Source organism: Acinetobacter sp. LipI_19 (assembly GCF_058242925.1).
On sequence record NZ_JBZAYK010000001.1, the window covers coordinates 3,624,771 to 3,682,441 of the forward strand.

The following is a 57,671-nucleotide window of genomic DNA, read 5'->3' on the forward strand; positions in this document are numbered from 1 at the left end:
TGCCAGCTGGCTGAATACCAAGAAAAGCATAAAAAAGAGTTCAGCAAAGACAACACCAAGTTGATAGTGATACAAGGATTGGAATAAATAACCATTTCGACCTAAACCTATGGTCATATCTTGTTTCGCGAAATGCCATTGCATCATCGAAAAACTAAACCAGATAAATCCAATAACACATACAACCATAATTACCCCATCCAACAACTTAAATTGCACTGTCTGAGTGGTTGTTTGAGGTGCAGTTTCATGCTCTTCTTGCCAAATCATGCAAAATAAAAAAACGGCCCAGATGCTGCTCAATAGCGAAAAATATGCAGTAATCGATACTGTATAAAAACCCAAGGGGCCAAACATTCCCGTTTGAACCTTTAATTTTTCTGTGATGAATTGAAATACATTATGCTGCCAATTCATTTCTGGCTGAGCTGGTAAAAACATCAACAAACAGGCGGGAACCAACATGACTGCCAGTAAAACCATCAATGTATGTCTAATTTTTATTGCCATTTTAAATGCTTATGACTTGAGTCTACTCAGTATATAAAAAAAGACGCCCTAAGGCGTCTTCTTCATTTCAAAAGCTGTTTAACTTAGAAAGTATCTTCATTTAAAGCTTGAGAGAATGCTTGATCAACTTCAGAGAAGTCATTTACAAGCTCATGCTCTGCAGCTTCTGCTTCTTGACGACGACGTTCTAAATGGTATGCAAGACCAGTACCAGCTGGAATCAAGCGACCTACAACAACGTTTTCTTTCAAACCACGTAACTCATCTTCTTTCCCTGTTACAGCAGCTTCAGTTAACACACGTGTTGTTTCCTGGAACGATGCAGCAGAGATGAACGAATCAGTAGAAAGCGATGCTTTCGTAATACCCATCAATTGACGTTCATACTTCGCAGGGAACTTGTTCTGAGCCAATACTGCTTGGTTTTCGCCCACAACGCGGATGTAATCCACTTGTTCACCTTTGATAAAGCTTGTATCACCACCGTCGGTAATGTCTACTTTACGCAACATTTGACGAACGATTACTTCGATATGCTTATCGTTGATTTTTACACCTTGTAAGCGGTAAACGTCTTGAACTTCGTTCACGATGTAGTTGGTTAATGCAACTTCACCTTTCAAACGTAAGATGTCATGTGGATTTTGTGGACCATCAGAAATGGTTTCACCACGGTTAACATGCTCACCTTCAAACACGTTAATGGTACGCCATTTTGGAATCAACTCTTCATAAATTTCAGAGCCATCATCTGGTGTAATCACTAAACGGTTCTTACCTTTGGTTTCTTTACCAAAGCTTACAACACCTGAAATTTCAGCAAGAATTGCATGTTCTTTCGGCTTACGTGCTTCGAACAAATCAGCTACACGTGGTAGACCACCGGTAATATCACGAGTACGTGAAGTTTCTTGTGGTACACGACCAATAACGTCACCAACACCAATCGTTTCACCATCACGAACAGTAACGATCGTGTTCTGTGGCAAGAAGTAGAACTGTTCGCCGCCATCTGTTGTATCCAACACGATTGCAGGACGCAAATCTTTACCAGAAGCAGGACGTGCTGTTACAGGTAAGATTTCAACAGTCGTCATACCCGTTGCATCATCAGTTTTAGATGTTGCAGTTACGCCATCCGAAATTTGGCTGAAGCGTGCTTTACCAGCAACTTCTGTCACCAATGGATGTGTATGCGGATCCCAAGTCGCAACAATACCGCCGCCTTCTACAGGTTGACCATCTTTAATCAAGATAGACGCACCGTATGGAAGTTTATAACGTTCACGTTCGCGACCTAAGTCATCTGCAATACCGATCTCACCTGAACGTGAAACAGATACCAAATGGCCTTTAGCATGTTGAACAGTTTTAACGTTATGAAAACGAACCGTACCTTTATTACGTACTTGTACGCTATTTGCAGCAGATGTTCGGCTTGCAGCACCACCCACGTGGAATGTACGCATGGTTAACTGTGTACCAGGTTCACCAATTGATTGTGCAGCCATAACACCAACAGATTCACCTGGATTTACCAAGTGACCGCGAGCCAAGTCACGACCATAACATTTCGCACATACACCGAAAGTGGAAGCACAGTTTACAACTGAACGTACTTTAACTTCATCAACACCAGCATCTTCAATATATGCAGCGATTTTTTCATCAATCAATGTGTTACGTGGAAGAACAACTTCATCTGAACCCGCTTTTTTCACGTCTTCAGCAGTTACACGTCCTAATACACGTACACTTAATGGCTCAATAACGTCGCCACCTTGAATGAACGGAGTCATTACAAGACCTTCAAGCGTACCGCAATCTGGCTCTGTAATAACCAAGTCTTGTGCTACGTCTACAAGACGACGAGTCAAGTAACCAGAGTTCGCAGTTTTAAGTGCTGTATCGGCCAAACCTTTACGTGCACCATGTGTTGAAATGAAGTATTGAAGTACTGTCAAGCCTTCACGGAAGTTCGCTTTAATCGGCGTTTCAATAATCGAACCATCTGGTTTCGCCATCAAACCACGCATACCCGCAAGCTGACGAATCTGAGCTGCCGAACCACGGGCACCTGAGTCAGACATCATGTAGATACTGTTGAATGATTTTTGCTTCTCGTCTTCGCCCTGTTTATTTTTAACAGTTGTGAAGGACAAGTTATCCATCATCGCTTTCGCAACTTGGTCGTTGGTACGCGCCCAAATATCGACAACTTTGTTGTAACGCTCACCTGCCGTTACGAAACCTTGCTCAAATTGTTGTTCAATTTCACGAACTTCAACTTCTGCTTTTTCGATAATTGCTTGTTTTTGTGGTGGAATCAACATGTCTTCCATACCCACAGAAACACCTGAACGTGTTGCTTGACGGAAGCCCAAGTACATCAATTGGTCAGCAAAGATAACAGTATCTTTCAAACCTAATTTACGGTAGCAAGAGTTAATCAATTTAGAGATGTTCTTTTTCGTCATCTCAACGTTGATTTGTTGGAAATCCATACCTTCAGGCACAACTTCCCAAAGTAAGCAACGACCAGGCGTCGTATCTACAACAATTGTTTGATGCTCACGGTTACCGTTTTCATCAATCACTGTTTGGTGTACACGTGCTTTTACACGCGCATGTAAGTCAACTTGACCAGTTGCAAGTGCACGGTTTACTTCATGAGTATCCGCAAACACCATGCCTTCACCTTTGGCATTGATTGCATCACGTGTGATGTAATACAAGCCCAAGACAACGTCCTGAGAAGGTACAATGATCGGCTCACCATTTGCAGGTGACAAGATATTGTTAGTCGACATCATTAACGCACGAGCTTCTAATTGAGCTTCAAGTGTTAATGGAACGTGAACCGCCATTTGGTCACCATCGAAGTCGGCGTTAAACGCAGCACAAACGAGTGGATGTAAACGGATCGCTTTACCTTCAATTAAGATAGGTTCAAATGCTTGAAGACCTAAACGGTGAAGTGTTGGCGCACGGTTCAACATGACTGGATGTTGACGAATTACAGATGCAAGAACGTCCCAAACTTCAGGGGTTTCACGCTCAACCATTTTCTTCGCAGCTTTAATGGTTGTTGCTTGGCCAGAAGCTTGTAGCTTAGCAAAGATAAAAGGCTTGAATAATTCAAGAGCCATTTTCTTTGGAAGACCACATTGGTGTAAACGTAAAGTTGGACCTACAGTAATTACCGAACGACCAGAATAATCGACACGCTTACCAAGTAAGTTTTGACGGAAACGACCTTGCTTACCTTTGATCATATCTGCCAAAGATTTAAGCGGACGTTTGTTCGAACCAGTAATTGCACGACCACGACGACCATTGTCCAATAACGCATCCACAGACTCTTGTAACATACGTTTTTCGTTACGTACGATAATGTCTGGTGCAGCAAGGTCAAGAAGACGTTTTAAACGGTTGTTACGGTTGATCACACGACGATAAAGATCGTTCAAGTCAGAAGTCGCAAAACGACCACCTTCAAGCGGTACCAACGGACGAAGATCAGGTGGAAGTACAGGAAGTACATTCATCACCATCCATTCAGGCTTGTTGTTCGACTCTTTGAACGCTTCCATCAACTTCAAACGTTTAGAGGCTTTTTTAAGCTTCGTTTCTGAAGTCGTGTTCGGAATTTCTTCACGTAAACGAGAAATTTCAGCTTCAAGATCGATGTCTTTCAACAAATCTTGAACTGCTTCTGCACCCATTTTCGCGCTGAATTCATCACCATGTTCTTCTAACGCTGTGAAGTATTCTTCATCGTTAAGAAGTTGGTACTTTTCCATTGGCGTCATGCCAGGATCAGTGACCACATAAGATTCGAAGTACAATACACGTTCGATATCACGTAAAGTCATATCAAGTAATAAACCGATACGGCTTGGTAATGATTTCAAGAACCAAATATGCGCAACTGGAGAAGCAAGCTCGATGTGACCCATACGCTCACGACGAACTTTTGCAGTTGTTACTTCAACGCCACATTTTTCACAAATGACGCCTTTATATTTCATACGCTTGTATTTACCACACAAGCATTCGTAATCTTTTACTGGACCAAAGATTTTGGCACAGAATAAACCATCACGTTCTGGTTTAAACGTACGATAGTTAATGGTTTCTGGCTTTTTAACTTCACCGTGAGACCATGACTTAATCATTTCTGGTGACGCAAGACCAATACGGATACGGTCAAACTCTACTGGAGCGTGACCATCTGAATCCGTCTTTTTGCGCATGATATCGAGCAAGTCTTTCAATTTTTTTCTCCGTGTGTCGAAGCGCTTTTCAGGCTACGACTGGGTCACAAATATTGTTTTTTCACTGAGATTTGGCATCTCCCCTACCCCCTCTTTCTTAAAGAAGGGACATTCCCCCCTTTAACAAAGGGGGAATGGGGGGGATTTAGTCACCATTTTTCAGTTCAATGTTGATACCTAAAGAACGGATCTCTTTGGTCAATACGTTAAACGATTCAGGCATACCCGGATCCATATAATGGTTACCATCTACAATATTCTTATAGATGCGAGTACGACCTTCAACGTCATCCGACTTCACAGTAAGCATTTCTTGAAGTGTATAAGCAGCACCATAAGCTTCTAGTGCCCAGACTTCCATCTCACCGAAACGCTGACCACCGAATTGTGCTTTACCACCAAGCGGTTGTTGAGTTACAAGTGAATAAGAACCAGTAGAACGCGCATGCATCTTGTCATCAACCAAATGGTTCAACTTGAGCATATACATATAACCAACAGTTACTGGGCGGTCAAAACGCTCACCTGTACGTCCGTCATACAATACTGTTTGACCTGTACGTGAGATACCACCAAGCTCAAGCAACTCTTTGATCTGACTCTCTTCTGCACCATCAAATACTGGCGTAGCTAAAGGAACACCTTTACGCAAGTTACCTGATAACACCAAGATTTCTTCATCGGTCAAGCTATCAAGATCTTCTTGCTCGCCACCAACTTTGTTATAAATCTTGTCTAAGAAATCACGAAGCTCAAGAACAGTACGTTGCTCTTTCATCATCTTGTCGATCTTATCGCCAAGACCTTTTGCAGCCATACCTAAGTGAGTTTCAAGAATCTGCCCCACGTTCATACGTGATGGTACACCCAATGGGTTAAGTACGACATCAACTGGAACACCATGGATGTCATGCGGCATGTCTTCAACAGGCAAGATGTTTGATACAACACCTTTGTTACCGTGACGACCCGCCATCTTATCACCAGGCTGGATACGACGTTTTACAGCTAAGTAAACTTTAACAACTTTCAAGACACCTGTTGTAAGCTCATCACCTGTAGAAAGTTTGCGTTTTTTCTCAGCAAATTTCTCATCGATCTCGTAGCTCTTCTCTTTCAAGAACACTTGAATTTGAGTTAAGCGTTCAGCAATACCTTCATCTGTTGGTTGAACTTCTAAAAGATCAACAAGCTCTAAACCAGACAATACATCTTCAGATAGCTTATCACCACGCTTCGTAGTACCGCCGCCATTCGACTCTTGGCCTTTTAACAAACGGATAATACGTTCACGAGCAGCTTCTTCGAAAATTTTGAATTCTTCTTTCAAGTCTTTACGGTAAGCATCAAGTTGCGCTTTCTCAATCGCTTGAGCACGTTCATCTTTCTCGATACCGTCACGTGTAAACACTTGAACGTCGATGACTGTACCTTTAACGCTTGAAGAAACACGTAAAGATGAATCTTTAACGTCTGCCGCTTTCTCACCAAAGATTGCACGAAGTAATTTTTCTTCAGGAGTTAATTGTGTTTCACCTTTAGGTGTCACTTTACCAACAAGAATATCACCCGCTGCAACTTCAGCACCGATATAAACAATACCTGATTCATCAAGTTTAGATAACGCTGCTTCACCTACGTTAGGAATATCGGCAGTGATTTCTTCCGCACCTAACTTCGTATCACGTGCAACACATGATAATTCTTGAATATGAATTGAAGTTAAACGATCTTCTTGAAGAACACGTTCAGATAATAAAATCGAGTCTTCGTAGTTATAACCATTCCAAGTCATGAACGCGACACGCATGTTCTGACCTAGTGCTAATTCACCACCATCAGTTGATGGACCATCAGCAAGAACGTCACCACGACCGACTTTATCGCCCATGCTCACAAGCACTTTTTGGTTAATACATGTGTTTTGGTTTGAACGCGTGTATTTGATCAAGTTGTAGATATCTACACCTGCTTCACCCGCGATCATTTCATCTTCATTGACACGAATAACCACACGTGATGCATCTACAAACTCAATGCGTCCACCACGTTTCGCAATCACACATACACCAGAGTCGTGCGCTACGTTTGCTTCCATGCCGGTACCCACAAGTGGTTTATCAGCAAGCAATGTAGGAACAGCCTGACGTTGCATGTTTGAACCCATCAAGGCACGGTTAGCATCATCGTGTTCAAGGAATGGAATAAGAGATGCAGCGACAGAGACAACCTGTTGAGCCGATACATCCATATGCGTCACTTTTTCAGGCGGCATACGAACGAAGTCACCTTGGTGACGTACTGAAACGAAGTCTTCAGTTAAATGTCCATCTTTATCCAATGCAGAATCGGCCTGTGCAATCACAGTACCAACTTCTTCAATTGCAGATAAATATTCAACATCATCTGTTACACGACCATCAACAACGCGACGGTATGGTGTTTCCAAGAAACCGAAGTTGTTCGCTTTTGCATAAACAGAAAGCGAGTTGATCAAACCAATGTTTGGTCCTTCAGGCGTTTCAATTGGACATACACGACCATAGTGAGTTTGATGTACGTCACGTACCTCAAAGCCCGCACGTTCACGTGTCAAACCACCAGGCCCAAGCGCAGATACACGACGTTTGTGTGTAATTTCTGACAATGGGTTGTTTTGATCCATAAACTGTGACAATTGGCTTGAACCAAAGAATTCTTTGATTGCAGCAGCAACTGGTTTCGCATTGATCAAATCTTGTGGAGACAAGTTATCTGTTTCAGCTTGGTTTAAACGCTCTTTAACAGCACGCTCAACACGAACCAAACCAACACGGAATTGGTTTTCTGTCATTTCACCAACAGAACGTACGCGACGGTTACCCAAGTGATCGATATCGTCGACTTCACCTTTACCGTTACGAATTTCTACCAATGTTTTCAGTACATCGATGATGTCATCGTTAGAAAGAATACCTTCTACTTCACGAGACTTCTGATCTGTACCCACTTCGTAAGGACGACCCAAACGACGGTTAAACTTCATACGACCCACAGGCGATAAATCATAACGCTCTGTAGAGAAGAATAAGTTATTGAATAAGTTTTCAGCCGCTTCTTTCGTTGGTGGCTCACCTGGACGCATCACTTTGTAGATTTCTACAAGTGCTTCTTCACGGCCAGATGTTGTATCTGCACGTAAGGTGTCAGCAACAAAAGAACCGCGATCGATGTCATTGGTGAACAGGATATTAAATTGTTTAATACCACCTTCAGCAATTCTGACCAAAATCTCATGACTTAATACAGTGTTAGCAGTAATCACTTCACCATCTTTAAGCACGATATCTTCAGCAGTAATACGCTCATACAAATATTCATCTGGAACTGGAAGTTTAGTTAAACCAGCAGCTTCCATTTGACGTACATGGCGAGCATTAATACGTTTACCTTGTTCAACAATGGCTTTACCATCATTGTCCACGATATCAAATTGAGCCATTTCACCACGAAGACGTTCAGGCACAAGGTCAATCTGATAGCTACCCATATCAAGATATACAGGTACTTTTTCGTAGAACATATTCAGAATTTGTTCATTGCTATAGCTCAATGCACGTAACACAACAGTCGCAAGCAATTTGCGACGACGGTCAATACGTACAAAGACTAAATCTTTAGCATCAAACTCAAAATCTAACCATGAACCACGATAAGGAATAATACGTGCTGAATAAAGCACTTTACCGCTTGAATGCGTTTTACCTTTATCATGGTCAAAGAATACGCCTGGTGAACGGTGTAATTGAGATACGATTACACGCTCAGTACCATTGATGACAAAGGTACCATTCTCAGTCATGAGTGGCATTTCACCCATGTACACTTCTTGTTCACGTACGTCTTTAATAGATTTCGTTTCACGATCTTTGATGATCAAACGAATTTTAACGCGCATTGGTGCCGCAAAGGTTGAGCCACGAAGAATACATTCGCGAACATCAAACTCTGGTTTACCAAGACTATACTCAACGAATTCTAAAGCAGCATTGCCCGAATAACTTTCAATAGGAAAAACTGAACGAAATGCAGCTTGGAGACCGATATCTTCGCGATTTTTTGGAGTTTTGCCATCTTGCAAGAATGTTCTGTACGAGTCGACTTGAATCGAGAGCAGGTACGGAGCATGCATGACTTGGGGCAATTTACCAAAATTCTTACGGATCCGTTTCTTTTCGGTATATGAGTATGCCATCTGGAGTCCTCGGAAAGTAAACTAAGTCCGCCTGCAGAACGAACTTAGAAGGAATTACGCAGGTCGATATGACCACCACTTTTATACAAATGCTGCAAATTTCAGTGGTACAAAACGCTTAACAATATTTTTAAAGTGGAAAAATATTGGTAAGCGTTTGATTATGTTTATTTATTTTAAAAATTGATGGTTTTTCTACCAATCAATCTAAAATCGAGCCGGTTATTGTAACGCAAAAAGGCTGATGACCCAAGAGCCATCAGCCAATTTTTGGGGTCAAATTAAAATTCGACCCCTAGCGAAATTACTTAACAGTAACTGTAGCACCAGTTTCTTCAAGTTTTTTCTTAAGTTCTTCAGCTTCTTCTTTAGAAACGCCTTCTTTAAGATTTGAAGGAGCGCCTTCAACTAAGTCTTTAGCTTCTTTCAAGCCAAGACCAGTAACTTCACGTACTGCTTTAATTACAGCAACTTTGTTAGCACCGAAAGAAGTCAATTCAACATTGAATTCTGATTGCTCTTCAGCAGCAGCAACAGCAGGACCTGCAGCTACAGCTACAGCAGCAGCTGATACATTGAATTTCTCTTCGAAAGCAGAGATAAGTTCAACAAGTTCAAGAACAGTTTTTTCAGCAACTGCGTTTAAGATTTCTTCGTTAGTTAAAGCCATGAGAATAACTCCAAATGGATATTGAATGGTGTGTGAAATTTATTAAGCTTATGCAGCTTCTGACTCGTTTTTCTCTTTGAGCGCTGTAATAAGGCGACCCAATTTCGAAATAGGAGCTTGAAGAACATTGGCAAGCATAGTAAGTGCTTTTTCTTGGTTCGGAAGATTCGCGATAACGCTAACTTCAGCACCTTGATAAAGTTTGCCGTCAAATGCAGCAGCTTTAAGTTCAAATGCTTTGTTAGTTTTAGCAAATTCTTCAAACAAGCGAGCAGCTGCGCCCATGTCATCTTCAGAAGTTGAAAAAGCTAGAATAGTTGGACCAACAAGGTTTTCGTCTAAGATATCAAATTGAGTACCTTCGAAAGCACGTTTAGCCAAAGTGTTACGCACGATACGTGTCTTAACACCTAACTTACGAGCTTCAACACGAAGTGTAGTCAATTGTTCAACTGTTAAACCTTGGTAGTCAGCAACAACAGCAGCAAACGCGGTAGAAGCAACTTCATTTACTTCCGCAACGATCTGTTTTTTGTCTTCGATAAGAAGAGCCATTGTAAAACCTCCTAACGGTGATTTATGCAATCCACGGACTGCACTCCCAATTCGTAAATCAATCTCTTGACTTACACGCGGAGGAGGAATCAATCACACCACCGCGTCTACTCAGACTGGTATTTTAAGAAGCGAATCCGAAGACTCCCCTCGCCTGAGGTCTTTGACGCTGATAAATTTACATCTATCAATTCAAAGTCCGCCTGATGATTAACAAAGCAATGCTTTATCAATCCACAAGAAGAAAAGCTCAACCTCAATAGAAGTCATCACTCTTTCTTGCGTAAAATTTGAAGTAACACTTCAAATTTCACTCAGGACTTTAAAATTCTTTTATCTCAATATAATTATTGAAAAATAATTATTTAGAAACGTTTTGTACATCAACAACAAGACCAGGACCCATAGTTGAGCTCAAAGTGATCTTTTGGATGTAGATACCTTTAGAAGTCGCAGGTTTTGCTTTCTTAAGGTCAGCGATAAGCGCTTCAACGTTTGAACGAACAGCTTCAGCAGTGAAACCTACTTGACCGATCGCAGCATGGATGATACCCGCTTTGTCTACACGGTAACGTGCTTGACCAGCTTTTGCATTTTTAACTGCAGTTGCTACGTCAGGAGTTACAGTACCCACTTTAGGGTTTGGCATTAAGCCACGTGGACCAAGGATCGTACCCAACTTACCAACAACACGCATTGCATCTGGAGCAGCAATCACAACGTCGAAATCTAAGTTACCCGCTTGAATGCTTTCAGCAAGATCATCAAAACCAACGATGTCCGCGCCTTCAGCTTTAGCAGCTTCAGCAGCAGCGCCTTGAGCAAACACAGCAACACGTACAGTTTTACCAGTACCTGCAGGAAGTGTAGTCGCGCCACGAACAACTTGGTCAGATTTACGAGGATCAACACCTAGATTTACCGCAACATCCAAAGATTCTTTGAATTTTGCAGCAGGTAGGCTGCTAAGAACTTGTACTGCTTCTTCCAAAGTGTAAACTTTGTTTGCTTCAATAGCTGCAGCAATGGCTTTTTGACGTTTAGTTAACTTTGCCATGTCTTATAGCTCCACTTCCAAGCCCATAGAACGCGCAGAACCAGCAATGGTACGTACACGTGCGTCTAAATCAGCACCAGTTAAATCTGGTTCTTTAGTAGTCGCAATTTCTTCTAACTGAGCGCGAGTCAACTTACCAACTTTAGTTTTGTTTGGTACAGCAGAACCCTTTTGGATACCAGCAGCTTTCTTAAGAAGAATCGCAGCAGGTGGAGTTTTCATGATGAATGTGAACGACTTATCGTTGTACACAGTGATCACTACAGGAATTGGAAGACCTTGTTCAACTTTTTGTGTCGCAGCATTGAATTCTTTACAGAATGCCATGATGTTAACACCACGTTGACCTAGTGCAGGACCAATCGGTGGAGATGGATTCGCTTTACCAGCTGGAACTTGCAGCTTGATATAGCCGTCAATCTTCTTAGCCATTTCAAATTACCTCTGGGTACAAACGCCTTTTAGAGCTCCCCAACATTTCAAGTAACGATACCGTTACAACAACAATGCCCGATCCATAACAAATCGGGCGCTTTCAAACAGTGCAAATTAAATTGTTTTTTCGACTTGGCGAAATTCCAATTCAACTTGAGTTGGTCGATTAAATACATTAATCGTCAACGTTAAACGTGATTTTTCGTACTGAACTTCTTCCACCACACCTTTAAAGTCTGTGAATGGACCGTCAGTAACAAGTAATTCTTCACCCGGCTCAAACATCGTCTTAGGACGAGGTGCTTCGCCTTTGTTGTGTACACGTGCAAGAATCGCATCAGCTTCTTTTTGCGTAATTGGTGCTGGCTTTTCAGCTGTACCACCGATGAAACCTAATACTTTTGGACATTCTTTAACAATGTGCCAAGTTTCATCATTCATTTCCATTTCGACTAACACATAGCCAGGAAAGAATTTACGCTCTGATTTACGTTTCTTACCATCCTTCATCTCTACCACTTCTTCGGTAGGAACAAGGACTTCACCAAAACTATCAGCAACAGCGCTACGCTGGATTCGATCATTAAGTGAACGCATCACTTGTTTTTCATAACCTGAATAGGCATGAATAATGTACCAACGTTTCATAGCTCTCTTACCCGATAATAAACTTCATAAACCAACCGATGATATAGTCAAAACACCACAAAATAATTGCGGCAACTACAACAACGAGGAGAACTTGCCATGAAGTGGTTACTGTTTCATGTTTCGTAGGCCATGTAACTCGACGCAATTCGATACGAGAGTCTTTAAGCAAACGAACAAAGCCTTTGCCTTGATGGGTGGCGTATAATAAACCTAAAGCTACGATGATACAAGCTAAAATTACCCCAATACGCACCCAGACACTATTTGCAGGTGCCCAATACGCTGGAAGATATTGATTTGTCATCAACGCACCGCCAAATAAAGCTAATGCAATGATCCACAAAATAAAATCAAATGGAGAACTTGTCTTCACCATTTCAGCAGAATTGTTGCTTTGAGGAATTGCCGCGCCGCCCATTGCGTCACGTGATTTATCATTCGACATTTTTGTACTCGTCGTAGGTTTCGCGACTTATTATATGACCAGTTTAGCCGACATCAAGTTTTTTATTTAAAAAATGGCAGGTCAGGAGGGACTCGAACCCCCAACATTCGGTTTTGGAGACCGACGCTCTACCAATTGAACTACTGACCTATAAACAAACCGAGAGCCTAAACTCTCGGTTAGAATAAACATATTAGCGGTTATGCAGTTACTTTAGCAACTACACCAGCACCAACTGTACGACCACCTTCACGGATCGCAAAACGTAGACCTGGGTCCATTGCGATTGGGTGGATAAGTTCTACTGACATTTCAACGTTGTCACCTGGCATAACCATTTCAACGCCGTCTTGTAATTGGATTGCACCAGTTACATCAGTTGTACGGAAGTAGAACTGTGGACGGTAACCGTTAAGGAACGGAGTATGACGACCACCTTCTTCTTTAGAAAGTACATATACTTCTGCATCGAATTTAGTGTGCGGCTTGATTGTACCTGGTTTAGCAAGTACTTGACCACGTTGTACGTCTTCACGCTTAGTACCACGTAAAAGAACACCACAGTTCTCGCCCGCACGACCTTCGTCAAGAAGTTTACGGAACATTTCTACGCCAGTTACAGTTGTTTTAACTGTATCTTTAATACCAACGATTTCAACTTCTTCGCCGACTTTAACGATACCAGACTCTACACGACCTGTTACCACTGTACCACGACCAGAAATAGAGAATACATCTTCGATTGGCATCAAGAATGCTTTATCGATAGCACGTTCTGGTTCTGGGATATAAGAGTCAAGCGCTTCAACAAGTGAAAGTACAGCTGATTCGCCATATTGACCAGCATCACCATTAAGTGCAGCAAGTGCTGAACCACGGATGATAGGCGTGTCATCACCTGGGAAGTCATAAGTAGATAGAAGTTCACGAACTTCCATTTCTACCAATTCAAGTAATTCTTCATCATCAACAAGGTCACACTTGTTAAGGAATACAAGAATATAAGGTACACCTACTTGGCGAGAAAGAAGGATGTGTTCACGTGTTTGTGGCATTGGACCATCAGTCGCAGCACATACAAGGATCGCACCATCCATCTGAGCAGCACCAGTGATCATGTTTTTAACATAATCGGCGTGACCTGGGCAGTCTACGTGAGCGTAGTGACGAATTGGAGAATCGTATTCTACATGTGAAGTATTAATTGTAATACCACGTGCTTTTTCTTCTGGTGCAGAATCGATTGCTGCGTAGTCTTTAGCTTCACCGCCGTAAGTTTTTGCACAAATTGTTGCAATTGCAGCAGTTAAAGTTGTTTTACCATGGTCGACGTGACCAATTGTACCCACGTTTACGTGTGGCTTATTACGTTCAAACTTAGCCTTAGCCATTTGCCCTTCCTCGTTTATGTCGAACACGAGTTAAACAACTCAGCATCGACAATCGTCTAAAAAACTAGACACCTAATACTTGAAAAGCAGACTAATAAGCCTGCTTTTGAGAAACTGGTGTAGAATAATCTACCAAATTGTATCTGGAGCTCTTATCGAGATTTGAACTCGAGACCTCTCCCTTACCAAGGGAGTGCTCTACCACTGAGCTATAAGAGCATCATCTTCGATGGAGCGGGAGACGAGGGTCGAACTCGCGACATGTAGCTTGGAAGGCTACCGCTCTACCAACTGAGCTACTCCCGCTTAATGTTGGTAATTAACCACTTATCGAAGTAATGGTGGTGAGAGAAGGATTCGAACCTTCGAAACTTTCGTGGCAGAGTTACAGTCTGCTCCCTTTGACCGCTCGGGAATCTCACCTTTACACTTACTTTCAGTGTCGTTCTTCAACATTATAACACAAAACCTTAAGATGGTGCCGGCACACGGATTCGAACTGTGGACCTACTGATTACAAGTCAGTTGCTCTACCAACTGAGCTATGCCGGCGTTTCTTAGTGTTTCGTACGTTTCGTATCGGAACGGTGTGCAGTTTAGCAAAACTCAGAATCCTTGCAAGTGTTTTTTGCAAAAAAAACCTCAAAAACTCATAAAATCAATCCGTTTGACGATAATTCAACCGCTTTGATCACTGCGCGAGCTTTTATTTGGGTTTCATTCCACTCTGATTCAGGATTTGAATCGACAACCAAGCCTGCGCCAGCCTGTACATAGACCTTATTTTCACGAATAACACAAGTTCTGATCGCAATCGACATGTCCATTTCACCATGCCAACCCAAATAACCCACTGCACCACCAAAAATTCCACGTTTTACTGGCTCAACTTCGTCAATAATTTCCATTGCACGAATTTTTGGCGCACCTGAAAGCGTCCCTGCTGGAAAAGTTGCCTTAAAAACATCCAAAGCATCGACATCATCCAGGACTTCACCTTGTACATTGGAAACAATATGCATGACATGTGAATAACGTTCGATCACCATTTGATCAGTCACTTGCACTTTACCGATTTTCGAGACACGCCCCACATCATTACGACCTAAATCAATCAGCATTAAATGTTCCGCAATCTCTTTTTCATCGGAAAGTAAATCTTTTTCAAGTGCCAAATCTTCTTCTTTGGTTTTTCCTCGTGGACGTGTACCTGCAAGCGGACGTACAGTCGCGATCCCATTTTCCAGTCGAGAAAGAATTTCCGGTGAAGATCCGACGATATGGAACGGCTTTTGATCTAAAAGGGTCTGCCCTTGTACCAAAAATAAATACGGTGATGGATTGAGATGTCGTAATGCACGATAAACCTGTAAGGGCTCACCATCAAAATCCGACACCATACGATGCCCAGGGACAACCTGCATTACATCACCAGCACGAATGTATTCTTTAACTTTCTCGATCGACTCAAGGAATTTGTCGTGTCCAGTCAGTGACTCAAAATGTGGAGCGCTATGTTTTTTGGCAACCAAGCTAATTGGCATAGCCAATAATGCCTCAATCTCATCCAGCTGTTGCTGAGCCTTGGCATAAGCCTCTGTATCATTAACATCTGCATGCACAATTAAAAACAAAGTATCTTTTAAGTTATCAAACACAATGACGGTTTTAGATAACATCATCCATAAATCAGGTAGTCCAACTGGATCTGCCTCAGGCACATTCTTTAACCGTGGCTCAATATAGCGTACTGCATCATAACCAAAATAACCCACCAAGCCGCCGGTAAAATTAGGCAGTGCAGGTAAATCTTGTTGTGTGGGTACTTTAAACTGCGCTTGAAAATCGCGGATATATTGAAATGGATCTGCGCATGGCTGGGTATCTATCGAGCCATCTATCGATTTTATCGTGAGCTGTCCTGCATTACAGGAAAATACGATTGACTCACCCAGTCCAATAATTGAATATCTTGCCCAGTTTTCGCCACCTTCAACAGATTCAAAAAGATAAGCTTGTTGATGCTGTTTTAAACGTGCAAATACAGATAATGGCGTATCCGTATCGGCTAAGCGTTGGCGATATACGGGGATAAGGTTATAACCCGCTGATTTTAATTGTTCAAACTGCGCTAAGGTTGTCATCAGGAATTCTCTCTATTTTCGATAATACTAAGTATGGATGTCTCTGCATTTCACTTAGTGACGCCATCGAAAAGTGCGTTTGCTATTCATTCCTCTTCCCTTTTTTTCGCAACAATTTAAATATACAGGTATTAAGCCAAAAGCTCTGTTAAATCATCCACTACTTGTTGTGGCTGACAGAGTTGAATATCTTCACCGTGATTATAACCATAGCTGACCACAATACAATCAACCTCTGCACGGCGTGCAGCCTCCACATCATTACTTGAATCGCCGATCATCAAGGTTTTGTCAGTTGATGACTGATAAGTTTCAACACAATACAATAATGGTTTTGGATGTGGTTTACGCACTTCAAAACGATCACCACCTATTACATCGACAAAATAGTGATCCATTTGCAAGTCTTCTAGAATTTTTCGTGCGGGTTGTTCTGGTTTATTGGTCACACAAATCAATTTCTTATTATTTTTAATTCCCCATTCTAAAAATTCTAAAATTCCAGAGAATGGCTTGGTATCGACACAAGGCTCTGCATTGTAAATTTCCAAGAATGTATCCAAAAGCTGTTGATGCAGTACAGGATCCACTTCACCTTTTAAATACTTCAATGTACTTTCACAAAATAATGAAGTGCCTTTACCAATCCAAACCCGAACCTGTTGTTCAGTGACGTGGGGTAAGTTCAAACGCGCTAGACTTAAATTCATGGCACGATATAAATCAAATGCTGAATCAACCAATGTCCCATCCAAATCAAATAAAATCAGTTCGCGTTGGTCTAGCTTTGCCACATTCATGATTTACACCTAAATCGAGTTTTAAATTTAAAAACGAAAATACAAAAAACAAAGGCATGCGATTGCATGCCTTGAGTGTAGCGCATTTGCAAATTATTTGAACAATAGCCATGCAATAATTGCCAAAATGATCAAAATCACCAGTGTTGCCAAACCTAACTTTGCATTTTTCTGGGTTTCAACATGTTCGTCTGCCACAAATTCAGGTGCTTTAACCTGCTCTACTTTGAGCTGTGTAGCCGCATGAATATCCACACCTTCTGGAATTGGGGCAGGTTTAGGGATTGCTACACCAGAGGGCATACCTTCACGGTTGATTTGAACACTGCTATCTCGTTCTGAAAGCTCAGGCATACCCTGTTCATTCATCTGATCTGCCACTGTACGTTCTACGGGGGTAGCTGGTTTGATTTCAGCAGTCGCCACAGCCTCTGCTGGTTGTTGAACTGGCGTTTCTAGTGAAGCTACAACGGGTTGAACTTCATCCTCAGGCGCTGCATGTTCAGTTTGCAGAACAACAGGTTTTACCGGTGCAAGTACATTAAATTTAACACTGGCAAATTGAACAATATCACCATCCATCAACAGTTTATCTTGATCGATACGGATATCATTCACAAATGTACCATTAGATGACTTTAGATCTTGAACCCAAAGCGCATCTTCTTTTAATAAGAATGCAGCATGGCGACGTGAAATTTCCGCAGCTTGTAATAACAGGTCTGCATCTTGATGGCGCCCAACTAGCATATCACGATCGATCGTGACTTCCTGCCCTTCTAACTCACCTGTAATTGCTTGTAATTTCCAAGTCATGATTATCTTCCCATTCTAATTCAAGTCTATCTTAGCATGACATTTCTACAGTACTAAATCAGCGCAAAACCAAGCTTTATTTTGTTCATGCCACAACAGAACACACCACAATACTTTAACAAACTATTTTAAATATCAAATAAAGCAAGTGATTAGAAGCACTTGTTACGCGAAGCCCACAATGCTACTGCTTACGGATATCATTTGGTTCTTCTGCAACGGGTGTAGTCACAGCATTACCTTGTACTGCACTTGTCTTGGCTCCTGTAGGCACCTTTTGATACTGACTTGAAGGTTGTGCTGTCGGTTGCGGTTGTACCAGCTTAGGTTGCGAACTTGGTGTCGAGCTAAACGGCAATCGTTGCTGAAAAACATCATCAACATTGGCAGGGAGCTTAGCAAAATTACCATCTTTATCCATCGCCAATTGCAGGCTATACAGCTGATCATAACGTTGTTGAGATATACGGCGTATATCGGCACCCCCACCCACGATGGTTGGATGGATAAACACCAGTAAATTCCGCTTTATGTTCGACTTTGCATCCGATCTAAATAACCGGCCTAAGCCTGGGATATCACCTAACAATGGCACAGACTGACGACCAAGAACAGTATCATCAGAAATCAAGCCACCTAACACCACGGTTTGCCCATGATCTGCGGTTACAGTAGTTTTGATTGAACGCTTGCTGGTCACTAAATCTTGAGCTTGCCCTTTACTTGACTTAACGCCTGAGACTTCTTGTTCAACTTCTAAACGAATCGAACCGCCCTCACCAATATGCGGAATTACCTTTAACGTCACCCCCACATCCTTACGCTCAATTGAGGTATATGGATTGACGGTGCCACCTGTCCCAGTACTGACTGAGCCAGTAACAAATGGAACATTTTCACCGACGACAATATATGCTTCTTCATTGTCCATGGTAAGAATAGATGGTGTAGACAAGAGGTTGGATTTTGTACGCTCTTTTAAAGCCTGAATCATCGCACCATATAATCTGCGTGAACCGTCTGCACCTTCTTTATAATCCCCAACAATAAGTGAAGTTCCTGCACCGAGTGCACCTAAACTAGAAGCACCACCTGTTAAATAACCTGCAGCCAATTTTGATAAACTCGTACCCAAATTATCAAAATTAATTAAACCCACACCACTACTTAAATCACCCATTGCCCATTGCACACCAAGCTGATCTGCATCATTGCCTTGTATTTCAATAATCGTCGCTTCAATCAAAACTTGTTGACGACGTACATCAAGCTGTTGGATGGCAGCCTCTATTTCGCGCATCAGTTGTGGCTCAGCTTTAACCACCAGCGCATTTTGAGCGCCATCTGCAATAATGCTCACACCATTGGCATTAAAACTGGTGATGTTATTTTGATTATTGTTATTTGAGTTGCTGTTTAAATTAATTGCTGGTGTTGAAATACTACTTCCAGTGCTTGAGCCGGTATTCGATGATGAATTGTTATTATTGTTAAAACTGTTGCTATTGCTGTTGTTAGAACTACTATTAGAAGAATTATTTGAACTAGAATTGACTGCCTGACCAGTCACCAAACCTTGCAAAATCTCAGATAAATTCTTTGCACTAGCATATTTTAATTTAAAGACTTTAAGCCCACCTAAACGATCAGCAGACGGGACATCCAACATTTCAATCATGTTGCGGATACGTTTACGTGTACCTGTATCCCCTTTAATCAAAATACGGTTGGTTCGCGCATCAGCGATAATACGAACCCGAGCCCCAGCAAAATCTTTGGATGCACCTGTCGAACTCATTGCATCCAATTGCTTAATAATTTCTTCAGCTTGACTCTGTTGTAAAGGAACAGCTTCAATATCATTTTGCCCAGTACCATCCAAGTTCCGAACAATGGTTTCAAGTTGATAAATATTTGCTGCACGATCTGACACAATTAACGCATTGGTGCCCTGTATTGCAGCCAAATGCGCAAATTGTGGCATTAATGGACGTAATGCTGGGATCAAATCATTGGGGTTGGTATTTTCCAACCAAATCACACGTGTCACAACCTGATCTCCACGTGCATTATTCCGTGGATCATAAGGTACACCAGAATTTTTGACATTACTGTCTGGTACCAAACGAATGGTATTCCCCGATGGAATAGCCACTACACCATTGACATTCAGCACCCCTAAAAATAGGTCATAAACTTCATTTTTATTTAGAGGTTTATTTGAAATAACCGTGACATTGCCACGTACACGGGGATCGACCGCAAAATTTTTGCCCGTAATATCTGCAACTTCATTGATAAAAGCAGTGAGATCAGCATCGCGTAAGTTAATTTTCCACGTCTGTGCATGTGTTGCTGTACTAACTGCAACCAGCATTGGTGCCGCTGCAACTAAAGCCCAAAGTGGTCGATTGTGATTCAAAAAAGCCATAACTTATTATCTATCCTAATTTTATTTGTAGTCCTAGCCACTTACAAACTTTGCTGAATGGTCATCACCTGATCACCACGCTTAATTTCAATTTTTACTTTGCCATCCCGCTTTGCTTGTTCTAGCAGCTGAACATCACTCTGTCCTTGACCAACTGATTGTCCATTGAGCGAAAGAATGCGATCTCCAGATCTTAATCCCAGTTTATTTCGGAGCGCTGCGGGGGTTTGATCTGTTACTTCATAGCCTTGACCGCCACTTGCGTTAACCCCCATGTTCTTTAGGTATTCGTCCCGATTTTCATTCATCCTATCAATCGCTTGCCCCAAAGCATTTTGGCTTGAGTTTTGTGGTTGCGATGGTGCAGGAGTACTTGCTGGCGGGCTAGTATTTTGATCTGTTGATTGCCCTGGCATAGGCTGATACAAACTATCCAGCCCTGTAAAACGCAACTCTTTACTGTTATTTCCACTTTGACTTAAAACAATATGATCCCAATATACTTCGGATAACTGGTAACTAGTACCCTCGATTGTGTCACCGACCGCATAACGATCTGCTGTTTCTTTAACTTTAATTACTGCGGATGAAAACCGTGCTGGATAACTGACGACTACACCTTGTAAGACCATCGGAATACTGTCATCCGCTGTCGTACTAGATCCAACTTCCTCAAATAATGAAAAGCTTGAAATATTTGGAACTTGAACTTGTTGTGAGCCTAGATTCACTTGCTCGGGTTGCATGACTTGTGGTGGCGCAACCACCCACCAAAAAATCGAGGCCAGTTTCCAACACAATGCTAAAATTAAAAGAAATAAAACAACAGGTGCAAGATGCTCTGTTTTTTTCCAAGAAATATTTTCAAACTGTTCTTTTATATTCATCAGAAACCACCTTGAATGAGCGGTTGTCTTGAACTAATTACAAAACTATCCAAACCTGCCTTTCCATCGTAGGAAGGCACATTGAGCAACATCCGTTGTGTTAACTGCACATCTAACATCATGGTTGGATCTAAACTGATATTGGCCATTTTCTGACTACGTTGATCTTGTATATCAAAAATCAGTTTACCCGCCTCATCTTTAACTTGCGCTTTTAAAGATGGGATATTCATTTGATCTTGACGTTGTCCAAAAGTATACCGAAGCTCACCCCCTCCCCAATGCATTTGTCCGTCAACATCACTAAATCCAGTATCTTTTTTAAAACGCAAGCTTGTATCTGAAATTTGAATTGCATTTGCAGGCCACTGCCAATTTGCAATATTCTTTAAAGTTTCTGGTGCAATCTGACCTTGCATCTGATTAATTATTATTTTTTTACCAATACCATAGCCCACTACCCCATTCAGTTGGGTCTGCCCACTGTGTACTTCAATATTTGCACCCACACGTAATAATATCAGATCCCACGGGCGTGTCCTCCACGAAACGGAACCCCGTAAATTACCTTTATGCCAATCTGCTTGTCCTTGCCAAATATTTCCACTCACATTTTGTAAGGTTTGATTGTTCTTATAAAATTTAGAAATCAGCCATGTTGCAGGGACTTGTAAAAGTACAAAAATTAAAAAAGCGACCACTCCAGTAATCCACCACGTGATCTGTTTTGATTTTTTATTCATTCATCTTTACCATCATTCATTTATTCTTCCATGCAAGATGATGCCCTCTTGTTTGTACATTATGCATAATTTTTGCATAACGCCAATTCACTCGTATAAAAAAACCAAGCAGATTTGCTTGGTTCTTTAAGTTTAAGGCCTTTGAATGACACTTAGATGAAGATTAGATCAAGAAATCTTCTAATTTTGCACCTTTTTCAATTTCTGCAACCAACCAGCGTGGTTGTTTACCGCGTCCAGTCCAAGTTTCAGAAGTGTCTTTTTTATTGCGATAACGCGGCTCAACCGCTTTACGCGTTGTCTTTTTGCGCTTTTGTGCGCCGTATTCAATAAACTGCTCTAAAGTTAAACCAGCAGATTGCGCAATTTCAATAATTTTATTATAAGCGTCTTCAACGGCTTGATCTTTTTTAGTTTCAATTAAAGCTTCTGCTTCAGCTGTTAGCTTTCTTAACTCTTCTACCGATAAATTACTAATATCAGGCATCATTAACTCTCCACGTAAATTTCTTAATACTTATTTAAAATAACTTCATGGCAATAGTATTTTCATTTATTCCAATAAGCAATACATATATTCCTCAATAAACACATAAAACAACAAAAACATTATTATAATTACACCAAAAGGCTTATTTCTAACAGTAAAATAAACCTGATAAGAAAGAATATATTTTCTTATGTTTTAAATATAATGATGATAATTGAGAAATTTTTATGTTTTTGCAAAATCATTATGCACAGTCGCTTCTAAATCAATTATAACTTTTCGCAACTGTTGAGGAATTAGTGCTTTTTTCATTTCTACTTTATCGACAAAAACAATAACTGCCTCTCCGTCAGCAACAATCTGCTGTTGTTGCTCACTGAATAATAGATAATGCATGCGTATTGCACTATTTCTCATTTCTTCTACCCGCGCACCAATATGTAGCACATCGGGATAAAATACTGGTTTTAAATATTTACATTGACTTGAAGCAACAACAGTTAAAACATCTTGGTCAAATACATTCAAACGATCGAAATATTCGATACGTGCACTTTCAATATAGCGATAATACAGCACATTATTTACATGACCAAAAGCATCCATATCCCCCCATGCAACCTTTTGTTCATAAACGATAGGGAATTTTATCAGTGGATTCATTGTAGATTCTCAAATTTTAAATTGAATATAATTGCTGTCTTTTTCAAAAATTGAATTCAATTGTTGAATTAATTCATCATTTCCATTTAAAGTAGATTTGATTCGTAAATAATTCATTAGAATATCATTTGGATATAATAACAAAAGCTGATCAGCTTCGTATTCCCGATGTGTCGCAATATATATATGCCATTTAGCAAAGCAAAAAACAGGAATGTTCATATACTTAGATTCAAGATTTATAATCTGTTGCTCTAAATACTCATAATCTGGATTTTGTCTCAACAACTGTTGTTGAAACCATAAATGAAAGACATCTTGGTCAAATTTTTCATTAAGTATTTGAATCACTAATTGCTGTTGTTGCTGAGCAAGTTCAGGTAATCGAGTAATAATTTTCAACCAAAGCACTTTTGTGTCATAAGGCATTTGATCAAGTTGTGACTCTATCTCTAAAAACTGTTGTTGTAATAGTTCAATATCTTCAAAACTTGCTTGGTCATAACAACCTAAAAGCTGTATTAACCATTGCTGTTTAGTTGCAGTTTCTAATTGCCCAAATTGAGTCGAATGTAAATATTGCCAAGGATATTGTATGGCAAACTGTCCCCATAATTTTTGCACACATAATTTATAACTTTCTGAAAGCTGATTTAGCCATGGCGAAAGTTCATGTCGATTTAAAAACTCTAGATGTGTTAAAGCTTGTTGACTGTCTTCTTGCGCTAAATAAATTTCGATACGTAAAATTTCCGCCAACTCAAAAGCGGACGGAGAGCTATTTTCTAAAGCTTTCAGGGCTTCACTATAGTGAAGTTGTTTGAATAATAGTCGAGATTGAACAATAGGCTTTAATAAACCAGATTGATCAAAAATAGTTTGTATAACTTGCTCCTGCTCATCCTCACCATCCAACAACCACAATACACCAAACTGTTCAAATGGATGCAATGTAGTAAAATTTAGTACTTGTTCTAATTTTCTCTTTTCTCTACGGATATAACGGTTGAGGAAATACCACACCACATGCATCAAAAAACTGATACCAACACCAACAAATGTCAAGAACCATAAATTGGTTTGTATTTGAATATTGTGCCATAACACATAAACATAACCCGCCCCTGCGGTATAACTCAACACACTTAAAACAGCTAGAATAATGAGACTAATAAAGGCATAGATCAGGAAAATATGTTTCATCCATCTACCCCAAGACAGCCAAGCTATTGAGTTTAGGGATCGGGGGTTGCGAGGTCTGCTTAATTTTTAATATTTTTTGCTTAAGCTTCTGACTAGCAGCGTCAGGTAAAATATCCAATTGTTGAATCATTTGATTCAGCATCTCTTGGTATTCAGCAATTTGCCCTTTCACTAACAACTGCTGAGCAAGCAATAATCTCAATTGAACTTCTTTTAAAATAAATTTACGGTTTGCCAATACTGGAGAATTTGTTTCAACAATATCAATTTGAAACCATTTTTCCCAAAAATATTGCGACTGATCTTGCTCTGGTTTCAATTGATTATTTCTTAGCTCGGATATTAATGCTTGATCAACTTGTTTAAGTAAAGTCTCTAGTTGATCTCGCTGGGCATTTCGTTCAATCACAAAATGTTGAATGCTTTGTATATCTTGCACAATGGTTTGATGTAAGCTTTGTTTTACCGCATCCGCCAACGCATACTGATCTAAGGACTGATTTAATTGAGTAAGATGCTCAAGCGCGTAAACAAACTGTTGTTGTTGCATCGCAAATTGCACCAAGTCTAACTGTTGTTTAACCACCACACTTGGATGAATACCAGAAATTGAAGTTTTTACAGAGGTGGTTTTATTTGCTACCTCTTGAGTGGGTTCATCTGTTTGTCGTTTTACCGCCACCAGTTGATCATTCAAACTGGCATTCTTTTGTTCACTTTTATGTAGCGTTTGTTGAATATCATTGAGCTGTTGTGAAACATGATAGAAGTTATAACTCAATTTAATGAGCCATCCTAAAGCGATCAACAATAAGACATAAATAAACTTCTTCATAACTTCCTTTGCAACTGCACTATGGTTTGTAGAATGGTTTCTGGCTCTAAATTTAAAATTTTAGTGCTGTTCAAACACGCCTGGGTTGCATTTTTATCATGTCTTAATAATTGATACAAACGCTCACCCAGAACCAAATAATGACAAGCACTCACGATCTCTTGATGATCACGGGTTAAAACAAGCCAATTGTTCCAACTGGCTTCACTGCTAATACAACTCCAATAGGGTGGTTCAAACTGGTCAACCCTAGCCACAAAATCTAAAAATCGCTGATGTGTTTCTGGAGGACATGCTCGGTCATATAAGACAAAGTTTAAAACATCAATATGACGGTCTTGACATTGTTGCATCATAAACTGCCGACCGCCTTCACCACGCCAAAAAGCTATTTTCTTTAGATCTTTTAAAGTATTGAATAGGGGCAAGCTCAACATTCCTTCAGATGTTTCCACCATAGGGACATGACTTTCTACACCGTAGTCTGAAAGTCGTTGCGCAGTTTTTTTGCCCACAGCAATCCACTGAATATGTTTGATCTGTAAAAGAGATAGGCCCGATTGCTGAAGATATTGCATACCCACTTGAACAGCAGTTGGACTGACTACAACAATAATTTGAGTTGATAAAAGTTGTAAATAAAGTTGTTGTAATATGTTGTTATAGGGACGTGGGGTCAATTCCAATAATGGAAGATCAACCACGTCAAAACCTGATTGGCGCAGACATTCAGTTAATGGCTGAGCACGATCAATCGGGCGAGTATTAATAAACAACATTAAAGCCTAGAAACTAAGCTTGATAAAGTGCTTTGAGTATTTCCCCAGCACCTTGTTCAAGTAGGTTTTGTGCAAGTTGCACACCTAACTGCTCTGCTTGATCTGGTGTGCCACTGACTTGACTACATAACAATGTTTTGCCGTCCGCACTACCAACCCGACCTTGTAAGGACAACAATTGATCGTTTAACGTAGCAAAGCCTGCGATAGGCACTTGGCAACCGCCTTCGAGATAAGCATTAAAAGCTCGTTCAGCACGTACACATGCATTGGTTTCACCATGCATTAAAGGCATGATTAAATCCAAAATTTCTTGATCATCTGAGCGACACTCTAAGCCCAGTGCACCTTGACCCACAGCAGGTAAACTAATCTCTGGTGCAAGTGTGTGACGAATACGATCTGAGAGCGCTAATCGTTTCAAGCCAGCACTGGCAAGGATAATTGCATCATATTGGCCCGCATCCAGCTTGGATAAGCGTGTTCCAACATTGCCACGTAAATCAATCACATTTAAATCAGGACGCTGTTTTAAAAGCTGACATTTACGGCGTAAGCTCGATGTGCCAAGTGTTGCGCCTTGTGGTAAATCTTCAAACTTTTCATAATGATTGGAAACAAAAGCATCAAAAGGATCTTCACGCTCACAAATTACTGCAAGCACTAAACCTTCAGGTAATTGCATGGGTACATCTTTCATTGAATGAACGGCTAAATCTGCACGACCATCCATTAAAGCTGCTTCTAATTCTTTGACAAATAAACCTTTCCCCCCTATTTTGGCTAAAGGTGTATCCAAAATTTTGTCACCTTGGGTTACAAACGTCACCAACTCTACTTTTACATGTGCGTGTAATTGCTCTAAACGATCACGAATATGCTCAGCCTGCCACATTGCAAGTGGGCTCTGGCGCGTTGCTATTTTCAAGGTTTTCATCATTTCAGCTTTGCCAAACTTTTAAACACTCTAAACTTACCCTGCAATCTCAAAAATGCAAGCGAATTATCAAAATGATTTAATGTTCGTATCTAACTATAAATTCTGCATTCGTTCTCGTAGCAAAGGTAAGTGTCGACGGCTGACGGCCAAACGTTCTTCTAATTCACGGCATCGTGCTTGGTACTGTCCAGAGGACACCATCTCCAACCCGTCTAAATAATCTAGTGAAATTAGAGCATTACGATGAATACGAATAAATAGGTCTGCAAACTCTGTTTCTAAATCTTTAAGCGTTTCATCAATAAGTACACTGCCATTTTTGTGACGTACAGTGACATATTTTTGATCTGCTAAAAAATAGTAAATATTTTCAACAGGAATGAGCTCCAAACCCCGATAGGTTTTTGCAGCAATTTGCTGCCTTTGCACTTTTTCGTCCATGAGTTCTTTTTTTTCTAAGTTAGTTAATTGAGCTTGGGTCAGTTTAGTAACACCCTCCAAAACCGTTTCCAATTCGTCCTTGGCAATGGGTTTTAATAAATATCCTTGGGCTTGAGATTGAATGGCTTGCAAAGCATGTTCATCAAATGCCGTACAAAATACAATTGCGGGCATAGGATTAAAGTGTGCTAAATGCTGCGCACAGCTTAAACCATCCATTTCTGGCATCTGAATATCGAGCAACACAACATCTGGCTCAAACTGCTGAACCATTTCTAATGCCTGTTTACCATGTTGCGCTGTTGCAATAACTTGATGCCCAAGTTGCGACACCAATCGTGATAAGCGGTCCACTGCAAGCGGTTCATCATCACAAATCAGGATGTCCATTGCTCCTCCTTACCAAAATACATCATATTTATTTTAATGAATTTCCCAATCATCTATTTTTATACTGATATTGAATTACCATTGTAAATAATCCATTCCCTGCATAATTTCGAAAATAAACAGAATCGCCAAAATGTGCTTTTAAACGCTGTTTTACATTTTCTAAAGCAATTCCATGCCCTTCTCGCACTTTTATTCTATCTTGTAAAAATGGGTTGGTAATGACTATGTTGACTTGATTTTGTAATATTTCAACCAGTATCCCGATCTTGGCATCGATAATCTTTTTCTCTACCCCGTGAAAAATACTATTTTCAATTAAAGGCTGTAAGGTTAATAAGGGAATTTTGACCTGATCTAATAACAAAGGTTGTTGGATATTCCATTCTACATTTAAACGATCACCTAAACGAATCTGCTCTATTGCAATGTATTGTTGAGATAATTGTATTTCTTCTTTTAGGCTGACCAACTTTAACTCTTGAAAACTTGCTCTAAACAATTTAGATAAATCTATCAGCATTTGTTCAGCTTTATCAGGATCAATTGCAATTAAACTCACCACACTATTTAAACTATTGAATAAAAAATGGGGATGAATTCGGGCTTGCATGGCCTGAATACGCGCATTGAGTTCACTATTTTGCTGTAATACAGCTTGTTCGCGTATATACAGGTAACGTAAACAAAATGCGCCCAGCAATACCCCATAACTGACATGCAAAATAAGATTATGTGAAATGTCAGTTATGGAAATATTTTGTAAAGAAAAATGCGTTCCCCAATAATGAATAATATTTAAAACCAGCGTTGTGCACAGCACAATCACCTGTAAAAGTATAAAACTGAATATTGAAATAGATAAATAGGTATACTGCGATAGCCTTTTTTCAAATACATCCTGAAAAGCCGCAAAAGCCAATAATACCCAATTAATATATAAAATATATTCTAAAACATGCCAAAGGTTTAAATTGCCCCATGATTGTGCTTCTGCCAGGGCTAATAAAAAAGCCAACACATTACTAGAGATAAACAATTCGAATAAATACTTACGATGGCCCATTTTGCTAAAAAAATAAGACTGATAAAAACCACGCCCAGATTTTATTGACGAATGATTGCGCTTTACTTCGGCAAGTGAGGCTGAATTTGTTATACTGCGTTTAGTTCTACTGCTTTTTTTCCTACTGAGCCGATATGACCACATCTTCTAATTCCTCTAATCCGTCACAAGCCCAAACTTCAGGCATGTGGGGCGGTCGTTTCTCTGAAGCTACTGATGCTTTTGTTGCTGAATTTACTGCATCGGTTCAATTTGACCAACGTTTTTATAAACAAGATATTGCCGGATCTATCGCACATGCGACTATGTTAGCAAAAGTTGGTGTCCTTACAGAACAAGAACGTGATGACATTATCAATGGTTTAAACACAATTAAAACTGAAATTGAAGCAGGTCAATTTGAATGGCGCATTGATTTAGAAGATGTGCACATGAATATCGAATCTCGTTTAACTCAACGTATCGGGATTGCAGGTAAAAAATTGCATACTGGTCGTAGCCGTAATGACCAAGTTGCCACAGACATCCGTTTATATGTTCGTGACGAAATTGATGCGATTTTAACTTTACTGGAAAAATTACAAAAAGGCATCTTGGGCTTAGCAGCGAAGAATACTGACACCATCATGCCTGGCTTTACCCATTTACAGACTGCACAACCTGTGACTTTTGGTCATCATTTGATGGCGTGGTTTGAAATGTTGGTGCGTGACTCTGAGCGTTTAATTGACTGCCGTAAACGTGTCAACCGTATGCCTTTAGGTTCAGCTGCGCTTGCTGGAACAACGTATCCTATTGATCGTGCTTATACTGCGGAATTGTTAAACTTTGAAGCCGTTGCTGAAAATTCTTTAGATGCGGTATCTGATCGTGACTTTGCGATTGAATTCAATGCTGCTGCATCTTTAATCATGATGCATTTATCACGTATGTCAGAAGAAATGATTCTTTGGACTTCTGCACAATTTAAGTTTGTGAATATTCCTGACCGCTTCTGTACTGGCTCATCTATCATGCCACAAAAGAAAAACCCAGATGTTCCTGAACTGATTCGTGGTAAAACTGGCCGTGTCTATGGCGACTTAATGAGCCTGCTCACCCTCATGAAAGGTCAACCTTTGGCCTATAACAAAGACAACCAAGAAGACAAAGAGCCTTTGTTTGATGCCATTGATACAGTACGCGGTTCATTGATGGCTTTTGCAGATATGATTCCTGCACTTGTACCGAATATTGAAATCATGCGTGAAGCGGCTTTACGTGGTTTCTCTACTGCAACAGACTTGGCTGATTACCTTGTAAAAAATGGCGTTGCTTTCCGTGATGCACATGAAATCGTAGGTAAAGCCGTGGCGTTAGGTGTGCAAGAATCGAAAGATCTTTCTGAGTTAAGCCTTGAGCAATTACAACAATTCTCAGATTTAATTCAAGCAGATGTGTTTGAAAAAGCATTAACCCTTGAAGCATCTGTCAATGCGCGTAATCATATTGGTGGTACTGCGCCGGCACAGGTTGCTACTGCAATTGAACGCGCTTATATCCGTTTAGAAAAACTTTATGCATAAGGAGTTTTGATATGACTCGACAAGTATTTTGCCGTAAATATCAAAAAGAGTTAGAAGGTTTAGACTTTGCACCCTTTCCAGGTCCAAAGGGTCAAGTGTTATTTGACACAGTTTCTAAACAAGCTTGGCAAGAATGGTTAAAACACCAAACCACGTTAATCAATGAAAAACGTTTAAACGTGTTTGAACCAGATGCAAAAAAGTTTTTAGAAGAACAGCGTGAAAAATTTTTGGATAATGATCAATCACTGGAAATGGCGGAAGGCTTAAAGCCTGAGTAATAACCAAAGCCTCACAAGGCAAAAATCCTAAAGTGATGTGCATCTTATGCCCATCTAAAAAATCCCCGTCAGGGGATTTTTTTATTGCTTCATCGTACAAGATGACGCGATCACATGAGCTTATAAATTTAATCGTATGTAACGTGGGCTCGACCTTATTACACCTTTAACTTATTGAAAAAAATAATCTTGCCGGAGTCTTGCTGAGCTTTCATCCAATTTCTGGATCAGCCTGCGGCTCGCCCTACTTTTGTTTCGATATGAGGAGCTAAGCTCCGCAAGGGTAACCATCGTGCGCAGCTACATCGCTGCTCACCGCAAAACTCGTCGACCACCAGCAACGCATTCAATGAATCGCAGAAACAACTCTTTATCAATGAAGTCCTGCCTCAGACAGTTGCGAATGACGTTTCAGAGTATCATATTTCATCAAGAGTTTTATATTGAACTCAGGTTATGTATTGTTGGTATATCTCCATGCATAAAAAAAGGAGTCTTGGAGACTCCTATAAACTTTAAATACTTCAGTGGGTACATGCTGTGCAATCAATATACAGAGATGTTATTGCGTAATATTGACCAAAGATACCGAAAATACTGACCAATCACGACAAATTATAATTTTTACAGCACACATCCCGTTCGTTTAACTCAATTTTCAAACTGATCAGAAAACACAATGTCGCTCACCAAACAACATCCAAACTAAGCTACAGAATCGTTCAGCTTATCTGTATTTTCTTCAACCAATAGTGGTTTTTTCTCTACCCATTTGGCTGGAAAATATTTTTCTATGCTGGATGATAACCAGTTTGCGATTGGCTGAGGCAATTTCACACCTAAAGGATTCTGTTCTTGCAAATCCGCAGAAGAAATCACCCGTGTCCCCATCAGGTAATCAAACCAAGGCTTGGTGACACACCAGTTCGCATCTTGATTCGAGTTCATGTGGTGATCATAATGCCAAGGAATTTTCTTCATCGCCCACTCAGGCTCTAAATGTGCACGGCGATGGATATAATAATAATTACATGCACTATAAATAGATGCCGCAACCATTCCTTTCGAAATTGGGTAGAAAATCATACTTGCCGCACCAGCGACGACCGCCAAAGAAACGATTTCATTCTTGGTTCGCCAATTTGAAATCCCTTCTACATAGCCATCATCATGAAAATCCTGTTTACGAACTTCACGATGGTGTTCCCAATGTGATTTCATACTGCGTGGCACTGGACTAAAACGTGGTTTTCCTGGGCGATGTTGACCATGTAAAATATAGTTATGCGCAACCCATTCAAAACCATTTGCGACGACCAATCCAACTAAAAAACCTTTTAACATATTTAATCCCTCTTGCTTATTGTGAATATAAAACATGCTGGGAAATAGGTATTGACATCAAAAAGTGTTTTCATTGACAAATTACGACAAATTAAAATAGTATCGACAAATCCACTTGAATCCACTCAGCGGCGCTTGTTTGTCTTATTTAAACTCGATTAAAATAGTATGATGCTTAAACTACAGCTGACGTAGATCACACAATAACAAGATGTGTAAATGATGCAATTAAAGGACTATGCTGGCTCCGTATATGGGGGGCTTGGACAATTACTCTATACTTTTAGTGAAGCTAAAGGTCTAAAGATTTCATCCAAATTACAACAGGTTCAAAATGTTGAACGCTTTGAATATACCGTTTGGCGTGAGATTTTGGATGACATACAAGCGCAAGTACAAAGCCCAGCTTTGGGTCTAGATATCTCTAAACATGTACAACCTAAACATATTGGCATCATTGCCTATATTGCACAATCTTGTGACACGCTCGGGGAGGCACTTACCCGTTATCATGATTTTCATCGATTGATTTATGATGGAAGCCCACTCAAGGTTGAATATTATGATGAACAGCACATCTCAGTCCGCTGGGAAAATCTACCTACGCATTTAACCACTCAAATTACTGATGAAATTGCGATGGCTGTATTGATTCAGTTTTTAAGACAATTTATATCCGATGATATAAGCCTGTATCAGGTTAATTTTATTCATCCTCAACCTAAAAACAGCATGCTGTATCAAGCATTCTTTAAGTGTCCTGTACTCTTTCAACAAGAAAAAGTCGAACTGATCTTTCCCATCAGCGCACTCGCGATTTCCTTTAAACGCAGTGATCAAACTCTGCAAAAACTACTGATGCAGCAAGCGCAAGCTTTACTTGCAAGCTTACCCAATGCCACCCAACTAGATGAGCGCTTACAACAAAGTATTTTATTGGGATTACAAAAAAATAATTATCAGATTGAAACCATTGCTAAACAACTGAATATGTCGATACGTCAGTTACAGCGTCATCTACAAAGTCAAAACACCACCTACCAACAACGTGTTCAGGATGTCCGTCAATTATTAGCCTTTCAATATTTACAAGATCCACATTTAGGTCTACATGAAATCGCCCTGCTTCTCAGCTACTCAGAACAAAGTGCCTTCCAACGTGCTTTTAAACAATGGACAGGCTTAACACCACAACAATGGCGGATTCAGCACCGAGAATTTAAGTAATTGTGTATTAAATTTATAGCTAAAAACAGCATATTCCTCCATTCTCACGATTAGCCTCTTAAAGTTAAGATTCTGTAAAATATAATTTTTTAAAATAAAAATCAGAACATTCACCGATATTGATATGAATATTTTTTATTTGTGATTTTATTTTCATATTTTTAGACTATTATCTTTATAGAGAAAATAAAAGTTGTTCCCACTCCAAGGTTATCAACTATTTAAAAATAGCCACATAACCCATTCCGTTCAAAAAAATAATTTAGGAATCAATATGAATAAATATCTCGCAGAATTTATCGGAACCTTTTGGCTGGTGTTTGGAGGATGTGGTAGCGCAATATTTGCCGCTGCTTTTCCAGAACTGGGCATCGGTTTTGCTGGTGTCGCACTGGCATTCGGTTTAACCGTACTCACAGGCGCTTTTGCTTTAGGGCATATCTCAGGCGGGCATTTTAACCCTGCGGTAAGTGTGGGCTTATGGGTAGGTGGTCGTTTTAATGCCAAAGACTTAGCGCCTTATATTATTGCTCAAGTCATCGGTGGTATTTTGGCCGCATTTGTTTTGTATTTAATCGTACAAGGTCAGGCGGGATTCATGGGAACTGGCGGATTCGCCAGCAATGGTTTTGGTGATTTATCCCCTGGAAAATATTCTTTAGTCTCTGCTTTATTGATTGAAATCGTATTAACCGCCTTTTTCTTAATTGTTATTCTCGGTTCAACAGACAAACGTGCACCTGCTGGCTTTGCTCCGATTGCCATCGGTTTAGCACTTACTTTGATTCACTTAATTAGTATCCCTGTCACCAATACTTCAGTTAATCCAGCCCGTAGTACCGCTGTGGCTTTATTTGCTGAAACAGCAGCACTGAGTCAATTATGGTTATTCTGGGTAGCACCAATTGTCGGTGCAATCATTGGGGCACTGATTTATAAGGTTGTGGGTAATGAGCCTCAATCCTAAATAGATTTTCAATGTAAAAAAATCCTGCTTCGGCAGGTTTTTTTACTTATAAGCGAATGACTTAGAAAGCAATTGATTAGAAAATCATTTAAAAATAAGGATAGTCTTTAAAGAAATGGATTTTCTATTTCGCCTTCACTTTGACGCGCGAGCTGTTCTGGTAGATCACTTTGCTTCTCTAAACTTGCCACCACATCATTGAGATAGCTTTGTAAAAGCTTAGCCGCTTTTAAGCCTGCTTGATCTTTGGTGATCTGTAAGTTGCCATAAATACTGACACAGTCAGTTTGATTTTCTAAGGTTAAATCATGAATTGAATGTGATTCGGTGCCATTCTCAAACGGTTTAAACATTTTTAATTTTCTCAATTTTTTTCGATCTTATTCACAGTATAAATAGATTCTCAAAAGATACTGCACCATCTGCGCTGAATTATTTCAAAATTTGTAAAATATATTGCAACAACGCTTCAACCAATTGTTTCACCAAGGCATCTTTGGTTTCAGGGTCTACTTTCGGCAATTGCATATCCGATGTAGCTGTTGAACCACTTTTGGGTTGGAACTGCTTTTGCAGTGCAGTGATTTTATCCTGACTGACCTCTTCTGCACATTGGCTTTCCGCATCCCAATGTGAATATTCAATTTCTTTATTGACCTTGACCTGCTTTGCGTTCAAAGGCAATTTATACGTATTGCGCTTTTGTTCTTCGGTCAGTTGTGGAAATAAATTCATTCCCAACTGCTCTTCTAAATAGCATACGCTGACCACTTTAACCTGAAGTGAATCATTATTTGGCGCATAGTACGCACCAATGATCCCATGTTTAGGCAAGTAAATCGCTTTGTAGATTGCGGTTGGAACAATCACCCCCTTTCCAATGGTTTTTAGTTTTTTTCCTGAAAAGACTGGGCCAGTAACCACATACACATCTTTCTTTTGCTTGGTCACAATTGCACGGGTTGCTTCTTCTAACTCACGCCAAACTTGTTGGTTATTTTTAGCAGCTTGCGGGACCATATTGGCTAAAGAAAAGCTGTCGAACTGTGATTCTTTATTGGGCATATCGGCATTGGGTGACATATGACCACGGTCATAGCCTGAACCACGATAATCCGATAATAATGCACGATGTGCAGCGTTTACACGTGGCTCTTCGTGGAAATTATCTTCACGTTTAATCTTTTGACTTAAGCGCTGTGGAGATAAATATTCTGCTGTCCATAACGGCGTTTTTGAAATCCCCGAATACATCACATTAAACCCATTAAAACATAAGGGATAACTGTTTTTCTTTAAACTTTCTTTGATTAGAACAGGTGGTTGCTCTCGATAGAACTGATTTAAACACACAGAGTTATTGGTACTACTTTGGGTAAACGGCAGTAACTGAAAAATTTTCTCTTGGCCAAACGCAATCGCAAAACTTCCAGTAGCAACAACACCCAAAACCATTTTAACTACTGAATTTTTCAACAAAGGCTTCCTAAACAAGGTTAAATAAACAATCCACTCAAAACTGATACAAATTAAGTTTTTGAATTTAAATAGCTTAACAAGTCAATAAACTGAAAGATATTGTGTCGACCTTCAACCGAGTAAAGCTTCTACGATTTATGCTTAACTAAACAACATTCCATGTAACAATTTATTGTTTATTTCATAAAAAATGCTAGAAAATCAAATATCTTACAGATGCTTTATCGCACTTGTGATCATGATTATGTCATGTTGCGCAGTGTTGTTCGACAGCCTTGCGACACAATTTGTCGTATAGGATCGTTTTATGCGGATGTCTCATGATTTGCTGGGGAGAATTGAATGATAAAAGCATTCAAACTGAGCATTCTAAAGGGTTTGATACTGTGTCAGTGTAATATCAGCCCATAAAACCCATGGGCAAAAAAAAGCCAGAATGACTTCTGGCTTTTGATTGATATGAATTTAGATTTCGATCTGGCTGCCCATTTCCACCACACGGTTTGGCGGGATTTGATAGAAATCACTCACCGGACTGGTATTACGTTGCATTGAAATAAACAGTTTTTCACGCCATGGCGCCATTCCATCACCCACGGTATGAATCAAACGATCACGTGAGATGAAGAAGCTGATATGCATCATGTCAAATTCAACTTCAAGCTGCTTATAAGCCAACTCTAGCGCGTTTGGAATATCAGGTTGATCCTTAAAGCCATAGTAAACAAAAACCCGTTGGAAGCGCTTATCTAAGACTTCAACACGGATTCTTTCTTGGTCTGGCACATACGGAACATCACGGGTAATCACTGTCACCATGATATTGCGTTCATGCAGGACTTTATTGTGCTTGATATTGTGCAACATCGCATGTGGGACAATATTTGGGTTACCAGTTAAGAATACCGCTTGACCGGGTACAAACTGAGTTTCATCACTCAAGCTGACACTTTTAATAAAGAGATCCAACGGCAAGGCATCTTTTTCCAAACGGTTAAAGACAATTTCTCGCCCTGTTTTCCACGTCATCAGAATAGTAAATACGATTGCACCGATCAGGATCGGAACCCATCCACCTGAAATGATTTTTAATGAAGTTGACCCAATAAAAATACTATCAATCACTAAAAATGGGATCGCGAATAATGCCACTTTCCACTTTGGCCAACGCCAAAAACCATAGGCCAAGATTGAAATCAAAATCGTATCGCATAGCATGGTCATGGTAACCGCTACACCATAAGCATTGGCAAGATTGGCACTGTTTTGGAAAATCACAATCAACAAAAGAATCGAGACATAGAGTATCCAGTTGATAAAGGGCAAATAAATCTGACCTTGTTCCACATCAGAAGTGTGATGCACAGTTAATCTTGGCAAATAGCGTAGCTGAATGGCTTGGTTTGCCATTGAAAACACACCAGTAATCACCGCTTGTGAGGCAATCACCGCTGCCGCTGTAGCTAAGGCAATCATGGGGTATAAGCCCCACTCAGGTACAAGCAAATAGAATGGGTTTTCAATCGCACTTGGATTACGCAGTAATAACGCACCTTGCCCTGCATAATTTAATAGCAGACAAGGCAGCACAATGATAAACCAGCCTAAACGAATCGGCAGTCGTCCAAAATGCCCCATATCTGCATAGAGTGCTTCACCACCCGTCACCGTCAAAATCACCGCACCCATGGTTAAAAAAGCCACAAAGGGTTGGTGAAAAATAAAGTTCAGTGCCCAATGTGGACTGAGCATGCTTAAAACATAAGGAGTTTGGCTAATACTATGAATACCGATTAGACCGATAGAGGCAAACCAAGTTAGAGTGATTGGACCAAAAAACTTACCCATGGTTCCCGTACCATGTCTTTGCACCAGAAACAGTGCGGTAAGAATGCCGATTGCTAAAGGCATCAGCCATTTATTAAACATAGGTGTTGCAATACTCAGCCCTTCAATGGCTGAAAGTACTGAAATTGCCGGGGTAATAATGCCATCACCGAAAAACAGCGATGCGCCAATAAATCCCAAGGCAATTAAGTAGATTTTGCGATTATCTGCGATACGATTAGATCGTAAGTTCAGCGCCAGCAAGGACATGATACCACCTTCACCATTGTTATCTGCTCGCATGATAATGGTGACATATTTAAAGCTGATGGTGAGCATCATGCACCAGAAAATCAGTGACAAGATCCCAAGCACGGTCGCTTCGGTGATGGCAATGTGTGCAGTCAGAAAACATTGGCGTAGGGCGTACAAGGGACTGGTTCCGATGTCTCCAAATACCACCCCTAATGCTGCGAGTGTGATCGCAGGTAACGCGGCTTTTTTTGCAGTACTTTGCATAGATTCGTCTTCAAAAATTTAGACACTATTTTTGCGCAATCATATCACTGTGAAATTTTTTTTGCTCTAAATCAATTGTTGCTTGGCAGAAATCTTTTTTTTGGTTATTATCCCACGCCTTGGTGAAGTGTCCGAGTGGCTTAAGGAGCACGCCTGGAAAGTGTGTATACGTTTATAGCGTATCGAGGGTTCGAATCCCTCTTTCACCGCCAAATTCAATTCTTATGGAATCTCGTAAGGTCTAAAAAAGCTTAAATCTAAAGGATTCAGGCTTTTTTTACATCTCATACAATCTACTTGATCTATTGAAAGCTTGATATAGTTGGGGGTATAACTGGGGGGTATAATCTTTCACCCTTAAAATTATACCCCCAATTCTGCGGAATCATTACCATGCTTACAGATGCTCAAGTCAGAAAAATAAAGCCCTCAGAAAAGAAAACCAAATACGCTGATGAAAAAGGCATGATGATGCTTTGCCCTTTTTCATTCTGTGCCATGTAACTGACATCGGAGGATTCAATCCGCCAATCCATGCCTGCTTGTTGTGCCCAGACGTCAATCGGTTGGTTTTGTGTCAGTTGATTGCCGAGTCCATGCCAAGGGGTTTCACCGACATACGCCATTTGTTCAAGTTGATGTGCCATGGTTTTATTCCTTTTAATTTGAAAATGAAATTTGAATCTGTATTGATACCGATCAATCTTTAATGCAGTAGATGACTTGGAAACTTCTGGTAGCAGTTGTGGCAGAAGCACAAATTTTGTTGTGGTGATGTGCTTTGTTCAGTAAATGAATTCAACACACTGCCCAACATACCTCCCAAAAACGTTCCTGCGATTCCACCAATAATCGGCGGTAGATTGAATGTCTTTGCGACTGTAGTTCCTAATGCAGCTAATGTGGTCGGTGTGACCAAATTGGATAGGGCTGTACTTGTTTGTTGCGTACTTACTTCAACCAACATCACATTCGTTGAATGACAAAAGGGACAGCTTAAGCTCATGGCTCGACTCCTTAAATTTGGGGCATAAAAAAGCCTGCACGATGGCAGGCTTGTGTCATATTTTTCATGTGATCTCAAAAGAGCTTCATGATTCTCATTAGGATGTTATGTATTTGAAATTATTTGGAATAGGATTAAGTAGAGTGTCATTATTCTATTGATTCATTTAATGAAATTTGTACGATAAGAAAAAATACAACAGTGACTTTAAAATTATGGCTCAAATTCAAATCAAGGACTTTCGTGAAAAATATGGATTCACCGAACATCAAATCAGACATGCAACTCGCTCAGGTAAATTAGAAAGAGTTTCTAAGGGGATCTTGGACGAACAACTTGCACTTCAAATAATGTTGTCTTACACAAAGCCCTTAAAAACTCTCAAGCAACAGAAAAATCCAACAACTGCACAATCAACTCAAATTCAAGATAAGCCAGAATTTTTATCTCAGGCATGGGTGAAATCTATGGTTGCACCTGCGAGTAACAGTGGAAAAGTTTACCCTCCTGATGAGTAATCTTACAAAAATTGATTGAATGAGAAGGAGTTGGGATTTTCTCCTCCTCATACATATTGTACGTACGCATTGTATTTAAAGCTGATAGAGATCAAGGAGTGTTGTATCAACATCGTTTGTAAAAATAATAATTTCAAAATTGACACGACTTGTCAGACAAATTTATTTAAATACAACCAATCCCACTATTTCATACACATTATGGCACGAGTAATTTCTCAAAAATTGAAAAGGTGCAAGAACTGTGGTCACAGTACATTACACCAGAAAAACACTAAACAAATGAGCTGGGTGATGCATATATTTTTGTTTTGTATCACTTTAACATTTTGGTTTTGGGTTTGGCTTTTACTCTTTATTTGGCATTTATTCTCCAAACCAACTACAGCTTTATTCAACAATTGGCATTGCTCTCAATGTGGAAAGTAATTTTATTTTTGTAAGGAACCGATATGAAACAATTTCTTATTTTACCATTACTCATGGTTTCTTTTGCGACACATGCTTTATGTGAAAATGAAAGAAATCATGGCAATACCATTTCAATCAATAATTGCTATGACAAAGAAGTTAAAAAGTCTGACCCAAAAATCATGCAAGTTTATAGCAGTTATAAAAATACGTTAAACGTAAATGAGCAAAAACAATTGCTTGATCTTCAACGTACTTGGATTAGCTATAAAACAAAACAATGTAAATTTGAAGTTTCAAGCAGTGGAACAATTGCATGTCAATTGTCTTCGCAATGCATGATTAATTTAAATAACCGCAGAATCATGGAGCTTAAATACATGCAAGATTGTGGTTTAGAAAGCTCTTCTAGTTTTTGTGCAAATTACCGACCTGTTTAAACGGACAAAGTTATGAATCGTATACTTTCAATCACATTATTATTGTTTGCATCAAATACATTTGCAGAATCAACATCGCAAGACCTAGCAAAAATCAATTTCATCAAAAAAATATATGCTATGAAAATTAGCGAACAATATTTAAACATTGATATTGTTAAACAAAATTCTGCAAATGAACTAAAACAACTGATTTCACGAAGAGATGCTTTGGAACTGAAGTATTCTGGGGAAATGTGTGATTGGGTACGTAATCTACTCATTCCTGGCAATGACTCTGATGTAAAGTTAAACAAAATGAAATTTACAGTATTAGACAATGGGTTAGTCCGAGCTCAGGGCGTTAATTTTGGTGAAAAATTCCATATTGATTACCAAGTTCAATGTCATGGTCAAGCTTGTAAAATCGAGGATATTTATGATCCATATAGCTATAAAAAAGAACTCATCTCTGTCGTAACAAAAAATAAGTGTTATTAGGCAAATAAAGTAATAAGACAGTAAAAGCGATGTTTAACACCTTTACTGTCCTATCATAAAATCAAATAAATACTAAAAAACTCAAGCGACGAGTCCAGAGATATTTAAGTCACCAATTTCTAATTTGTCCGACAGCAAATCAAAAGGGACAATCCAAATTTTAGGCTGTAGCTCATCCCCTAAAGAGGTATGAATATTAAATAAAAATGGTTGCAGTGCCTGATCAAAATGAGCATGTTTAGGATAAATTAAAACGATATCTGACTGATGCCCTTGATACATATGGTTATAAGCAAACATTTGATATAATTCACTTTGTTTTAACCCAAAGTTTTCATCGGCAACGGTATTAATTAACTTCCATTTCGTATCTAAGATGAGGTACTTTTTTCGACTTTCCTGCTGGCAAAGATATTCAATCATTAAGTCAGGTTTCAGATTAAATATTTTCTTCGTCGTTTGTCCAACGTCGTATTTCGCTAAATAATGACTTGACTTTTGTGATTCCAATTTTGCACCTTTTTCAAGCTGATTGAGTAAGCGGAATTCCACATATTTTTCAAATAACTTTTCCATCGGAAACAAAATACTTTTACCACGTTTGTTTCCTTTCACAGAAAAAGGTATTTGTTGACCTAAGATAATCTCACACCAATACTTAATTTCAGTATAGTGCGACATTAAGCGATCATTTTTCCATTGCTTAAAATCTTGCCGTACATCCTGAGCAGGCGAAACTTCGGCAAATAACAAATGGAATTTATGTGCTTTACGCCAAATGTCTGAATTTTGAGTTCGCTTACAAATACAATCAATACAAGAACGAATTAGTCTATTTTCAGCTCGATTTGCCGTAAAAATATCATGCCGAATACTAAATTCGTTCTGTTTCGTAACTGGCTTTTGTATTTGCCTGACCGTATCTAACTGCCCTCTCAGAAACAAAGTCTCTTCCTCAGTTTTTTGATAATCAAATCGAATACCAATTTGATACAGTTTTTGCAATGCCTGTAAAAACTGTAAATAAAACCATTCTGTAACTGGAACTTTAAATTGGTCAATAGAAGCCAAACCAGAATCTTTTTGAGGTAGGTTTAGGACTTGGCTCAACATTTTAATCAAAAGACGACGCGACTGTGCTCTATTGGTTAAAACGCTATCATTTTTAGGCAGTATTTCAATTTCTGTCCCGCAGGGTGTTTCAATCACTCCAACAAAATTTTGGATTTTAAGCTCAGATGTATTTTTACCCAAACTTAAAAATTGCTGACCTTGTTCTGCGAGCTCTTGATTCAATTCATATAAATATTCAAATGCGCTTGGTATAATTTCAGCAAAATCCATTGACAGATTTTGCTGTTCTGGTTGATCTGTTTTTTTGAGCCGAGCATATTCACGTACAGTGATGTTATACATTGTATTTACTCTACTTCTAGATCAATACCTGCATAAATCGCTTTATACGCATTCAGATTATCGAATGCTTGAGTATTCACTTCCCAAATATCACGATTTGATTTCTGATTTTTAAATAACTTACTCACTTTTGAAGCATCGTATTTTTTCTTAAGCATTCCATTTTCATTTAAAACCGCATGAATGTGCTCCCAGTCATCAAAGAAATACTCTTGCAGTAATGGAATAATTTTCTGTAAGAATATTTCTCTTAAAACACTTAATTCTGGCTTATCTTTCAATGGCATGAAATAGGCATGACCTATACAGTGGTCGCGATCAAGTAAAATTTCTATACGCCGATTTAAGATATCTAGTAGGTGACCAATTTGAATACCTTTTTCTTCAGTATCAATCTGTACTTCGACACCTGATAACAGTGAAGGATTAGGTGACATTTCAATAAAAGTAAAACGACGACGTAAAGCAAGATCTAAACTTGTTAATGATCGGTCTGAACTATTCATTGTTCCAATAATATAAAGATTATTTGGTACGCTAAACTGTTCTTTTGAATACGGTAAAATTGTACTCAGCTCCTCAGTATTCCCTTGACGCTTAGAGTCCTCAATAAGAGTGATAAGCTCACCAAAAATACGTGAGATATTACCGCGGTTAATTTCGTCGATAATAAGCACAACTGGTTCAGAATTTTGACTTGGTAGTTGAATCAAAAAATCGACTAATGATGCTAATAAGCTATTATACCCATTAACAATAAATGGTTCTAAAATTGCATGTTCGCCCAAAATATTTATGACATTTTTAGAGCTTATATCTTCAATTGTAATTTTTTGATCTTTAACATTACTGAGTAAAAATTCAACTAATTTAGCTGATAATGTCACGATGTTTCCATTTGGTTTTTTTACATCAATGCAACTTCCATTTGCGCACAATATATAATGATCTTTCTTAAACTCAGCTCCGACAATATTTGCGGATTTGGCTAATGCTTTAAAAACACCAGATTGGATTTTATAAGTTAAGCTTCCATCTACTGTTTCAGCACGAATACCTTCAACAAAATCTTCATAACTGAAACTTTGATGAAAAGTCACAAATTGGATTTGACCATTATCTACATATTTTTGGAATTCTTGTTTCAGAATGTCTCGTTGCTCTGGTGCTTTGTGCGTTTCATAAAAATTAGGATCAATGATCTGTAATGCGTGATTAACAGTATGATACGTTTTACCTGTACCAGCAGGGCCAAATAAAATTTGGTTTAAAGGGCGATTATTTTGACTATGTTGCATATGTTTTTCTTCATTTTTAGCTAAATTTGAATGAGTTGATATATTTTCAGACTCATACCAGTCACAAAACTTTTCAAATTCTTCAAGTGTATCTATCTGAATATGATAAGTTTTAAAACCAACTTTCAAATATTCACTCAACGAGTTTAAACTGGAATGTCTTGAATCATTTTCGCTATATTTAGCAACTGAACCATCCTGTTTTCTAGAAAACTCAAATTGAAATACACCATTATTTTCAGGATCGACTTGGATAAAAAAACTTGCTTTTTTTCCATCAAGTACCAATCCAATTTCTCGATCATTATCATTTGTCACCAGAGTCATTTTTTGGCGACTCTTATATTTGTCAGGATATTTTACACTCAGAATTCCATCAACTTCACTTGGTGTGAGATGGCTTTGTTTGGGATGGGCCTCTACATATTTCTCTACCAAATCAAAGCTATATTCTAATAGTGATTGGGTTCCTATTTGTTGAATTAGCTGATTATATATTTCAGAATATCTAAGCTTATAATTTCCTGTCAGAAAATCGAGCATAGCTCTAGAAAAAATTGAAATTATGTTTGGTTGTTCTTGGTTTTGATATAAAAATGCAATTTTCCATTTTACAACAGGAGAAAAATCAATCTCATCTATCGCTGTTAAATTCCCAGACTGAACATACTCAATTGTCTGAATAATTCGCTTTTTAACTTCATTAAAAACACTTTCTTTACTATCACCATATTTTTCTAACCATGCATAATCATCTTGATAAATTTTACCTTTATTATTTTCAATATCGTCCGTTGCACTCCTATGATAAATACCAAATTTAAATGCCGAACCACCAAGAATATTCGCAATTGGTTTAGTTTTTCTCTCAATCCAATATGTAAAATTGTTCTGATCACCAGACTTTGAGTATTCTTCTAATGTCATTGAGCGAACTTTTTCAAGAGGCCAATTTACTAAAAATTCATCCCACAAGTTTTGTACATCGTTGAAAGCCATATTTCAATTCACTATCACTATTATTTCATTACTGACAAAATTATAAAAAACTCAGCAGACAGGTTTTGTCAAAATTACCTTTAAAACATATATTTTCAATAAAAATGTGTCATCTCTACAGTTTCAAATATCGTTTTAAGTCTTGCTCAATCTCATGTTGTAACTCAATCGGATCTTGTACCTTTACATGTGGTAGCCAAAAACGAATTGAAGATTTAATTTGATCATTGTGTGCTATTATACTTGAGACTAGTAAGTCGCCATTTTCAAATATTTGCTCAATTTTCTGTTCAGGAAATATTTGCCTTTGATTAAAATGCTCTGCAATTTCAGCATTTACTTTGAGTAATATCTGATTTTTATCATTTCCAAACCAAATACTCTCTTCATTTTCAAGCTGTTTTATAATGATCGGATCAAGAATAAATTCATCCAAGTCTAAGACTTTCTTGTAGTCATTAATTCGACTCAGTTTAAATGCACGTAATTGATATTCCTGCACTGCGGCCAAATACCAACTTCCATGATGATGTACCAATTTATAGGGCGCCACTCGTCGTTGTTTATCGTTATAGATAAACTAAAATATGCGCCTTTTTTTGATTGCGTCGCTGATTATCTTAAATAAATCTTCATATTGAGAGGCTTCTTCAAAAGAGTACCCCTTTGCGGTATAGACTTCTGATGCATGCTTATCCAACAATTCCCGAATAAATGAAATATCCAAGTTTGGATATAAACTTGCGATCCCTGAAAGTTGTGCAAAATTTTTAACATCATTTGGCGTTATTTTTCCAACATAGTGGGTCTGCAAAAAAAACTTATGTGTTTTTTCATCTTTTAAGATAGGTAAATTTGCTGCTGATAAACGATCTATGTCACGTCGAATCGTACGCTCATCAACATCAAACTCATCTTTCAGCATTTTATAGTCCAGATACTGCCCTTGATTTAACTTAGTTAGAATACTCGCTAAACGGTCAGCTAACCGAACATGATTTTTTTGCTTTTCAGACATAATAATTTGTTTCAGAAGTTCATACTGTAATTTTATCTTGAATCATTCAACATTTGGAATACATGATAAATATAACAAATTATTATTTATATCTTTTTTGAATTTAGTTTCTAATTTCGATTATGGAATATTCACTACAGCTTGATTGACTAAACCCACCCTAAAACTTATCATTCAACTGCTGGCCTACATTGCCAGTCGGTTTTAGCAGACCGTAGATCCAGCACGATATATGGAATGATTCTTGTATGTCGTGAACCCTCGTGTTCCCCCTTTGCGGTAGAACGGGAGGGGGACGCCTTGTGCGTGCTGGTTCCTTGGATCCCGGTCTGCTAACCCCCTTTCGTTCTGCCTCCATTATTTAGCAGTAATTTGGTAGAACTTCTTATAATTCCAAGGAGTCAGCCATGACTAAGCATTTTTTACTTTTATTCTTTTCTCTAAAGCCATATTGGGAACCTCCCTGTTTTTGGCAAAAATCATAGATTTCATTTCAGCTTAAATTGATCTAAAGACTTATAGGTACTTTGGACTGCCTACACGTGTCTTTAATTTGATCACTTTGCTGAATTCAGCTATTTCAAAATAATCAAAACAATAAATGGGAGAGAATCATGAAAACTCTAACTTCAATTTTAATCATCAGTTGCTCACTACTGACACTGAGTTGCGCCAGCAAGTCAGAGCGAGAATTTATCAGCGGTTGCCAATCCACAGGTATGGAACGTAGTGCATGCAAATGTGCCTACAAAAAACTCGAAAGCAAATATGGAGAAGAAGGTTTAAAGAACAACCTATACACACTAAGCCAGACTGAATCATTTCAATACGACTTGATGCAAAGTGGCCTGCAATGCATGAGGGAGTAAGCCATGAGAGCTATTGCAGGAATAATTTGTGTGATTGTGATCATCTGTTTTCTCGGCCTACCGTTTATTGGCTTGATGATCTTTTTTGGACTGTTCTACCTACTTCTTAAATTTGCGCTTGGGGGAAAATAAATGAATACATCAATTAAGTCTTGGCTAATCAGAGCTTACTTTATTATCGGGTTGCTGTTTGCCATCTATCAAAACTTTTGGGGCCAACAAAGCTATAAATCATTTGCCTATCACTTAGGGCAAGGTGTTATTTGGCCAGCGGTCATGTTCCCATCCGTGGGTAAATTCATTGGTGGAGTACTTATTCTTTTAATCATCGGTGGCTTAGTCCTTCGGTCTAAATAAATTCCAATCTAAAAATATTTATAGGATTTTCTCATGAAAAAATTCACATTAATGGCATTCATACTATGCATGTATTCCACATCTCAAGCGGCGCCCAATATCTGGCAAGATAATTTTGCACAAGGCTTTAGTTTGTATTCCCTCCAAAATAGTCAAAATCAAAAATTGACCATTTCATGCAACAGTGGCGGTGTTTTAAACGTTGATCACTCAGTGGAACTCTCAACTGGAAGTAAAGCGTATGCAAGCTTTAACAAGCAATCATCTTTCAGCTTTATCATTGATGGAAAAGCACTTGAAGTACCCAATGAAACACGATCCAGACTGAATGGAAATGATTGGGATAAACTTATCGCTCATCTAGGAAAAGCCAAAAAAATTGATGTTTTTATTAACAATAAAAAAATGGCTTCGTTCATATCTACAAAAGCCAATAAAGCTTTTGCTAAAGAACTAGTTGAGACTTGTGCTTCGCTATAATTCTCAAATTTTTAATCGTTGCGCTCATTCTATTATTGCTTATATCCATGATCAAAAAAGAAATAGGCATACCTAGGCTTAAAAACCTAGGTAGCTCCACCTTAGAACGATACTGAGTCATCCATGGCAAAAACCTCAACATTATGAGTCATTACAACTGCTTATTTATTTCTGTATATGAATGGGTTGCTTATTTTCTTCATGATGTGTGAAACATTTTGTTCGTTCTAAATGAGTTTCAACGTGATCTAACTTTATAGAATATCAAAAGAATAATTACATGAAAAATCATCTGCAACTTATCTTCAATGTGATCATTATTATTGCCCTCAGTTTGTCGCCTAGTAATTTAACGCAGTGCATCTTAGTTCCCACTAAACTTCCTAAGTAGTAGCCTGATCATTTTTCTATATCATCCGGCCTAAATGCTTTACTTTATCGAGTAGCACATTACGTTTCATCGAACTTATTTCAGTATCTTTCCATGATTTTCCATTCTTCCTTTGTGGAATAATCGAAACAATATTAACAGCAATATAATGTATTTCAAAATCAATCTAAAATAGGAATAAATAATAAAATCTACCTAAGAATTTCAATAATTTAAAAATCTAATATCCAATTAATTTCTAATTTAAACCTACAACAATTCACTCCTATGTTTTTCTGACAAACAACTCTCTTGATAATCCATTATTTTAGAATTTCCTTCTAAAAAAAATTTTATTATTTTATAATCTAAATTCTTATTAATGTTTAATGAATAATAACTACCACCAACAAACCCAACCCAGTTTATACTGTACCCCTCGATTTCTTTTAAAATTTTCTGCACAATTATAGGATCATAATTAAAGAAGACGATTCTTATAGTAGAGTTCTCTGATGTCTCTAATAAATCCTCAAAATATAGTTGTTCATCATCTAACTTTTCTACTAAAAGAATATCACCTAAAGCCAAATTAGGTGCATACAAAGGAATATTTTCAATAACATATTTATCCAAACCAATCTTACGACCAAATACAATCTCTTTAGATAAAATATTATCCACATTATAATAAGGAACTATAATTTTTTCTACATCCATCTAATCAGACTCAATTAATTTAAAAATCCATTAAAAATAAAACCGATAAAATAAACATTTTATTCTAGAATATTTATTCTATTAAAATTGAACACCATTTCAAATAATAATTATCAGCAACTTCATTCAGGAACCGACTTGTAAATTATACAAATCGGTTTCTATTTATCTAACACCTCAACTATAAGTTTTGAACAGTACTATGTTGAAAACATAGAACTTGTCATACCGATTGGCGCTACGGATATGCTGGTCGGTTTCTATTTGTATAGCGCCCAACTACTCATCGCAAACAGCTTTTGATAAAAACACTTCACTAAACCTCAGCACAGTAAAACTAATAATAGATCTATATAAAAACTCTTTGTTTCAACCTATAACATTGTTTAATGCTTTTCAGCTTATCTAAACTTGATCGCTTACTTGTACGCTAGCTTGAGCGGTAACTTGATCGCTTAGAATTGCATCGAGTCATATGTCCATAGCACAACCAAACCCGCTATTTAACCCTAACACTATCGGCGAAATAAAAAACAATCCTTTATCTCGTCTCGGTTGGCATCACAACATCCGCAGACTGACACACCTCTTGCCACTTAATTTTAAAATCATTAATCGCTTTTTGTCGGGTTAAAGGTATCTGATAAATCGGTACACCCTTTGCATCGTCAATCATACCTTTTAACAATATCTGTTCTTTTGCAGACAATGCTTCAGGATTAAAATCAACATCATCCAGCGATAAACCGTTTTGACGTAACTGCATTAACATTTCGGAGGTCTGTTCAAGTAACTGACATTCTTTAGGAGCTTCAGCATGTGCGACAGAAAAAAATAATAATAAAATACTGAATCGTTTCATTCTCAATTGTTCTAGTTTTTACTTAACTTAGTTATACGATATTTGAGCTATTTTTTGAAGCAAATAGATACATATCCACTCAACTAAAAAGACAATTGACTATTTCAATTCCAACTTTCTTGAATTAGTATCAAGTGAAAAGAACTTCTAGCACGATTCAAAGGAGGTGAAATACAAAATAAAAATCATATAGATGTAACGTTCTCTTAAGATAATCATGATGCGGTACTTATTAGCGATTCAAACAAGTTAAAAGCATAAAACTGCTATTCGGGAGTGACAATGAATAACAGCGCCAATTATGTAAGACAAGTCAAAAATGCTAAACGTGGTGGATACACCCCAACTATTGCCAAAGATGTAAATAAGCATAAAATTCAGAAAGCTATCCAATTGATTGAGCAATGGAGAAAACTCGCAAACGAATTGAAACCCCAAATGCAAATAGATATGGCAATCACCCTAGAAGAATGCGCACAAGATCTGGATCATATTTTAAGGAGAAAATAAGTCTATATTTCAAAACTGATAAAGATTTATTGATTTAACCCCAAATACTCAAGGCTTACCCCTCCGTAAGCCTTTTTAATCGGAAGCTTAAAGCGATTACTAATCGTTGCTCTAATTGACATTACTCTAATCGCCGTTACTCTGGCTATCTTTGCTATTTTGTCTGCCTGCAAGTTAAAAGCGATAAAATCCTTTGCTCTCTAAAAATCTAAGCATTCATAGCACACGACATTATCAACTTCAAACCAATACCCGATCGCTAAGACTATAAATATTAAAGATTATTCAATTGTTTATTTTTTGGCTTGCAATCTTATAAATATTCTGTAGAATTCTCGCCACGTTGCCGGCATAGCTCAGTTGGTAGAGCAACTGACTTGTAATCAGTAGGTCCACAGTTCGAATCCGTGTGCCGGCACCATTTTTACTTAGCCTCGCTTTTTTAGTGAGGCTTTGTTGTTTTTGGCTTAGGCATTTTCTTATAATTTTTGATCTGCTTGATCTCATCACAAATAATAAAAATTATGTTTTGACCGCGCTGAGCTGTATATATCGAACGATTCCCTCTTCAAATAACCTTTGACAAAGTTTTGCGGTCATTTGAATTTTGATTTGATCTAACCCTCCACGCTCTGTTTTCGCTCTTGTCGCAATATATTGACTAAAGCCAGCCAATACTGCTGTAGAGAGATCTTCTAGCGCGATTTGCTCAAGACCATGCTGTTGCAGGGCATGATTGATTTGAGTCGCGGTCATCAGTGATTTTAAATCGACATCAGCGGCTTTAAGTAGCCATTTATATTTCATTTTTTGTTTTGAATTTAAAACTGTGTCTGAAAGCATCAACGTATGAAAACCCAAACGACCTTTTGAATTTAAAATTGGAACAACTGAATTTAAAAATAAGTTTAAATCGCTGTGGTAAGCCGCATCAATACACAACACCACATCAAAAGGTGGCGTCAATAAAAGCGCATTTAAATTTAAAAAAGATTGGCAGTGAATCGCCCTAATCTGCGGGAGTTGTTTTTGAATTTTATCGACACACTGTTGTTGTAACTCAACCGCTTCTAAATCTTGAATTTGGTAGTGTTCTAACCAGTATTTTAAACTGGCACCTTGACCACAACCTAGGTCTAGTACCCGATCATGTTGTTTAAGCTGTACCGCTTGTGCAAGACGTTCAGCAAGTTGCTGACAGGCTTGAGGGTAAGAGGATGTAGCCTCATCCCAATACCCTAAGTTGGTCCAAGCACATTCAGCGTCATCTCCTAGCATTTTTGCATCGATTGCATATTTATGTTGTGGAAGTTTTTGCTGAATCGCTTGAAGCCATTTCATTTTAAATCATTCACTTATTCAGTTATGAATTCATTAAACTTTATATGAATTCACTGGGCTTTAATAGCCAAGTTGGGGAGCCACCTCAACTTTAGGTTTTAATCCTACAAATGGCAATGGTGCACCAAAAATTTCTGCGATATGCATTGCAGAAGTTACCGCAGATTCAAGAATTGGCAAACCATCACATGACCATGAACCACAATAGAATACTTTGCGGTTGGCGACTTTATGACGCGCTTGCAACTCGATGTTTAAAGCCACTGTTTCAGAATCCACCACAGCACGGGTTAAAGTCACTGTAGAAATAACTTTCTTCGGATCGATGCTGGTCACAGGACGCCAGGTTTGGAACACTGGAGATTTACCCACCAAACTTGGTTCAATCGAGTTCAGCCAAACTGTGAATTGTTGTTTGGTAAATTTACGATCCATCATATAGCTCAATACAGCCCAATCTTTACGATTTGGCGGCATCACGGATGCATCGGTATGCATGACCAACTCGCCTTGCTCAAACTTAAATTTTTGCAATAAAGCGATATCGTCAGCAAATTGTTGTTTATTTAAAAAGTTTTCTAATTTATTGGTCGGTGTTGCAACCACTACACGGTCAAATTGAAATTGCTCACCTTGTGCATTTTCAACCAGAACAGCATTACCCTGTTCCTCAACTTTGGTGATTTCAGAACCGCTATGAATATCAATACCTTCAATCAATTTATCGACAAAAGCAGGCGTTCCACCATGTAAACGCAATAAAGCATCACCATCGGTTAATTGCTTTAAAAAGATTAAGAGCGGTTTTGCAGGCCATTCACCAATGGTTTTAGGATCACAAGTACAAATGGTATAAAGCACAGGCATCACCGCACCATGCCAAAATACTTCTTCAATGTCATGGTGATTGATAAAATCAGCAAGGGTAATGTCTTGGTTTTTAGATTTAAAAAACTGAGAGATTGCTGTTTTAAGCTGCAACATCCCTTTCACTAAACGCCAACCATACTGTTTAAGCCCTTTACGGTTATTGATAATGGGAAAATTACCAATACGGGTACGTGATGTGGTTAACCAAGTTTCAGTTTTATCTTCAAATAACCAGCTACACGCCATAAAGGTACGCACTGGAAAGGTTTTTATGCCGAGGTGTGTTGCAAGGCTCAGGGTGTTTTTCCATAAATGCTGATTCATCACGCGCAAAGGTGCATCAATTAAACCACCTTCAAACTCAATGCTATGACTATCCATACCACGACCAGGTAATGCTTCGAAGATGGTAATGTTATGACCTGCATCTTTAAGAATTCTTGCGGTGGCCAGGCCAGCCATACCACTACCAATCACTGCAATATCCAAAGTTATTATCCGTGCGTAACCATTTTTTTTATTATGAGCTATAGCCGATTAAATCGCGGTATTAAAAAGTTCCAGTTTTAACTTTTTTTGTTGGAAATTTTTTAGGAAAAATCTCCGTCCACCGTGTTTATTCAATTTTAGTCGTTTTACGCCAGAACCTTCTGCCATACACTGCTTATACTTGATTGATATTTATATATATAAAAAAATACTGTTAAAAACATATAGATAATTTAACTTTTTATTAAAAAAACATTTACAAATACCAATTTATTAATTATTATTTACACCATAAAAATGATAAACAATTCACATTTACAATAAAAACAAATAATTATGACAACAGACAATAAAAGAAACTACAGCATAAAAGGATCTCTATAGTGTGGAATAGAGATCCTTTTTTTTACTTTGAATTTGCTTTTTAAGTAAATCAATTGCACGACGTGTAAAATAGCTGCATTCAAAAAAGCCAAGGTACAGTGGATACAAATTAACCAAATGAAATATACTGTGCTTTACTTCACATTTTTAATTAATTATGATGTACAAATAACAAAATAATTAATCAAAACAAGACATACTCATCTAAAGAAAAAACTACAGCGTAAGAGAGCTTCTGTTCAATAAGAGCAAAGCTCTTTTCTTTTTTTAAATTTCTAATCTTTTGGTTCTAAAAATTTTAAATATAAAAAAAGCGGATTTTAAAATCCGCTTTTTGACTTCTATCGATATTTCATACATGGCTGAGCTTATAGACTTGAGACGTGAAAGGTATCCGTTATACAAATACCGTTCATCAGTACCAACTAAGCTTCCGCTACAATTTCACCAAATTTGCCATTATTGAAATCGTTAAACGCTTGCACGATTTCTTCTTTGCTATTCATTACAAATGGACCATAGCCTTGGATTGGCTCATTCAATGGTTTACCTGTAAGCACCAAAAACTTAGCATCTTGCACCGCTTCAAGTTGAATTGCTGCATCACCATCTTTTTCAAACATGACAATCGAGCTATCGAGCACCTTTTGTGTACCATTGAGCAGCATTTCACCTTCTAGTACAACCACCAAAGTATTGTGGTCAACTGGCACATGAATAATTTGCTCATGACCCGCTTTAAGCTGACCATCCCAAACATTGACAGGGCTAAAGGTTGAAGCAGCACCTTGTTGTTCAGCATATTTCCCAGCAACCACACGTAAGTGGCCTGCATCATCATCAAAATGAATCACAGGAATATCTTGCGCAGAAATTGCTTGATACTTAGGTTGGGTCATTTTATCTGCCGCAGGTAAATTCACCCAAAGCTGAACCATTTCAAAGATTCCACCTTTTTCAGTGAATTCATGTGAATGGAATTCTTCATGAACCAATCCTGCGCCTGCAGTCATCCATTGCACATCACCTGTTTTAATGGTTCCACCACCACCATGTGAGTCTTTATGGGTAACTTCACCTTGGTAGGCAATGGTCACCGTTTCAAAGCCACGATGTGGATGTGAACCTACACCGTGCTGTTCATGGCTAGGTGCAAATGTATAAGGTGCTGCATAATCCAATAATAAAAAAGGACTAATCGCTTGACCTAAACGATCATAAGAAAACAAGTTTTTTACAGGAAAGCCATCACCGACCCAATGCATATTTTGATTGCGGTATACACCAATAATTCTTTTCATCTCAATACTCCTATCTCTAGGCTTTAATATGAATCCATTTTAAGTTTTTTAAAGTGATCAATACAGCAATCTACCAATACGCTGAATCCCAAATATAGGATATTCAACAGCCAAGGCTCAGCGTAGTTTTTAATCAATAATCTTATTTATGAGATTATTAATCTCAGTTTATAGGCTTAATTATCATGATTAAGCCACGTAACATGAAATCCATGCAAAATAATTTGTTTTGTATTTAAGCACAATTTAAATTTTAGTGACTTCAAGGATATAAAAAATGGGAAAACCTTACGTTCGTTTAAACAAAGATGATGCTGCTGTATTGTTAGTCGATCATCAAACTGGATTACTTTCTTTAGTCCGTGACATTGACCCAGATAAGTTTAAAAATAATGTTCTGGCACTGGCTGCTGCAGCTCAATATTTTAACCTTCCAACCATTTTGACCACCAGTTTTGAAGATGGTCCCAATGGTCCACTGGTACCCGAGTTAAAAGCACTTTTTCCAGATGCACCATATATCGCTCGCCCTGGTCAAATCAATGCTTGGGACAATGAAGACTTTGTCAAAGCAGTAAAAGCAACAGGCAAAAAACAACTGATTATCGCAGGTGTTGTCACCGAGGTTTGTGTTGCATTTCCGGCACTTTCTGCCCTAGAAGAAGATTTTGAGGTCTTTGTCATCACCGATGCTTCTGGAACATTTAACCCGCTGACACGTGACTCAGCTTGGGATCGTATGAGCAATGCAGGCGCGCAATTAATGACTTGGTTTGGTGCCTCTTGTGAGCTGCATCGTGATTGGCGTAATGATATTGAAGGTTTAGGTACGCTATTTGGTAACCATATCCCTGACTATCGTAACCTGATCAATAGCTACACTCAAAATACTTCTCAGAAATAAGACAATGATTTAAGCGAGAAATGTAATCTTTTGCATTTCTTGCTTTTATTTGTACAAATTTTAAAATATTTTCCTATTAATGATACTATTTAATCATCAACACACTTGAGATGAAGCTGTGCACTCTTTTGATGACTACTATTATTTCTATCTGGTGGTAAAGCATGGTGGATTTAGTGCTGCCAGTGAAGCCAGTAATATCACCAAGTCTAAACTGAGCCGACGTATTCTGGATTTAGAAGCTAAATTTAATGTGACCTTGATTCAACGCTCAACCCGACATTTTAAAGTCACACCACTCGGACAAGAGTTTTTTGAGGAATGTGCAAAGATTATTGAACAAGCCGATAATGCTCAGAATGTCTTATTAAAACAAGAAATTGAATTACAGGGACTGATTAAAATTAGTTGCCCACCGGTGATGATGGAACATCAAATTCGACCAATTCTAAATCAGTTTTTAAAAAAATATCCCAAAGTTCGGGTTGAATTGGCACTCACCAGTCGACGTATCGATGTGCTGCATGATGATATTGATTTGGCCATTCGTACTAACTTTTCAAGCAATGAAGACTCCAGCATTATCGTTAGAGATGTGATTAAAACCACGCACTGTTTAGTGATTAGTCCTGAACTTTTAGGCGATCGTGAAATCCAACATGTTACAGAACTTTGTGAATTTCCAACCATTGTATTAGGTACAGATAAACAGCACTATCATTGGCATTTACATCATATTCAGCAACGAGAAGAAATCGATATTCCATTACAGCCTCGAGTCAAAAGTAATGACTTAATGGGTGCGTATTATGCAGTACTCGATGGCTTAGGTATTGCCGATCTTCCCTATTTAACAGTAGAACGAGACATTGCTTCAGGGCGTTTAATCCATCTGTTACCAGAGTGGTGTTCCAATATTGGTGTTGTACAGTTGGTTTATGCATCTCGCAAAGGTCAACGCTTAGTCATGGAAAAGTTGATTGAAGATTTAGTCGATGGTATTCGTGCCTATGCACCTAAACACGATGGTTATATTTTATAAAGCCAACAATCGAATAATAAAAAAACCAGAAGTTTAACTTCTGGTTTTTCAATTTTAATTCTATGCAATGATTAGATTTTACCGATCAGATCAATTGAAGGTGCAAGTGTTGCATCGCCTTCTTTCCATTTTGCTGGACATACTTCGCCTGGGTGTGCGTGTACATATTGTGCCGCTTTCACTTTACGCAGTAATTCTTGTGCATCACGTCCAATGCCACCGGCATTGATTTCAATAATTTGAATTTTACCTTCAGGATCAATTACGAAAGTGCCACGATCTGCAAGGCCTTCAGCTTCAATCAACACTTCAAAGTTTTTTGCCAAAGCCCAAGTTGGATCACCCACCATTGGATATTGAATCTTTTTGATTTCATCTGAGTTGTCATGCCATGCTTTATGGGTAAAGTGTGTATCGGTAGAAACTGAGTAAATTTCTACACCCATTTTTTGGAATTCAGCATAGTTATCTGCTAGATCGCCTAACTCTGTTGGGCAGACAAAAGTAAAGTCAGCAGGATAGAAAAATACCACAGACCATTTACCCAAGAAGTCTTTTTCAGACACTTCGATAAATTCACCATTTTTATATGCAGTTGCGTTAAATGCTTTAACTTCAGTATTGATCAAACTCATTTGGTCTTTCTCCAATAGATTTCAGGGATTGCTTATCTGTGGAATCACTATACGAAAAATTATTAAATCGGTAAAACTGGAGTTTTTAATAAAAATAATCGGTTTTATAGATTTATTTTTCCAATCTGTTGCCTTGGTTTGATCGAAAATATTATTTCAAACTTTGCTTGACCTTTCGCCTTTTAATCTATAGATTTTCTTTTTGAGTGGACTTTAAAAAATGACGTTCTCAATTCTTTTGGAGCAATTCCAAAACCTTCCTTTTGGTACAGATGCTTTTAAACAACTGAAAATAAACTGCGAATCTCAAATTGCTCATTCTGAGGCTGATTTTGAGAAAACGGCGATTTTTATGATTTATGGTTTTGCCAAAAACTATGTCTTACTTTATGAAGATCAAGCCATTACTGCTGAATTTGCAGCAAAAGCAAAAAACCAATTGCTAGGCTATATGCAGCAACTCGACACAGCAATCCAGACTCAAAATAGTGCAACAATTCTTAATCACTTAGATCAAGTCACAGCGCACTATATGCAAAGCTCACGAATTTTTTAATCACAGTATCCGTAATTCAACAAGCTTGGTTATTCAGCCTTGTTGTTGCTGATATACGCTTTCTAAACTGCACCAAGCCGCATGTGCCAATGCTGCTTGGTAAACTTTTGGCGTGGCTTTCACTTTACCTGACAACCATGCCCGACAATAACTTTCTGTCGATCCAACCATAAATGACAATAATAATTCATGGGGAATGTTCTTGATCACCCCATAATCGGGTTGTTGCTTCATCCAAGCCAATAAGTGTTGATTACGTAAATGATTCTGCTGTTTTAGCTGATCCCGCTGAATACTTTTAGAAATACTAAAATTGGCAGCATATAAAAATCT

The 57,671-nt window shown here is 38.5% G+C and carries 54 protein-coding genes, 7 tRNA genes and 2 pseudogenes (2 of these 63 cut by a window edge); 16 read left to right on the forward strand and 47 right to left on the reverse strand.

Annotated elements, in window-relative coordinates; translation table 11 throughout:
- The 29 genes from AC4CVF_RS17440 to AC4CVF_RS17580 form a co-directional block, all read right to left on the reverse strand.
- On the reverse strand, positions 1 to 510 hold the 5' portion of the coding sequence (locus AC4CVF_RS17440; protein WP_490789773.1) for a hypothetical protein. Its footprint begins 63 nt before the window's first position; the window shows 510 of its 573 coding nt (coding positions 1–510); it begins with the start codon at positions 508 to 510; the stop codon falls past the left edge of the window.
- A gap of 83 nt (positions 511 to 593) precedes the next feature.
- Positions 594 to 4,787 (reverse strand): DNA-directed RNA polymerase subunit beta', encoded by a 4,194-nt coding sequence (gene rpoC / locus AC4CVF_RS17445; RefSeq protein WP_336952374.1) that lies wholly within the window; start codon positions 4,785 to 4,787, stop codon positions 594 to 596.
- 145 nt (positions 4,788 to 4,932) lie between these two features.
- The gene (gene rpoB, locus AC4CVF_RS17450; protein WP_004718475.1) at positions 4,933 to 9,021 is read right to left on the reverse strand and encodes a DNA-directed RNA polymerase subunit beta; all 4,089 of its coding nucleotides are present in this window, start codon (positions 9,019 to 9,021) and stop codon (positions 4,933 to 4,935) included.
- A 304-nt stretch (positions 9,022 to 9,325) separates the two neighbouring features.
- Complete coding sequence (gene rplL, locus AC4CVF_RS17455; RefSeq protein ID WP_004818508.1) at positions 9,326 to 9,691, reverse strand: 50S ribosomal protein L7/L12; 366 nt, start codon at positions 9,689 to 9,691, stop codon at positions 9,326 to 9,328.
- Between the two features lie 48 nt (positions 9,692 to 9,739).
- On the reverse strand, positions 9,740 to 10,246 hold the full coding sequence (gene rplJ, locus AC4CVF_RS17460; RefSeq protein WP_336952377.1) for a 50S ribosomal protein L10: 507 nt from the start codon (positions 10,244 to 10,246) through the stop codon (positions 9,740 to 9,742).
- Positions 10,247 to 10,607: 361 nt separating this feature from the next.
- Entirely contained in the window at positions 10,608 to 11,303 is a 696-nt protein-coding gene (gene rplA, locus AC4CVF_RS17465) for a 50S ribosomal protein L1 (RefSeq protein WP_004718482.1), read from the reverse strand.
- Positions 11,304 to 11,306: 3 nt separating this feature from the next.
- Positions 11,307 to 11,735, reverse strand: coding sequence for a 50S ribosomal protein L11 (rplK, locus tag AC4CVF_RS17470; RefSeq protein ID WP_004718484.1), 429 nt, complete (start codon positions 11,733 to 11,735; stop codon positions 11,307 to 11,309).
- Positions 11,736 to 11,852: 117 nt separating this feature from the next.
- Positions 11,853 to 12,386: a transcription termination/antitermination protein NusG gene (nusG, locus tag AC4CVF_RS17475; protein ID WP_004718486.1), complete on the reverse strand. Its 534-nt coding sequence runs from the start codon at positions 12,384 to 12,386 to the stop codon at positions 11,853 to 11,855.
- A gap of 7 nt (positions 12,387 to 12,393) precedes the next feature.
- Positions 12,394 to 12,834, reverse strand: coding sequence for a preprotein translocase subunit SecE (secE, locus tag AC4CVF_RS17480; RefSeq protein WP_004718489.1), 441 nt, complete (start codon positions 12,832 to 12,834; stop codon positions 12,394 to 12,396).
- 74 nt (positions 12,835 to 12,908) lie between these two features.
- Positions 12,909 to 12,984 (reverse strand) — tRNA-Trp (locus AC4CVF_RS17485).
- 50 nt (positions 12,985 to 13,034) lie between these two features.
- Complete coding sequence (gene tuf / locus AC4CVF_RS17490; RefSeq protein ID WP_004723653.1) at positions 13,035 to 14,225, reverse strand: elongation factor Tu; 1,191 nt, start codon at positions 14,223 to 14,225, stop codon at positions 13,035 to 13,037.
- A 144-nt stretch (positions 14,226 to 14,369) separates the two neighbouring features.
- A tRNA-Thr gene (locus tag AC4CVF_RS17495) sits at positions 14,370 to 14,444 on the reverse strand.
- An 11-nt stretch (positions 14,445 to 14,455) separates the two neighbouring features.
- Positions 14,456 to 14,531 (reverse strand) — tRNA-Gly (locus AC4CVF_RS17500).
- A gap of 33 nt (positions 14,532 to 14,564) precedes the next feature.
- Positions 14,565 to 14,648: transfer RNA gene (locus AC4CVF_RS17505), tRNA-Tyr, on the reverse strand.
- A 53-nt stretch (positions 14,649 to 14,701) separates the two neighbouring features.
- A tRNA-Thr gene (locus AC4CVF_RS17510) sits at positions 14,702 to 14,777 on the reverse strand.
- Between the two features lie 98 nt (positions 14,778 to 14,875).
- Positions 14,876 to 16,369 (reverse strand): anthranilate synthase component I, encoded by a 1,494-nt coding sequence (gene trpE, locus AC4CVF_RS17515; RefSeq protein ID WP_490789774.1) that lies wholly within the window; start codon positions 16,367 to 16,369, stop codon positions 14,876 to 14,878.
- A 131-nt stretch (positions 16,370 to 16,500) separates the two neighbouring features.
- Positions 16,501 to 17,169 (reverse strand): HAD-IA family hydrolase, encoded by a 669-nt coding sequence (locus tag AC4CVF_RS17520; protein WP_336952381.1) that lies wholly within the window; start codon positions 17,167 to 17,169, stop codon positions 16,501 to 16,503.
- A gap of 93 nt (positions 17,170 to 17,262) precedes the next feature.
- The gene (locus AC4CVF_RS17525; protein WP_336952382.1) at positions 17,263 to 17,985 is read right to left on the reverse strand and encodes an FHA domain-containing protein; all 723 of its coding nucleotides are present in this window, start codon (positions 17,983 to 17,985) and stop codon (positions 17,263 to 17,265) included.
- A gap of 184 nt (positions 17,986 to 18,169) precedes the next feature.
- The gene (gspD, locus tag AC4CVF_RS17530; RefSeq protein WP_336952383.1) at positions 18,170 to 20,416 is read right to left on the reverse strand and encodes a type II secretion system secretin GspD; all 2,247 of its coding nucleotides are present in this window, start codon (positions 20,414 to 20,416) and stop codon (positions 18,170 to 18,172) included.
- A gap of 41 nt (positions 20,417 to 20,457) precedes the next feature.
- Positions 20,458 to 21,303 (reverse strand): type II secretion system protein N, encoded by an 846-nt coding sequence (locus AC4CVF_RS17535; protein WP_336952384.1) that lies wholly within the window; start codon positions 21,301 to 21,303, stop codon positions 20,458 to 20,460.
- Positions 21,303 to 22,046, reverse strand: coding sequence for a type II secretion system protein N (gene gspN / locus AC4CVF_RS17540; protein ID WP_336952385.1), 744 nt, complete (start codon positions 22,044 to 22,046; stop codon positions 21,303 to 21,305). Before gspN ends, AC4CVF_RS17535 begins: the two co-directional genes overlap by 1 nt.
- Before the next feature lie 163 nt (positions 22,047 to 22,209).
- The gene (locus AC4CVF_RS17545; protein WP_336952386.1) at positions 22,210 to 22,536 is read right to left on the reverse strand and encodes an H-NS histone family protein; all 327 of its coding nucleotides are present in this window, start codon (positions 22,534 to 22,536) and stop codon (positions 22,210 to 22,212) included.
- A 225-nt stretch (positions 22,537 to 22,761) separates the two neighbouring features.
- Positions 22,762 to 23,199 carry an acyl-CoA thioesterase gene (locus AC4CVF_RS17550; RefSeq protein ID WP_483770425.1) on the reverse strand — a complete coding sequence of 146 codons (438 nt, stop codon included), beginning with the start codon at positions 23,197 to 23,199 and terminating at the stop codon, positions 22,762 to 22,764.
- 9 nt (positions 23,200 to 23,208) lie between these two features.
- Positions 23,209 to 24,402 carry a heme biosynthesis protein HemY gene (locus AC4CVF_RS17555; RefSeq protein ID WP_490773541.1) on the reverse strand — a complete coding sequence of 398 codons (1,194 nt, stop codon included), beginning with the start codon at positions 24,400 to 24,402 and terminating at the stop codon, positions 23,209 to 23,211.
- A gap of 4 nt (positions 24,403 to 24,406) precedes the next feature.
- Positions 24,407 to 25,237, reverse strand: coding sequence for a hypothetical protein (locus AC4CVF_RS17560; protein ID WP_336952389.1), 831 nt, complete (start codon positions 25,235 to 25,237; stop codon positions 24,407 to 24,409).
- The gene (locus AC4CVF_RS17565) at positions 25,234 to 26,016 is read right to left on the reverse strand and encodes a uroporphyrinogen-III synthase (RefSeq protein WP_490789775.1); all 783 of its coding nucleotides are present in this window, start codon (positions 26,014 to 26,016) and stop codon (positions 25,234 to 25,236) included. The genes AC4CVF_RS17560 and AC4CVF_RS17565 overlap by 4 nt, the downstream gene beginning before the upstream one ends.
- 13 nt (positions 26,017 to 26,029) lie before the next feature.
- Complete coding sequence (hemC, locus tag AC4CVF_RS17570; RefSeq protein ID WP_419360886.1) at positions 26,030 to 26,953, reverse strand: hydroxymethylbilane synthase; 924 nt, start codon at positions 26,951 to 26,953, stop codon at positions 26,030 to 26,032.
- 96 nt (positions 26,954 to 27,049) lie between these two features.
- Entirely contained in the window at positions 27,050 to 27,787 is a 738-nt protein-coding gene (locus AC4CVF_RS17575; protein WP_490789776.1) for a LytR/AlgR family response regulator transcription factor, read from the reverse strand.
- A gap of 49 nt (positions 27,788 to 27,836) precedes the next feature.
- Complete coding sequence (locus tag AC4CVF_RS17580) at positions 27,837 to 28,997, reverse strand: sensor histidine kinase (protein ID WP_419326978.1); 1,161 nt, start codon at positions 28,995 to 28,997, stop codon at positions 27,837 to 27,839.
- On the opposite strand from AC4CVF_RS17580, the gene argH reads away from it, so the two are divergent.
- Together argH and AC4CVF_RS17590 are read left to right on the forward strand one after the other, a co-directional pair.
- Positions 28,988 to 30,418, forward strand: a complete 1,431-nt coding sequence (gene argH / locus AC4CVF_RS17585) for an argininosuccinate lyase (protein WP_419326977.1) — start codon at positions 28,988 to 28,990, stop codon at positions 30,416 to 30,418. The two genes, AC4CVF_RS17580 and argH, sit on opposite strands and share 10 nt — an antisense overlap.
- 11 nt (positions 30,419 to 30,429) lie before the next feature.
- Complete coding sequence (locus AC4CVF_RS17590; RefSeq protein WP_004818487.1) at positions 30,430 to 30,699, forward strand: oxidative damage protection protein; 270 nt, start codon at positions 30,430 to 30,432, stop codon at positions 30,697 to 30,699.
- Positions 30,700 to 31,404: 705 nt separating this feature from the next.
- Here the strand turns inward: AC4CVF_RS17590 and AC4CVF_RS17595 are convergent.
- Positions 31,405 to 32,043, reverse strand: coding sequence for a sterol desaturase family protein (locus AC4CVF_RS17595; protein ID WP_490789777.1), 639 nt, complete (start codon positions 32,041 to 32,043; stop codon positions 31,405 to 31,407).
- A gap of 219 nt (positions 32,044 to 32,262) precedes the next feature.
- Between AC4CVF_RS17595 and AC4CVF_RS17600 the strand changes: the two genes are divergently transcribed.
- Positions 32,263 to 33,270, forward strand: a complete 1,008-nt coding sequence (locus tag AC4CVF_RS17600) for an AraC family transcriptional regulator (protein ID WP_490789778.1) — start codon at positions 32,263 to 32,265, stop codon at positions 33,268 to 33,270.
- 274 nt (positions 33,271 to 33,544) lie between these two features.
- Positions 33,545 to 34,237: an aquaporin Z gene (gene aqpZ / locus AC4CVF_RS17605; RefSeq protein ID WP_490789779.1), complete on the forward strand. Its 693-nt coding sequence runs from the start codon at positions 33,545 to 33,547 to the stop codon at positions 34,235 to 34,237.
- Between the two features lie 107 nt (positions 34,238 to 34,344).
- On the opposite strand, the gene AC4CVF_RS17610 is transcribed toward aqpZ, so the two are convergent.
- From AC4CVF_RS17610 to AC4CVF_RS17620, 3 genes are all read right to left on the reverse strand, one after another.
- Positions 34,345 to 34,590 (reverse strand): hypothetical protein, encoded by a 246-nt coding sequence (locus AC4CVF_RS17610; RefSeq protein ID WP_151802451.1) that lies wholly within the window; start codon positions 34,588 to 34,590, stop codon positions 34,345 to 34,347.
- Between the two features lie 79 nt (positions 34,591 to 34,669).
- Positions 34,670 to 35,692 (reverse strand): DNA/RNA non-specific endonuclease, encoded by a 1,023-nt coding sequence (locus AC4CVF_RS17615; protein WP_490789933.1) that lies wholly within the window; start codon positions 35,690 to 35,692, stop codon positions 34,670 to 34,672.
- Between the two features lie 489 nt (positions 35,693 to 36,181).
- Positions 36,182 to 38,062, reverse strand: a complete 1,881-nt coding sequence (locus AC4CVF_RS17620) for a potassium transporter Kup (protein ID WP_004718533.1) — start codon at positions 38,060 to 38,062, stop codon at positions 36,182 to 36,184.
- Positions 38,063 to 38,183: 121 nt separating this feature from the next.
- On the opposite strand from AC4CVF_RS17620, the gene AC4CVF_RS17625 reads away from it, so the two are divergent.
- A tRNA-Ser gene (locus AC4CVF_RS17625) sits at positions 38,184 to 38,274 on the forward strand.
- A gap of 216 nt (positions 38,275 to 38,490) precedes the next feature.
- Here AC4CVF_RS17625 and AC4CVF_RS17630 read toward each other — a convergent pair.
- Positions 38,491 to 38,709 (reverse strand): annotated as a pseudogene (locus tag AC4CVF_RS17630) (DUF932 domain-containing protein); the annotation flags it as partial.
- Between the two features lie 59 nt (positions 38,710 to 38,768).
- The gene (locus AC4CVF_RS17635) at positions 38,769 to 39,068 is read right to left on the reverse strand and encodes a hypothetical protein (RefSeq protein WP_490789780.1); all 300 of its coding nucleotides are present in this window, start codon (positions 39,066 to 39,068) and stop codon (positions 38,769 to 38,771) included.
- Between the two features lie 215 nt (positions 39,069 to 39,283).
- Between AC4CVF_RS17635 and AC4CVF_RS17640 the strand changes: the two genes are divergently transcribed.
- The 3 genes from AC4CVF_RS17640 (at position 39,284) to AC4CVF_RS17650 (ending at position 40,917) form a co-directional block, all read left to right on the forward strand.
- Complete coding sequence (locus AC4CVF_RS17640) at positions 39,284 to 39,586, forward strand: hypothetical protein (RefSeq protein ID WP_490789781.1); 303 nt, start codon at positions 39,284 to 39,286, stop codon at positions 39,584 to 39,586.
- A 452-nt stretch (positions 39,587 to 40,038) separates the two neighbouring features.
- Entirely contained in the window at positions 40,039 to 40,437 is a 399-nt protein-coding gene (locus tag AC4CVF_RS17645; RefSeq protein ID WP_419326971.1) for a lysozyme inhibitor LprI family protein, read from the forward strand.
- 12 nt (positions 40,438 to 40,449) lie between these two features.
- Complete coding sequence (locus tag AC4CVF_RS17650; RefSeq protein ID WP_419326970.1) at positions 40,450 to 40,917, forward strand: hypothetical protein; 468 nt, start codon at positions 40,450 to 40,452, stop codon at positions 40,915 to 40,917.
- Positions 40,918 to 40,998: 81 nt separating this feature from the next.
- Here the strand turns inward: AC4CVF_RS17650 and AC4CVF_RS17655 are convergent, their stop codons facing one another.
- From AC4CVF_RS17655 to AC4CVF_RS17670, 4 genes are all read right to left on the reverse strand, one after another.
- The gene (locus tag AC4CVF_RS17655) at positions 40,999 to 42,333 is read right to left on the reverse strand and encodes an McrC family protein (RefSeq protein ID WP_490789782.1); all 1,335 of its coding nucleotides are present in this window, start codon (positions 42,331 to 42,333) and stop codon (positions 40,999 to 41,001) included.
- Between the two features lie 5 nt (positions 42,334 to 42,338).
- Positions 42,339 to 44,630: an McrB family protein gene (locus AC4CVF_RS17660; protein WP_419326968.1), complete on the reverse strand. Its 2,292-nt coding sequence runs from the start codon at positions 44,628 to 44,630 to the stop codon at positions 42,339 to 42,341.
- A gap of 115 nt (positions 44,631 to 44,745) precedes the next feature.
- Complete coding sequence (locus tag AC4CVF_RS17665; RefSeq protein ID WP_490789783.1) at positions 44,746 to 45,183, reverse strand: WYL domain-containing protein; 438 nt, start codon at positions 45,181 to 45,183, stop codon at positions 44,746 to 44,748.
- Positions 45,184 to 45,210: 27 nt separating this feature from the next.
- Positions 45,211 to 45,648, reverse strand: coding sequence for an HTH domain-containing protein (locus AC4CVF_RS17670; RefSeq protein WP_490789784.1), 438 nt, complete (start codon positions 45,646 to 45,648; stop codon positions 45,211 to 45,213).
- Between the two features lie 614 nt (positions 45,649 to 46,262).
- Here AC4CVF_RS17670 and AC4CVF_RS17675 point away from each other — a divergent pair.
- From AC4CVF_RS17675 to AC4CVF_RS17685, 3 genes are all read left to right on the forward strand, one after another.
- Positions 46,263 to 46,517 carry a hypothetical protein gene (locus AC4CVF_RS17675; protein ID WP_419326966.1) on the forward strand — a complete coding sequence of 85 codons (255 nt, stop codon included), beginning with the start codon at positions 46,263 to 46,265 and terminating at the stop codon, positions 46,515 to 46,517.
- Positions 46,518 to 46,649: 132 nt separating this feature from the next.
- Positions 46,650 to 46,874, forward strand: coding sequence for a hypothetical protein (locus AC4CVF_RS17680; protein ID WP_419326965.1), 225 nt, complete (start codon positions 46,650 to 46,652; stop codon positions 46,872 to 46,874).
- A gap of 33 nt (positions 46,875 to 46,907) precedes the next feature.
- Positions 46,908 to 47,354 carry a YfjT/YkfB family phage-associated protein gene (locus tag AC4CVF_RS17685; protein WP_419326964.1) on the forward strand — a complete coding sequence of 149 codons (447 nt, stop codon included), beginning with the start codon at positions 46,908 to 46,910 and terminating at the stop codon, positions 47,352 to 47,354.
- A gap of 324 nt (positions 47,355 to 47,678) precedes the next feature.
- Here AC4CVF_RS17685 and AC4CVF_RS17690 read toward each other — a convergent pair.
- The 3 genes and pseudogenes from AC4CVF_RS17690 to AC4CVF_RS17700 form a co-directional block, all read right to left on the reverse strand.
- Positions 47,679 to 47,872, reverse strand: a pseudogene (locus AC4CVF_RS17690) (IS5/IS1182 family transposase); the annotation flags it as partial.
- Positions 47,873 to 47,994: 122 nt separating this feature from the next.
- A complete protein-coding gene (locus AC4CVF_RS17695; protein WP_419326963.1) occupies positions 47,995 to 48,444 on the reverse strand; it encodes a DUF4265 domain-containing protein in 450 nt (149 codons plus the stop codon).
- 541 nt (positions 48,445 to 48,985) lie between these two features.
- Positions 48,986 to 49,306 carry a hypothetical protein gene (locus AC4CVF_RS17700; protein WP_490789785.1) on the reverse strand — a complete coding sequence of 107 codons (321 nt, stop codon included), beginning with the start codon at positions 49,304 to 49,306 and terminating at the stop codon, positions 48,986 to 48,988.
- A 282-nt stretch (positions 49,307 to 49,588) separates the two neighbouring features.
- Between AC4CVF_RS17700 and AC4CVF_RS17705 the strand changes: the two genes are divergently transcribed.
- Positions 49,589 to 49,816 carry a hypothetical protein gene (locus tag AC4CVF_RS17705; RefSeq protein WP_004718547.1) on the forward strand — a complete coding sequence of 76 codons (228 nt, stop codon included), beginning with the start codon at positions 49,589 to 49,591 and terminating at the stop codon, positions 49,814 to 49,816.
- Between the two features lie 345 nt (positions 49,817 to 50,161).
- Positions 50,162 to 50,237, forward strand: a tRNA-Thr gene (locus AC4CVF_RS17710).
- Between the two features lie 101 nt (positions 50,238 to 50,338).
- Here AC4CVF_RS17710 and AC4CVF_RS17715 read toward each other — a convergent pair.
- The 3 genes from AC4CVF_RS17715 to AC4CVF_RS17725 form a co-directional block, all read right to left on the reverse strand.
- A complete protein-coding gene (locus tag AC4CVF_RS17715) occupies positions 50,339 to 51,157 on the reverse strand; it encodes an SAM-dependent methyltransferase (RefSeq protein ID WP_419819744.1) in 819 nt (272 codons plus the stop codon).
- A gap of 60 nt (positions 51,158 to 51,217) precedes the next feature.
- A complete protein-coding gene (locus AC4CVF_RS17720; RefSeq protein ID WP_419819745.1) occupies positions 51,218 to 52,516 on the reverse strand; it encodes an FAD-dependent oxidoreductase in 1,299 nt (432 codons plus the stop codon).
- A gap of 809 nt (positions 52,517 to 53,325) precedes the next feature.
- Positions 53,326 to 54,201: a pirin family protein gene (locus tag AC4CVF_RS17725; protein ID WP_105713878.1), complete on the reverse strand. Its 876-nt coding sequence runs from the start codon at positions 54,199 to 54,201 to the stop codon at positions 53,326 to 53,328.
- 277 nt (positions 54,202 to 54,478) lie between these two features.
- On the opposite strand from AC4CVF_RS17725, the gene ycaC reads away from it, so the two are divergent.
- Entirely contained in the window at positions 54,479 to 55,105 is a 627-nt protein-coding gene (gene ycaC, locus AC4CVF_RS17730) for an isochorismate family cysteine hydrolase YcaC (protein ID WP_004818434.1), read from the forward strand.
- Between the two features lie 118 nt (positions 55,106 to 55,223).
- Entirely contained in the window at positions 55,224 to 56,147 is a 924-nt protein-coding gene (locus AC4CVF_RS17735; RefSeq protein WP_004718559.1) for a LysR substrate-binding domain-containing protein, read from the forward strand.
- 71 nt (positions 56,148 to 56,218) lie between these two features.
- On the opposite strand, the gene ahpC is transcribed toward AC4CVF_RS17735, so the two are convergent.
- On the reverse strand, positions 56,219 to 56,782 hold the full coding sequence (gene ahpC / locus AC4CVF_RS17740) for an alkyl hydroperoxide reductase subunit C (RefSeq protein WP_004718560.1): 564 nt from the start codon (positions 56,780 to 56,782) through the stop codon (positions 56,219 to 56,221).
- A 220-nt stretch (positions 56,783 to 57,002) separates the two neighbouring features.
- Here ahpC and AC4CVF_RS17745 point away from each other — a divergent pair, with 220 nt between their 5' ends.
- Positions 57,003 to 57,338, forward strand: a complete 336-nt coding sequence (locus AC4CVF_RS17745) for a hypothetical protein (RefSeq protein ID WP_336952409.1) — start codon at positions 57,003 to 57,005, stop codon at positions 57,336 to 57,338.
- A gap of 33 nt (positions 57,339 to 57,371) precedes the next feature.
- Here the strand turns inward: AC4CVF_RS17745 and AC4CVF_RS17750 are convergent, their stop codons facing one another.
- On the reverse strand, positions 57,372 to 57,671 hold the 3' end of the coding sequence (locus AC4CVF_RS17750; protein WP_419326959.1) for a TetR/AcrR family transcriptional regulator. 336 nt of this gene lie beyond the right edge of the window; only the last 300 of its 636 coding nucleotides appear in the window; its start codon lies off the right edge, out of view; the stop codon is at positions 57,372 to 57,374.

What these genes read in the sequence shown, in the direction of transcription:
- AC4CVF_RS17715 (WP_419819744.1), bottom strand. Translation starts at nt 51,157, where the DNA reads ATGAAATGGCTTCAAGCGATTCAGCAAAAACTTCCACAACATAAATAT.
- AC4CVF_RS17620 (WP_004718533.1), bottom strand. Translation starts at nt 38,062, where the DNA reads ATGCAAAGTACTGCAAAAAAAGCCGCGTTACCTGCGATCACACTCGCA.
- AC4CVF_RS17645 (WP_419326971.1), top strand. Translation starts at nt 40,039, where the DNA reads ATGAAACAATTTCTTATTTTACCATTACTCATGGTTTCTTTTGCGACA.
- AC4CVF_RS17575 (WP_490789776.1), bottom strand. Translation starts at nt 27,787, where the DNA reads ATGGACATCCTGATTTGTGATGATGAACCGCTTGCAGTGGACCGCTTA.
- tuf (WP_004723653.1), bottom strand. Translation starts at nt 14,225, where the DNA reads ATGGCTAAGGCTAAGTTTGAACGTAATAAGCCACACGTAAACGTGGGT.
- AC4CVF_RS17555 (WP_490773541.1), bottom strand. Translation starts at nt 24,402, where the DNA reads ATGAAACATATTTTCCTGATCTATGCCTTTATTAGTCTCATTATTCTA.
- AC4CVF_RS17655 (WP_490789782.1), bottom strand. Translation starts at nt 42,333, where the DNA reads ATGTATAACATCACTGTACGTGAATATGCTCGGCTCAAAAAAACAGAT.
- AC4CVF_RS17545 (WP_336952386.1), bottom strand. Translation starts at nt 22,536, where the DNA reads ATGATGCCTGATATTAGTAATTTATCGGTAGAAGAGTTAAGAAAGCTA.
- AC4CVF_RS17550 (WP_483770425.1), bottom strand. Translation starts at nt 23,199, where the DNA reads ATGAATCCACTGATAAAATTCCCTATCGTTTATGAACAAAAGGTTGCA.
- argH (WP_419326977.1), top strand. Translation starts at nt 28,988, where the DNA reads ATGACCACATCTTCTAATTCCTCTAATCCGTCACAAGCCCAAACTTCA.
- nusG (WP_004718486.1), bottom strand. Translation starts at nt 12,386, where the DNA reads ATGAAACGTTGGTACATTATTCATGCCTATTCAGGTTATGAAAAACAA.
- AC4CVF_RS17745 (WP_336952409.1), top strand. Translation starts at nt 57,003, where the DNA reads ATGACGTTCTCAATTCTTTTGGAGCAATTCCAAAACCTTCCTTTTGGT.
- AC4CVF_RS17660 (WP_419326968.1), bottom strand. Translation starts at nt 44,630, where the DNA reads ATGGCTTTCAACGATGTACAAAACTTGTGGGATGAATTTTTAGTAAAT.
- secE (WP_004718489.1), bottom strand. Translation starts at nt 12,834, where the DNA reads ATGTCGAATGATAAATCACGTGACGCAATGGGCGGCGCGGCAATTCCT.
- AC4CVF_RS17580 (WP_419326978.1), bottom strand. Translation starts at nt 28,997, where the DNA reads ATGTGGTCATATCGGCTCAGTAGGAAAAAAAGCAGTAGAACTAAACGC.
- rplK (WP_004718484.1), bottom strand. Translation starts at nt 11,735, where the DNA reads ATGGCTAAGAAGATTGACGGCTATATCAAGCTGCAAGTTCCAGCTGGT.
- hemC (WP_419360886.1), bottom strand. Translation starts at nt 26,953, where the DNA reads ATGAAAACCTTGAAAATAGCAACGCGCCAGAGCCCACTTGCAATGTGG.
- rplA (WP_004718482.1), bottom strand. Translation starts at nt 11,303, where the DNA reads ATGGCAAAGTTAACTAAACGTCAAAAAGCCATTGCTGCAGCTATTGAA.
- AC4CVF_RS17565 (WP_490789775.1), bottom strand. Translation starts at nt 26,016, where the DNA reads ATGTTGTTTATTAATACTCGCCCGATTGATCGTGCTCAGCCATTAACT.
- AC4CVF_RS17520 (WP_336952381.1), bottom strand. Translation starts at nt 17,169, where the DNA reads ATGAATGTGGCAAAGCTAGACCAACGCGAACTGATTTTATTTGATTTG.
- trpE (WP_490789774.1), bottom strand. Translation starts at nt 16,369, where the DNA reads ATGACAACCTTAGCGCAGTTTGAACAATTAAAATCAGCGGGTTATAAC.
- gspN (WP_336952385.1), bottom strand. Translation starts at nt 22,046, where the DNA reads ATGAATAAAAAATCAAAACAGATCACGTGGTGGATTACTGGAGTGGTC.
- AC4CVF_RS17615 (WP_490789933.1), bottom strand. Translation starts at nt 35,692, where the DNA reads ATGGTTTTGGGTGTTGTTGCTACTGGAAGTTTTGCGATTGCGTTTGGC.
- AC4CVF_RS17695 (WP_419326963.1), bottom strand. Translation starts at nt 48,444, where the DNA reads ATGGATGTAGAAAAAATTATAGTTCCTTATTATAATGTGGATAATATT.
- AC4CVF_RS17725 (WP_105713878.1), bottom strand. Translation starts at nt 54,201, where the DNA reads ATGAAAAGAATTATTGGTGTATACCGCAATCAAAATATGCATTGGGTC.
- rplL (WP_004818508.1), bottom strand. Translation starts at nt 9,691, where the DNA reads ATGGCTTTAACTAACGAAGAAATCTTAAACGCAGTTGCTGAAAAAACT.
- AC4CVF_RS17590 (WP_004818487.1), top strand. Translation starts at nt 30,430, where the DNA reads ATGACTCGACAAGTATTTTGCCGTAAATATCAAAAAGAGTTAGAAGGT.
- rpoB (WP_004718475.1), bottom strand. Translation starts at nt 9,021, where the DNA reads ATGGCATACTCATATACCGAAAAGAAACGGATCCGTAAGAATTTTGGT.
- AC4CVF_RS17685 (WP_419326964.1), top strand. Translation starts at nt 46,908, where the DNA reads ATGAAAAAATTCACATTAATGGCATTCATACTATGCATGTATTCCACA.
- AC4CVF_RS17705 (WP_004718547.1), top strand. Translation starts at nt 49,589, where the DNA reads ATGAATAACAGCGCCAATTATGTAAGACAAGTCAAAAATGCTAAACGT.
- AC4CVF_RS17700 (WP_490789785.1), bottom strand. Translation starts at nt 49,306, where the DNA reads ATGAAACGATTCAGTATTTTATTATTATTTTTTTCTGTCGCACATGCT.
- ahpC (WP_004718560.1), bottom strand. Translation starts at nt 56,782, where the DNA reads ATGAGTTTGATCAATACTGAAGTTAAAGCATTTAACGCAACTGCATAT.
- rplJ (WP_336952377.1), bottom strand. Translation starts at nt 10,246, where the DNA reads ATGGCTCTTCTTATCGAAGACAAAAAACAGATCGTTGCGGAAGTAAAT.
- AC4CVF_RS17610 (WP_151802451.1), bottom strand. Translation starts at nt 34,590, where the DNA reads ATGTTTAAACCGTTTGAGAATGGCACCGAATCACATTCAATTCATGAT.
- aqpZ (WP_490789779.1), top strand. Translation starts at nt 33,545, where the DNA reads ATGAATAAATATCTCGCAGAATTTATCGGAACCTTTTGGCTGGTGTTT.
- AC4CVF_RS17595 (WP_490789777.1), bottom strand. Translation starts at nt 32,043, where the DNA reads ATGTTAAAAGGTTTTTTAGTTGGATTGGTCGTCGCAAATGGTTTTGAA.
- AC4CVF_RS17640 (WP_490789781.1), top strand. Translation starts at nt 39,284, where the DNA reads ATGGCTCAAATTCAAATCAAGGACTTTCGTGAAAAATATGGATTCACC.
- AC4CVF_RS17675 (WP_419326966.1), top strand. Translation starts at nt 46,263, where the DNA reads ATGAAAACTCTAACTTCAATTTTAATCATCAGTTGCTCACTACTGACA.
- gspD (WP_336952383.1), bottom strand. Translation starts at nt 20,416, where the DNA reads ATGGCTTTTTTGAATCACAATCGACCACTTTGGGCTTTAGTTGCAGCG.
- AC4CVF_RS17650 (WP_419326970.1), top strand. Translation starts at nt 40,450, where the DNA reads ATGAATCGTATACTTTCAATCACATTATTATTGTTTGCATCAAATACA.
- AC4CVF_RS17560 (WP_336952389.1), bottom strand. Translation starts at nt 25,237, where the DNA reads ATGAAGAAGTTTATTTATGTCTTATTGTTGATCGCTTTAGGATGGCTC.
- AC4CVF_RS17670 (WP_490789784.1), bottom strand. Translation starts at nt 45,648, where the DNA reads ATGTCTGAAAAGCAAAAAAATCATGTTCGGTTAGCTGACCGTTTAGCG.
- AC4CVF_RS17600 (WP_490789778.1), top strand. Translation starts at nt 32,263, where the DNA reads ATGATGCAATTAAAGGACTATGCTGGCTCCGTATATGGGGGGCTTGGA.
- AC4CVF_RS17525 (WP_336952382.1), bottom strand. Translation starts at nt 17,985, where the DNA reads ATGACTTGGAAATTACAAGCAATTACAGGTGAGTTAGAAGGGCAGGAA.
- AC4CVF_RS17635 (WP_490789780.1), bottom strand. Translation starts at nt 39,068, where the DNA reads ATGAGCTTAAGCTGTCCCTTTTGTCATTCAACGAATGTGATGTTGGTT.
- AC4CVF_RS17535 (WP_336952384.1), bottom strand. Translation starts at nt 21,303, where the DNA reads ATGAATATAAAAGAACAGTTTGAAAATATTTCTTGGAAAAAAACAGAG.
- ycaC (WP_004818434.1), top strand. Translation starts at nt 54,479, where the DNA reads ATGGGAAAACCTTACGTTCGTTTAAACAAAGATGATGCTGCTGTATTG.
- AC4CVF_RS17680 (WP_419326965.1), top strand. Translation starts at nt 46,650, where the DNA reads ATGAATACATCAATTAAGTCTTGGCTAATCAGAGCTTACTTTATTATC.